53 protein-coding genes and 1 pseudogene (2 of these 54 only partly in view) are annotated in these 56,550 nt (G+C 71.4%); 33 read left to right on the top strand and 21 right to left on the bottom strand.

What is annotated here, in order from left to right; all coding sequences use genetic code 11:
• Together ACIQWG_RS07870 and ACIQWG_RS07865 are read left to right on the top strand one after the other, a co-directional pair.
• Positions 1-224: the end of a Na+/H+ antiporter gene (locus tag ACIQWG_RS07870; protein ID WP_404091773.1), read on the top strand. The gene continues 1,363 nt to the left of window position 1, outside the view; 224 of the gene's 1,587 nt are visible here — the last part of the coding sequence; its start codon lies off the left edge, out of view; the stop codon is at positions 222-224.
• Positions 225-262: 38 nt separating this feature from the next.
• Positions 263-1,003 carry an SDR family NAD(P)-dependent oxidoreductase gene (locus ACIQWG_RS07865; RefSeq protein ID WP_404091770.1) on the top strand — a complete coding sequence of 247 codons (741 nt, stop codon included), beginning with the start codon at positions 263-265 and terminating at the stop codon, positions 1,001-1,003.
• Between the two features lie 5 nt (positions 1,004-1,008).
• Here the strand turns inward: ACIQWG_RS07865 and ACIQWG_RS07860 are convergent, their stop codons facing one another.
• On the bottom strand, positions 1,009-2,130 hold the full coding sequence (locus ACIQWG_RS07860) for a mechanosensitive ion channel family protein (protein WP_404091767.1): 1,122 nt from the start codon (positions 2,128-2,130) through the stop codon (positions 1,009-1,011).
• Positions 2,131-2,225: 95 nt separating this feature from the next.
• Between ACIQWG_RS07860 and ACIQWG_RS07855 the strand changes: the two genes are divergently transcribed.
• Complete coding sequence (locus tag ACIQWG_RS07855; RefSeq protein ID WP_404091764.1) at positions 2,226-2,795, top strand: dienelactone hydrolase family protein; 570 nt, start codon at positions 2,226-2,228, stop codon at positions 2,793-2,795.
• A 53-nt stretch (positions 2,796-2,848) separates the two neighbouring features.
• On the opposite strand, the gene ACIQWG_RS07850 is transcribed toward ACIQWG_RS07855, so the two are convergent.
• The 4 genes from ACIQWG_RS07850 to ACIQWG_RS07835 form a co-directional block, all read right to left on the bottom strand.
• Positions 2,849-4,510 (bottom strand): alkaline phosphatase D family protein, encoded by a 1,662-nt coding sequence (locus ACIQWG_RS07850; protein WP_404091761.1) that lies wholly within the window; start codon positions 4,508-4,510, stop codon positions 2,849-2,851.
• A 93-nt stretch (positions 4,511-4,603) separates the two neighbouring features.
• The gene (locus tag ACIQWG_RS07845) at positions 4,604-5,443 is read right to left on the bottom strand and encodes a thioredoxin domain-containing protein (protein WP_404091758.1); all 840 of its coding nucleotides are present in this window, start codon (positions 5,441-5,443) and stop codon (positions 4,604-4,606) included.
• Positions 5,444-5,519: 76 nt separating this feature from the next.
• On the bottom strand, positions 5,520-6,218 hold the full coding sequence (locus ACIQWG_RS07840) for a hypothetical protein (protein WP_404091755.1): 699 nt from the start codon (positions 6,216-6,218) through the stop codon (positions 5,520-5,522).
• Between the two features lie 89 nt (positions 6,219-6,307).
• Positions 6,308-7,633, bottom strand: a complete 1,326-nt coding sequence (locus ACIQWG_RS07835; protein ID WP_404091753.1) for a DUF2252 domain-containing protein — start codon at positions 7,631-7,633, stop codon at positions 6,308-6,310.
• A gap of 235 nt (positions 7,634-7,868) precedes the next feature.
• Here ACIQWG_RS07835 and dnaE point away from each other — a divergent pair, with 235 nt between their 5' ends.
• A complete protein-coding gene (gene dnaE / locus ACIQWG_RS07830) occupies positions 7,869-11,408 on the top strand; it encodes a DNA polymerase III subunit alpha (protein ID WP_404091750.1) in 3,540 nt (1,179 codons plus the stop codon).
• A gap of 87 nt (positions 11,409-11,495) precedes the next feature.
• On the opposite strand, the gene ACIQWG_RS07825 is transcribed toward dnaE, so the two are convergent.
• On the bottom strand, positions 11,496-11,660 hold the full coding sequence (locus ACIQWG_RS07825) for a hypothetical protein (protein WP_404091747.1): 165 nt from the start codon (positions 11,658-11,660) through the stop codon (positions 11,496-11,498).
• Positions 11,661-11,907: 247 nt separating this feature from the next.
• Here ACIQWG_RS07825 and ACIQWG_RS07820 point away from each other — a divergent pair, with 247 nt between their 5' ends.
• The 4 genes from ACIQWG_RS07820 (at position 11,908) to ACIQWG_RS07805 (ending at position 16,021) form a co-directional block, all read left to right on the top strand.
• Positions 11,908-13,128, top strand: a complete 1,221-nt coding sequence (locus tag ACIQWG_RS07820; protein ID WP_404091745.1) for an NYN domain-containing protein — start codon at positions 11,908-11,910, stop codon at positions 13,126-13,128.
• A 203-nt stretch (positions 13,129-13,331) separates the two neighbouring features.
• Entirely contained in the window at positions 13,332-14,306 is a 975-nt protein-coding gene (locus ACIQWG_RS07815; RefSeq protein ID WP_404091742.1) for an ABC transporter ATP-binding protein, read from the top strand.
• A gap of 100 nt (positions 14,307-14,406) precedes the next feature.
• Positions 14,407-15,231: an ABC transporter permease gene (locus ACIQWG_RS07810; protein WP_404091739.1), complete on the top strand. Its 825-nt coding sequence runs from the start codon at positions 14,407-14,409 to the stop codon at positions 15,229-15,231.
• Between the two features lie 34 nt (positions 15,232-15,265).
• Positions 15,266-16,021, top strand: a complete 756-nt coding sequence (locus ACIQWG_RS07805) for an AAA family ATPase (protein ID WP_404091736.1) — start codon at positions 15,266-15,268, stop codon at positions 16,019-16,021.
• A gap of 12 nt (positions 16,022-16,033) precedes the next feature.
• On the opposite strand, the gene ACIQWG_RS07800 is transcribed toward ACIQWG_RS07805, so the two are convergent.
• From ACIQWG_RS07800 to ACIQWG_RS07780, 5 genes are all read right to left on the bottom strand, one after another.
• A complete protein-coding gene (locus tag ACIQWG_RS07800) occupies positions 16,034-16,804 on the bottom strand; it encodes an SDR family oxidoreductase (protein ID WP_404091734.1) in 771 nt (256 codons plus the stop codon).
• 254 nt (positions 16,805-17,058) lie between these two features.
• Complete coding sequence (gene ybaK, locus ACIQWG_RS07795) at positions 17,059-17,559, bottom strand: Cys-tRNA(Pro) deacylase (RefSeq protein WP_404091731.1); 501 nt, start codon at positions 17,557-17,559, stop codon at positions 17,059-17,061.
• 26 nt (positions 17,560-17,585) lie between these two features.
• Positions 17,586-18,323, bottom strand: coding sequence for an LON peptidase substrate-binding domain-containing protein (locus ACIQWG_RS07790; protein WP_404091728.1), 738 nt, complete (start codon positions 18,321-18,323; stop codon positions 17,586-17,588).
• A gap of 11 nt (positions 18,324-18,334) precedes the next feature.
• A complete protein-coding gene (locus ACIQWG_RS07785; protein WP_404091726.1) occupies positions 18,335-19,378 on the bottom strand; it encodes a hypothetical protein in 1,044 nt (347 codons plus the stop codon).
• Between the two features lie 262 nt (positions 19,379-19,640).
• A complete protein-coding gene (locus tag ACIQWG_RS07780; protein ID WP_404091723.1) occupies positions 19,641-21,218 on the bottom strand; it encodes an oxidoreductase in 1,578 nt (525 codons plus the stop codon).
• Positions 21,219-21,389: 171 nt separating this feature from the next.
• Between ACIQWG_RS07780 and hisD the strand changes: the two genes are divergently transcribed.
• The 10 genes and pseudogenes from hisD to ACIQWG_RS07730 all read left to right on the top strand — a co-directional run.
• Entirely contained in the window at positions 21,390-22,715 is a 1,326-nt protein-coding gene (gene hisD, locus ACIQWG_RS07775) for a histidinol dehydrogenase (RefSeq protein WP_404091721.1), read from the top strand.
• Positions 22,712-23,824: a histidinol-phosphate transaminase gene (locus ACIQWG_RS07770; RefSeq protein WP_404091718.1), complete on the top strand. Its 1,113-nt coding sequence runs from the start codon at positions 22,712-22,714 to the stop codon at positions 23,822-23,824. Before hisD ends, ACIQWG_RS07770 begins: the two co-directional genes overlap by 4 nt.
• Positions 23,821-24,414: an imidazoleglycerol-phosphate dehydratase HisB gene (gene hisB / locus ACIQWG_RS07765; protein WP_030318918.1), complete on the top strand. Its 594-nt coding sequence runs from the start codon at positions 23,821-23,823 to the stop codon at positions 24,412-24,414. The genes ACIQWG_RS07770 and hisB overlap by 4 nt, the downstream gene beginning before the upstream one ends.
• 3 nt (positions 24,415-24,417) lie before the next feature.
• Complete coding sequence (locus tag ACIQWG_RS07760) at positions 24,418-24,582, top strand: hypothetical protein (RefSeq protein WP_393508419.1); 165 nt, start codon at positions 24,418-24,420, stop codon at positions 24,580-24,582.
• Positions 24,573-25,217, top strand: coding sequence for an imidazole glycerol phosphate synthase subunit HisH (hisH, locus tag ACIQWG_RS07755; protein WP_404091714.1), 645 nt, complete (start codon positions 24,573-24,575; stop codon positions 25,215-25,217). The genes ACIQWG_RS07760 and hisH overlap by 10 nt, the downstream gene beginning before the upstream one ends.
• 4 nt (positions 25,218-25,221) lie before the next feature.
• A complete protein-coding gene (gene priA / locus ACIQWG_RS07750) occupies positions 25,222-25,947 on the top strand; it encodes a bifunctional 1-(5-phosphoribosyl)-5-((5-phosphoribosylamino)methylideneamino)imidazole-4-carboxamide isomerase/phosphoribosylanthranilate isomerase PriA (RefSeq protein ID WP_404091711.1) in 726 nt (241 codons plus the stop codon).
• A complete protein-coding gene (locus ACIQWG_RS07745; protein ID WP_404091708.1) occupies positions 25,944-26,348 on the top strand; it encodes a RidA family protein in 405 nt (134 codons plus the stop codon). The genes priA and ACIQWG_RS07745 overlap by 4 nt, the downstream gene beginning before the upstream one ends.
• A complete protein-coding gene (gene hisF, locus ACIQWG_RS07740; RefSeq protein WP_404091705.1) occupies positions 26,345-27,100 on the top strand; it encodes an imidazole glycerol phosphate synthase subunit HisF in 756 nt (251 codons plus the stop codon). The genes ACIQWG_RS07745 and hisF overlap by 4 nt, the downstream gene beginning before the upstream one ends.
• Positions 27,101-27,296: 196 nt before the next feature.
• Positions 27,297-28,547 (top strand): MFS transporter, encoded by a 1,251-nt coding sequence (locus tag ACIQWG_RS07735; RefSeq protein WP_404091702.1) that lies wholly within the window; start codon positions 27,297-27,299, stop codon positions 28,545-28,547.
• A 93-nt stretch (positions 28,548-28,640) separates the two neighbouring features.
• Positions 28,641-28,814: pseudogene (locus ACIQWG_RS07730) on the top strand (MFS transporter); the annotation flags it as partial.
• 30 nt (positions 28,815-28,844) lie between these two features.
• Here ACIQWG_RS07730 and ACIQWG_RS07725 read toward each other — a convergent pair.
• On the bottom strand, positions 28,845-29,480 hold the full coding sequence (locus ACIQWG_RS07725) for a TIGR03085 family metal-binding protein (RefSeq protein ID WP_404091700.1): 636 nt from the start codon (positions 29,478-29,480) through the stop codon (positions 28,845-28,847).
• 74 nt (positions 29,481-29,554) lie between these two features.
• On the opposite strand from ACIQWG_RS07725, the gene hisI reads away from it, so the two are divergent.
• From hisI to lgt, 11 genes are all read left to right on the top strand, one after another.
• Positions 29,555-29,968, top strand: a complete 414-nt coding sequence (hisI, locus tag ACIQWG_RS07720; RefSeq protein WP_404091699.1) for a phosphoribosyl-AMP cyclohydrolase — start codon at positions 29,555-29,557, stop codon at positions 29,966-29,968.
• 11 nt (positions 29,969-29,979) lie between these two features.
• Entirely contained in the window at positions 29,980-31,467 is a 1,488-nt protein-coding gene (locus ACIQWG_RS07715; protein ID WP_404091696.1) for an anthranilate synthase component I, read from the top strand.
• Between the two features lie 58 nt (positions 31,468-31,525).
• Complete coding sequence (locus ACIQWG_RS07710) at positions 31,526-32,167, top strand: TIGR02234 family membrane protein (protein WP_404091694.1); 642 nt, start codon at positions 31,526-31,528, stop codon at positions 32,165-32,167.
• A 111-nt stretch (positions 32,168-32,278) separates the two neighbouring features.
• Positions 32,279-32,530 (top strand): HGxxPAAW family protein, encoded by a 252-nt coding sequence (locus ACIQWG_RS07705; RefSeq protein WP_404091692.1) that lies wholly within the window; start codon positions 32,279-32,281, stop codon positions 32,528-32,530.
• Between the two features lie 81 nt (positions 32,531-32,611).
• Entirely contained in the window at positions 32,612-33,070 is a 459-nt protein-coding gene (locus tag ACIQWG_RS07700) for a DUF2752 domain-containing protein (RefSeq protein ID WP_404091689.1), read from the top strand.
• A gap of 134 nt (positions 33,071-33,204) precedes the next feature.
• Positions 33,205-34,014, top strand: a complete 810-nt coding sequence (gene trpC, locus ACIQWG_RS07695; RefSeq protein WP_404091687.1) for an indole-3-glycerol phosphate synthase TrpC — start codon at positions 33,205-33,207, stop codon at positions 34,012-34,014.
• A 21-nt stretch (positions 34,015-34,035) separates the two neighbouring features.
• Positions 34,036-34,278, top strand: a complete 243-nt coding sequence (trpM, locus tag ACIQWG_RS07690) for a tryptophan biosynthesis modulator TrpM (protein WP_404091685.1) — start codon at positions 34,036-34,038, stop codon at positions 34,276-34,278.
• A gap of 58 nt (positions 34,279-34,336) precedes the next feature.
• Positions 34,337-35,623, top strand: a complete 1,287-nt coding sequence (trpB, locus tag ACIQWG_RS07685; RefSeq protein ID WP_404091682.1) for a tryptophan synthase subunit beta — start codon at positions 34,337-34,339, stop codon at positions 35,621-35,623.
• Positions 35,620-36,438: a tryptophan synthase subunit alpha gene (trpA, locus tag ACIQWG_RS07680; protein WP_404091680.1), complete on the top strand. Its 819-nt coding sequence runs from the start codon at positions 35,620-35,622 to the stop codon at positions 36,436-36,438. The genes trpB and trpA overlap by 4 nt, the downstream gene beginning before the upstream one ends.
• Positions 36,439-36,538: 100 nt before the next feature.
• Positions 36,539-37,312: a DsbA family protein gene (locus ACIQWG_RS07675; protein ID WP_404091677.1), complete on the top strand. Its 774-nt coding sequence runs from the start codon at positions 36,539-36,541 to the stop codon at positions 37,310-37,312.
• 76 nt (positions 37,313-37,388) lie between these two features.
• Entirely contained in the window at positions 37,389-38,399 is a 1,011-nt protein-coding gene (gene lgt, locus ACIQWG_RS07670; protein ID WP_404091674.1) for a prolipoprotein diacylglyceryl transferase, read from the top strand.
• Between the two features lie 86 nt (positions 38,400-38,485).
• Here lgt and ACIQWG_RS07665 read toward each other — a convergent pair whose 3' ends face one another.
• Genes ACIQWG_RS07665 through ACIQWG_RS07635 form a run of 7 tightly spaced genes read right to left on the bottom strand, consistent with a single transcriptional unit; the run spans position 38,486 to position 46,420 of the window.
• The gene (locus ACIQWG_RS07665; RefSeq protein WP_404091671.1) at positions 38,486-39,337 is read right to left on the bottom strand and encodes an HpcH/HpaI aldolase/citrate lyase family protein; all 852 of its coding nucleotides are present in this window, start codon (positions 39,335-39,337) and stop codon (positions 38,486-38,488) included.
• Positions 39,334-40,533 carry a CaiB/BaiF CoA transferase family protein gene (locus ACIQWG_RS07660; protein WP_404091668.1) on the bottom strand — a complete coding sequence of 400 codons (1,200 nt, stop codon included), beginning with the start codon at positions 40,531-40,533 and terminating at the stop codon, positions 39,334-39,336. Before ACIQWG_RS07660 ends, ACIQWG_RS07665 begins: the two co-directional genes overlap by 4 nt.
• Positions 40,530-41,423: a ribokinase gene (gene rbsK, locus ACIQWG_RS07655; RefSeq protein WP_404091665.1), complete on the bottom strand. Its 894-nt coding sequence runs from the start codon at positions 41,421-41,423 to the stop codon at positions 40,530-40,532. The genes ACIQWG_RS07660 and rbsK overlap by 4 nt, the downstream gene beginning before the upstream one ends.
• Positions 41,420-42,802 carry an ADP-ribosylglycohydrolase family protein gene (locus ACIQWG_RS07650; protein ID WP_404091662.1) on the bottom strand — a complete coding sequence of 461 codons (1,383 nt, stop codon included), beginning with the start codon at positions 42,800-42,802 and terminating at the stop codon, positions 41,420-41,422. Before ACIQWG_RS07650 ends, rbsK begins: the two co-directional genes overlap by 4 nt.
• Positions 42,790-43,965 (bottom strand): ADP-ribosylglycohydrolase family protein, encoded by a 1,176-nt coding sequence (locus ACIQWG_RS07645; protein ID WP_404091659.1) that lies wholly within the window; start codon positions 43,963-43,965, stop codon positions 42,790-42,792. Before ACIQWG_RS07645 ends, ACIQWG_RS07650 begins: the two co-directional genes overlap by 13 nt.
• Positions 43,966-43,973: 8 nt before the next feature.
• Complete coding sequence (locus ACIQWG_RS07640) at positions 43,974-45,356, bottom strand: ADP-ribosylglycohydrolase family protein (protein WP_404091656.1); 1,383 nt, start codon at positions 45,354-45,356, stop codon at positions 43,974-43,976.
• Positions 45,353-46,420: an ADP-ribosylglycohydrolase family protein gene (locus ACIQWG_RS07635; RefSeq protein WP_404091653.1), complete on the bottom strand. Its 1,068-nt coding sequence runs from the start codon at positions 46,418-46,420 to the stop codon at positions 45,353-45,355. The genes ACIQWG_RS07640 and ACIQWG_RS07635 overlap by 4 nt, the downstream gene beginning before the upstream one ends.
• A 271-nt stretch (positions 46,421-46,691) precedes the next feature.
• Here ACIQWG_RS07635 and ACIQWG_RS07630 point away from each other — a divergent pair, with 271 nt between their 5' ends.
• The 3 genes from ACIQWG_RS07630 (at position 46,692) to ACIQWG_RS07620 (ending at position 53,846) form a co-directional block, all read left to right on the top strand.
• Positions 46,692-47,423: a VIT1/CCC1 transporter family protein gene (locus tag ACIQWG_RS07630; protein ID WP_404091650.1), complete on the top strand. Its 732-nt coding sequence runs from the start codon at positions 46,692-46,694 to the stop codon at positions 47,421-47,423.
• 371 nt (positions 47,424-47,794) lie between these two features.
• Positions 47,795-52,393 carry a glutamate synthase large subunit gene (gene gltB / locus ACIQWG_RS07625; RefSeq protein ID WP_404093488.1) on the top strand — a complete coding sequence of 1,533 codons (4,599 nt, stop codon included), beginning with the start codon at positions 47,795-47,797 and terminating at the stop codon, positions 52,391-52,393.
• Positions 52,386-53,846 carry a glutamate synthase subunit beta gene (locus ACIQWG_RS07620; protein WP_404091647.1) on the top strand — a complete coding sequence of 487 codons (1,461 nt, stop codon included), beginning with the start codon at positions 52,386-52,388 and terminating at the stop codon, positions 53,844-53,846. Before gltB ends, ACIQWG_RS07620 begins: the two co-directional genes overlap by 8 nt.
• 130 nt (positions 53,847-53,976) lie before the next feature.
• Here ACIQWG_RS07620 and ACIQWG_RS07615 read toward each other — a convergent pair whose 3' ends face one another.
• Positions 53,977-54,885: a chitosanase gene (locus ACIQWG_RS07615; protein WP_404091644.1), complete on the bottom strand. Its 909-nt coding sequence runs from the start codon at positions 54,883-54,885 to the stop codon at positions 53,977-53,979.
• Positions 54,882-55,820, bottom strand: coding sequence for a rhomboid family intramembrane serine protease (locus ACIQWG_RS07610; RefSeq protein ID WP_404091642.1), 939 nt, complete (start codon positions 55,818-55,820; stop codon positions 54,882-54,884). The genes ACIQWG_RS07615 and ACIQWG_RS07610 overlap by 4 nt, the downstream gene beginning before the upstream one ends.
• Before the next feature lie 146 nt (positions 55,821-55,966).
• Between ACIQWG_RS07610 and ACIQWG_RS07605 the strand changes: the two genes are divergently transcribed.
• A protein-coding gene (locus ACIQWG_RS07605; RefSeq protein ID WP_404091639.1) for a vWA domain-containing protein crosses the window boundary here: on the top strand, positions 55,967-56,550 show its 5' portion. The gene runs 142 nt beyond the window's last position; 584 of the gene's 726 nt are visible here — the first part of the coding sequence; it begins with the start codon at positions 55,967-55,969; the stop codon falls past the right edge of the window.

The following is a 56,550-nucleotide window of genomic DNA, read 5'->3' as shown; positions in this document are numbered from 1 at the left end:
GGGCGTTCGAGATCGGGGTGCGGATCAGCCCGGAGATGGGCGAGGACGAGCGCCGGGAGGCGCATCAGCAGCGGGTGCGGCGGCTGAAGCGGGTGCGGCGGATCCAGGGCGAGATGCTCAGCGCGGCGCGGCACGAGGTGCTGGCGGCGCGCAGCGAACCGGGGGCAGACCCGGAGGTGGTGGACCGGGTGCTGCGGCATTTGGACGTGCGCAGCCTACGGTGACCTCGCCGCCGGTGGCTGTCCCTCCGTACGATCTGATCATGGCTCGCAATGTTGTCATCAGTGGAGGCGGTACCGGAATCGGCCTCGCGGCGGCCCGGCTGTTCGCGGCCGACGGGGACCGCGTGCTGCTGCTCGGCAGACGTGCCGAGGTGCTCGAGGAGGCCGGCGTGCCGGGCGCCCTCGCCTACGCCGCGGACCTCAGCAGGCCGCGCGGGGCGCGGGGGGTCGAGCGGTTCGTGGCGTCGGAGCTCGGCACCGTGGACGTGCTGATCCACAGCGCGGGCGGCTCCGGCCACCTGGAGCCCAACGTGGACAGCGACGAGCCCCTCGACCACGTCCTGCACAACTGGACCCTCAACTTCGGCCTCAACACCCTGACCGCGGCCCTGCTCACCGAGGCCCTGAAGGACCGGCTCGCCGACCCCGGCGGGCGAGTGCTGTTCCTCGGCTCCATCGCCGCCTTCCGGGGGTCCGGCAACGTGGCGTACGCGGCGTCCAAGGCCGCGCTGCATCCGTACGCCCATGATCTGGCCCGGCAGCTGGGGCCGCGCGGGATCACCGTGAACGTGGTCGCGCCCGGCTATGTCGAGGACACCGAGTTCTTCGGCGACGGCATGGACGACGAACGGCGGACCCGGCGCGTGGCGGAGACCTCGACCGGGCGGGCCGGCACGCCGGGGGACGTGGCCGCGACCCTGCACTGGCTGGCGTCCCACGGCGCCGGGCACATCACCTCCCAGATCATCCAGGTCAACGGTGGGGCCGAGCGCGGCCACTGATTCGGTCAGGGGCGCTCCGGCCGCGCCGTCGGCTGGTGGTCGTGCTGGAAGGTGCGCCGGACGCCCGGGACGCGCCCGGGGACGGGGAAGCCGGGCGGCACGGCCGCGTCCGCCGCGTTGACCCGCGGCAGCGCGTAGGGGTGCTGGTCGGTCAGCCAGCGGATCAGCTGCTCGCGCACGGTGACCCGCAGCGTCCACAGGTCGTCGGCGTCCTTGGCCGTGACCAGCGCCCGCACCTCCATGGTGCTCGGCGTGGAGTCGGTGACGACCAGGCCGTAGTCACGCCCGTCCCACGCGGGGCACTCGCGCAGGATGTCGCGCAGCCTCTCGCGCATCGCCTCCATCGGGGCCGAGTGGTCGACGTGGAGGAAGACGGTGCCGGTCATCTGGGCGCCGCCGCGCGACCAGTTCTCGAACGCCTTGGACGTGAAGTACGACACAGGCATCGTGATCCGGCGCTCGTCCCACGTCCGCACGGTCAGGAAGGTCAGCGTGATCTCCTCGACCGTGCCCCACTCGCCGTCCACCACGACGGTGTCCCCGATGCGCACCATGTCGCCGAAGGCGATCTGGAGCCCGGCGAACATGTTGCTCAGCGTGGACTGGGCCGCGACACCGGCGACGATGCCGAGGATGCCGGCCGAGGCCAGCAGTGAGGCGCCGGCCGCGCGCATGGCCGGGAACGTCAGCAGCATCGCGGCCACGGCCACGACGCCGACCACCGCCGACACCACACGCATGATCAACGTCACCTGTGTGCGCACCCGCCGCACCCGGGCGGGATCCCGGTGGACCCGGGCGTAGCGGCTGTACGAGGTCTCCACGACCGCCGCGGCTATGCCGATCGCCAGCCAGGCGGCTGCCCCGATCAGCACCAGCGTCAGCACCCGGCCGATGGCGACCCGGTACTCCTGGAACAGCTCGGTCTCGTCGTACGACCCTCTGAGCAGGGCCGTGCAGAGCACGAGCTGGTAGGGCACGCGGGCGCGGCGCAACAGACCCCACAGCGGGGTCTCGCTGTGCCGTTGGTCGGCCTTGCGCATGAGGCGGTCGGTGGCCCACCCGATGAGCAGGGTGAGCAGGACCGAGCCGCCGATCACGATCAGCGGGCGGAGTATGTTCTCCATGCCTCCGAACGTAACCAGCTGAGGGGGGTCATGAACATCCGCGTCCATGAGGCGGTGGTCACGGTGTTGTCGTACCCGGCTGGCACCATGGCCTCATGAACATCATGCTCTTTCACTCGACCTTCGGTCTCAGGCCCGCGGTGCGTGACGCCGCGGACCGGCTGCGCGCCGCCGGACACGAGGTGTGGACGCCGGACCTCTTCGAGGGGCACACCTTCGAGACGGTCGAGGAGGGCATGGAGTTCAAGGAGCGGATCGGCAAGGACGAGCTGCTGAAGCGGGCCGTGCTCGCCGCCGCGCCGTACTCGGAGCGCGGTCTTGTGTACGCCGGGTTCTCGCTCGGCGCGTCCATCGCGCAGACCCTCGCGCTCGGCGACGAGAAGGCGCGCGGACTGCTGTTGCTGCACGGCACGTCGGACATCGCGCCGAGCGCCTTCGTGGACGATCTGCCGGTGCAGCTGCATGTGGCCGAGCCGGACCCGTTCGAGACGGACGACTGGCTGAGCGCCTGGTACCTCCAGATGGGCAGAGCAGGCGCCGACGTGGAGGTGTACCGGTACGCCGGGGCGGGTCACCTCTACACGGACCGCGATCTGCCGGACTACGACGAGGAAGCCGCCGAGGCCACCTGGCGGGTGGCGCTCGGCTTCCTCGAAACCCTCTAGATCGGGCGGTCCGGTAGGGCTGCGCAGGCCGGTGCGGGACTGCGCGGGACCCGTCAGACGGGGTCGTACGTCCGCTCGACCTTCTGCGTGCCGCTGCGCGTGCGGTACGAACGCGCCCAGGACGCGGTCGCGTTCTGCTTCGTCTTGTCGGACAGGACGTAGTAGTCCATCTGCGCGCGGTCGGCCGTGATGTCCAGGATGCCGTAGCCGTGGCGGTCGGTGTCGACCCAGTGGACGTGCCGGTTGGCCGCCCGGATGATCGGCGAGGCGAGGGCGGAGACCGTGCCCTCGGGGACCTTCACGATGTCGTCGAGGTTGTCGGAGGTGACCGACGTGACGACGAACTCCGTGGCGGCGGACGCCGACAGCGGGTAGGTACCGGCGTCCACCGGCACGTCGTTGGCCCACGCCATGTGGATGTCGCCGGTCAGGAAGACGGTGTTGCGGATGGCGTTGGTGCGCAGGTGCGCCAGCAGTTCGCGGCGGTCGTCCGTGTACCCGTCCCACTGGTCGGTGTTGAGGGCGAGGCCCTCCTGCGGCAGGCCGAGCAGCTTGGCCAGCGGCTTGAGCAGGTCCGCGGTGAGGGAGCCGATCGCGAACGGCGAGATCATCACCGAGTTGCCGACCAGCCGCCAGGTGGTGTCGGAGGACTTCAGACCGGCCTTCAGCCAGTCGAGTTGGGCGCGGCCGGTGAGCGTGCGGTCCGGGTCGTCGACCTCGCCGTTGCCGACCTTGACCTGCTCGGAGCGGAACGAGCGCAGGTCCAGCAGGGAGAGGTCGGCGAGCTTGCCGAAGCGCAGCCGGCGGTAGGTGGTGCCGGCGATCGCCGGGCGCACCGGCATCCACTCGAAGTACGCCTGCTTCGCGGCGGCCTGGCGTGCGGCCCAGGCGCCCTCGGCACCCTCGGTGTGGTTCTCGGCGCCGCCCGACCAGGCGTCGTTGGCCACCTCGTGGTCGTCCCAGATCGCGATGGTCGGCGCCTTCGCGTGCAGGGCCTGGAGATCCGGATCCGTCTTGTACTGGCCGTGCCGGATGCGGTAGTCGGCGAGCGTGAGGATCTCGTGGGTCGGCGCGGTCTGCCGCACGGACGTGCCGCGCGTGCCGTACTGGCCGGCGCCGTACTCGTAGATGTAGTCGCCGAGGTGCAGCCAGGCGTCCAGGTCGCCGCGGGCGGCGAGGTGGCGGTACGAAGCGAAGTAGCCGGCCTCCCAGTTGGCGCAGGAGACCACGCCGAAGCGCAGGCCGGCGACGGACGCGTTCGCCGCCGGCGCGGTGCGGGTGCGCGCCACCGGGGAGTCCGTGCCGCCGGCCGAGAAGCGGAACCAGTAGTCGGTGGCCGGCTCCAGACCACGTATGTCCGCCTTGACGGTGTGGTCGGAGACGGCGGTCGCGGTGGTCGAGCCCTTGGCGACGACGTTCATCAGCGCCTTGTCGCGGGCCACGATCCAGCTGACCTCGGTGTCCGGCCCGCGGCCGGAGCCGGGCGTCGCGTCGGCGGTCGGCGTGACCCGGGTCCACAGCAGGACACCATCGGGCAGTGGGTCACCGGAGGCGACGCCGTGCAGGAAGGCGGGGGCCGCTTCGACGGCGCCGGCGGGCAGCGCGGCGGCGAGCGGACCGGCCAGGACAGCCGTCGCCGCCGCGGCCTTGACGACCGTACGGCGGCGAGGAGTAAGGGAGTTGTGCTGCTCGGATGATCTGTATCGACTGGTCACAGCCGATCAGGTTACTGACTGGTATGACCAAGAGCGGGCGAACTCGCAAAAGTTCGCCCGCTCTTCACACGGTCGCCGGGTGAGGCGTCGGCGTCAGCCCTTGAGTGCCGCGTCGACCACCTGGCGGTACTCCGCCACCGTCATCGGCTGGCGGTCCTCGGCGGTCTTGAGGATCTTGCCGTCCATGACGAAGCTCGGGGTGCCGGTGACGCCGTCCTTGTTGGTGTCGAAGAGCTTCGACATCGCCAGCGCCCAGCCGTCGTACGTGCCCTTCTTCACCGCGTTCTCGAACTTGGCGTTGCCCTTCAGAGCGGGGACGGTGTCCGCGACCTCGATCAGGTAGCTGTCGTCCTTGAACTTGTCCTCGGTCTCCGCAGGGTGGTACTTCGCGGAGTAGAGGGCGTTCTTGTACGCGAGGAACGCCTCCGGGCTCACGTTCAGCGCGGCGCCCATGGCGCTCATCGCGTTCTTGGAGCCCTCGCCGTTCGTGCCGATCTTGCCGTCCTTCAGCTGGTCGCCGTCGATGAACGTGCCGCCGATGTACTCCAGTTTGTACTTGCCGTCCTCGACGTCCTTGTCGACGGTCGAACCGACGGCCTGCTCGAAGGAGGCACAGACGGGGCAGCGCGGGTCCTCGTAGATCTTGAGGGTCTTCTTGGCGCTGTCCTTGCCGATGACGACGGTCGTGCCGTTGGTGCCCGTGGTGTTGGCCGGCGCGACGACCTTGTCGTCCTTCGCCGACTCCCAGTGGGTGGGCTTGTTGGCCTGCACGACCGCGTAGCCGATGCCGCCGGCCGCCGCCAGGACGCCGACGACCGAGGCGGCGACGATGATCTGCCGCCGCGTCTTCGCGCGCTTGGCCTCGCGCTCGCGCTCGACGCGCAGCCGCTCTCGGGCCGCCGTCTTCGCGGCCTGGCTGTTCCGCTTGCTCATGTTGGTGATCTCCATGGGGACGCGCACACGTCGTGTGCGGAATACGTAGGGGTGGGCTGTGGTGCTCAGACGCTGTTCACGCGCGGGTGAAGGCGGGTGAGCACGGCGGTCCACGCCGTCCCAGGGAGTGCACGAGCAGAAGGCTGCGGGTCGAGACGGTACGGCCGGTGGGACGCGGCAGGCGGCGGGCCGGCGTGGTCGTGCGCACCCGCACCGCCGCGACCGCCAGCAGCAGCGGACGGAACGTGGTGGCCGTCGCCGCGCGCAGCAGCTGGGCCAGGGCCCGCTCGCCGCGGCGCAGCCAGGCGGCGGCGAGGAGGCCGACGCCGATGTGGGCGCCGAGCAGCAGCCAGGCCGTGACCGGGTCGACGTGCCCGAGGAGACCGCCGAGCTGATCGGGGTCGGTGCCGGTGACCTGCGCGAGCGGGGCGCCGACCTGGGTGCCGTCGCCGCACAGCACATCCCAGCCGACGGAGGCCAGCGGGCCCGCGACCGGCCCGCCCGCCCTGCCGTAGCAGACGTGCTGGCCGGTGGTGAGGACCGTGTCGGCGGCCAGCTCCAGCGGGATCAGCAGGGCGGCGATCCGACCGAAGGTCCGCTCCCGGCCGGCCAGCGCGTACGCCAGGGCGAACACGACGGCCGCGACCAGGGCCACCGTGTTCAGCGGCAGCGGCGCGCGGGACAGCAGCACGTGCGACGCGGTGCTGAGCGTCACGACGAGTGACGTGAACAGCGCCGCGCGCACGGCTCGCAGCTGGGTCCCGGTTATGTCCATAGCGGAGGAGAGTGTGTCACGTGGGCCTGTAAGAGACCCTTAAAGGGTGCCTGTGAGCGGCCGGGCGGGGGCTCTGTGCGACCTTTCCGTCACAGACCCGGGATCCGGCCGTTGCGGAACAGGTCCACGAAGATGTGGTGGTCGGCACGCGCGCGTGCGCCGTACTCGTGGGCGAAGTCGACCAGGAGCTCCGGGAATCCGTCCTCGTCGGCCGCGATGGCCGCGTCGATGGCGCGCTCGGTGGAGAACGGCACCAGGGACTCGCCGGAGGTGTCGTCCGCCGCCGCGTGCATCGCGGCCGTGGCCCGGCCGAGGTCGGCGACGACCGCCGCGATCTCCTCCGGGTCGTCGATGTCGCCCCAGTCCAGGTCCACCGCGTACGGCGAGACCTCGGCGACCAGCTGGCCCGAGCCGTCCAGCTCGGTCCAGCCCAGCCACGGGTCGGCGTGCGCCTGGAGGGCGCGCTGCGAGATCACCGTGCGCTGGCCCTCGTGCTCGAAGTAGTCACGGATCGCCTGGTCGGTGATGTGACGCGAGACAGCGGGGGTCTGGGCCTGCTTGATGTAGATCACGACGTCGTTCTCGAGGGCGTCGGTGTGGCCCTCAAGCAGGATGTTGTACGACGGCAGCCCGGCCGAGCCGATGCCGATGCCGCGCCGGCCGACGACGTCCTTGACCCGGTAGGAGTCGGGGCGGGCGAGCGAGGCGTCCGGCAGCGTCTCCAGGTAGCCGTCGAAGGCCGCGAGGACCTTGTAGCGGGTGGCCGCGTCCAGCTCGATGGAGCCGCCGCCCGGGGCGAAGCGGCGCTCGAAGTCACGGATCTCCGTCATCGACTCCAGCAGTCCGAAGCGGGTCAGCGCGCGGGCGTCGCGCAGCGCGTCCAGGAGCGGGCCCTGCGCGGTGTCCAGGGTGAAGGGCGGCACCTCGTCGCTCTTGGCGCCGGTCGCCAGCGCGTGCACGCGCTCGCGGTACGCGCCCGCGTAGATCCCCACCAGCTCGGTGATCTGCTCGTCGCTGAGCGCCTTGGCGTACCCGATGAGGGCGACCGAGGCGGCGAACCGCTTGAGGTCCCAGGTGAAGGGGCCGACGTACGCCTCGTCGAAGTCGTTGACGTTGAAGACCAGGCGGCCGTTGGCGTCCATGTACGTGCCGAAGTTCTCCGCGTGCAGGTCGCCGTGGATCCACACCCGCGAGGTGCGCTCGTCCAGGAACGGGCCGCCGCGCTTCTCGGCGTCGAGGTCGTGGTAGAAGAGGCACGCCGTGCCGCGGTAGAAGGCGAAGGCCGAGGCCGCCATCTTCCGGAACTTCACGCGGAACGCGGCCGGATCGGCGGCCAGGAGCTCGCCGAAGGCGGTGTCGAAGACGGCGAGGATCTCGTCGCCGCGCTGCTCGTCGTTGAGCTGGGGGACCGACATCGCTGGGTGCCTCCTGGTGCAGGTGGTGCATGACGTGGTGGGGCGGATCCTCCCCTCGTGGCAACGTGCGACGGTCCGTGGGAGTGCCCGCTTTCTTCGGATGAAGGTACGCGGGGAACCGGCCCCGGTGTCAGTGCCGAGGCATAGACTTCGACGCTGTCCCCCAGACTGTCCGCAACCCGTCGGGATCTGGTCCGGATCTTGTCGACGTCCGTTCGCCTTGGAGGCCGAAACCGTGTCAAAGCCGCCGTTCACGCACCTGCACGTCCACACCCAGTACTCCCTGCTGGACGGCGCCGCGCGGCTGAAGGACATGTTCAACGCGTGCAACGAGATGGGCATGACCCACATCGCCATGTCCGACCACGGCAACCTCCACGGGGCGTACGACTTCTTCCATACTGCCAAGAATGCCGGAATCACTCCGATCATCGGTATCGAGGCGTATGTCGCCCCCGAGTCCCGGCGCAACAAGCGCAAGATCCAGTGGGGCCAGCCGCACCAGAAGCGCGACGACGTGTCCGGTTCCGGTGGTTATACCCACAAGACGATGTGGGCCACCGACAGGACGGGCCTGCACAACATCTTCCGGCTCTCCTCCGACGCCTACGCCGAGGGCTGGCTCCAGAAGTGGCCCCGGATGGACAAGGAGACCATCGCCCAGTGGTCGCAGGGGATCGTCGCCTCCACCGGCTGCCCCTCCGGCGAGGTCCAGACCCGGCTGCGCCTGGGACAGTTCGACGAGGCCCTCAAGGCGGCCGCCGACTACCAGGACATCTTCGGCAAGGACCGCTACTTCATGGAGCTGATGGACCACGGCATCGAGATCGAGCACCGGGTCCGCGACGGCCTCCTGGAGATCGGCAAGAAGCTCGGCATCCCCCCGCTGGTCACCAACGACTCGCACTACACGTACGCGCATGAGGCGACCGCCCACGACGCCCTGCTGTGCATCCAGACCGGCAAGAACCTCTCCGACCCGGACCGCTTCAAGTTCGACGGCACCGGCTACTACCTGAAGTCCACGGACGAGATGTACGCCATCGACTCCTCGGACGCCTGGCAGGAGGGCTGCGCCAACACGCTCCTGGTCGCCGAGATGGTCGACACCACCGGCATGTTCGAGAAGCGCGACCTGATGCCCAAGTTCGACATCCCCGAGGGCTACACCGAGGTCACCTGGTTCAAGGAGGAGGTCCGCCGCGGCATGGAGCGCCGCTTCCCCGGCGGCATCCCCGAGGACCGCCAGAGGCAGGCCGAGTACGAGATGGACGTCATCATCTCGATGGGCTTCCCCGGCTACTTCCTCGTGGTCGCCGACTTCATCATGTGGGCCAAGAACAACGGCATCGCGGTCGGCCCCGGCCGAGGCTCCGCGGCCGGCTCGATCGTCGCCTACGCCATGGGCATCACCGACCTCGACCCGATCCCGCACGGCCTGATCTTCGAGCGCTTCCTCAACCCCGAGCGCATCTCCATGCCCGATGTCGACATCGACTTCGACGAGCGCCGGCGCGTCGAGGTGATCAGGTACGTCACCGAGAAGTACGGCGCCGACAAGGTCGCCATGATCGGCACCTACGGCAAGATCAAGGCGAAGAACGCCATCAAGGACTCCGCGCGCGTGCTGGGCTACCCGTACGCCATGGGCGACCGCCTCACCAAGGCCATGCCCGCCGACGTGCTCGGCAAGGGCATCGATCTGAACGGCATCACCGATCCGTCGCACCCGCGCTACAGCGAGGCCGGCGAGATCCGCTCGATGTACGAGAACGAGCCGGACGTCAAGAAGGTCATCGACACCGCCAAGGGCGTCGAGGGCCTGGTCCGGCAGATGGGTGTGCACGCCGCCGGCGTGATCATGTCCAGCGAGACCATCACGGAGCACGTGCCCGTCTGGGTCAGGCACTCCGACGGCGTGACCATCACCCAGTGGGACTACCCGAGCTGCGAGTCGCTCGGCCTGCTGAAGATGGACTTCCTCGGCCTGCGCAACCTGACGATCATGGACGACGCCGTCAAGATGGTGAAGTCCAACAAGGGCATTGACATCGATCTGCTGAGCCTTCCGCTCGACGATCCGACGACCTTCGAACTGCTCCAGCGCGGCGACACCCTGGGCGTCTTCCAGTTCGACGGCGGCCCCATGCGCTCGCTGCTGCGGCTGATGAAGCCCGACAACTTCGAGGACATCTCCGCCGTCTCCGCGCTCTACCGTCCCGGCCCGATGGGCATGGACTCGCACACCAACTACGCCCTGCGCAAGAACAAGCTCCAGGAGATCACCCCGATCCACAAGGAGCTCGAGGAGCCCCTCAGGGAGGTCCTGGACGTCACCTACGGCCTGATCGTCTACCAGGAGCAGGTGCAGAAGGCCGCCCAGATCATCGCGGGTTACTCGCTCGGCGAGGCCGACATCCTCCGCCGCGTGATGGGCAAGAAGAAGCCCGAGGAGCTGGCGAAGAACTTCGTCCTCTTCCAGGAGGGCGCCCGCAAGAAGGGCTTCAGCGACGAGGCCATCCAGGCCCTGTGGGACGTGCTGGTCCCCTTCGCCGGCTACGCGTTCAACAAGGCGCACTCCGCCGCGTACGGCCTGGTGTCGTACTGGACCGCCTACCTCAAGGCCAACCACCCCGCCGAGTACATGGCCGCGCTGCTGACGTCCGTCAAGGACGACAAGGACAAGTCGGCGATCTACCTCAACGAGTGCCGCCGCATGGGCATCCGGGTGCTCCCGCCGAACGTCAACGAGTCGGTGCACAACTTCGCCGCCCAGGGCGACGACGTGATCCTCTTCGGCCTGGAAGCCGTGCGCAACGTCGGCACCAACGTGGTCGAGTCGATCATCAAGAGCCGTAAGGCCAAGGGCAAGTACGCCTCCTTCCCCGACTACCTCGACAAGGTCGACGCGACCGCGTGCAACAAGCGGACCACGGAATCCCTGATCAAGGCCGGTGCGTTCGACAGCCTGGGACACACCCGCAAGGGCCTCACCGCGCACTTCGAGCCGATGATCGACAACGTGGTCGCGGTCAAGCGCAAGGAGGCGGAGGGACAGTTCGACCTCTTCGGCGGGATGGGCGAGGAGGAGAGCAGTGAGCCCGGCTTCGGACTCGACGTCGTCTTCACCGACGACGAGTGGGACAAGACCTATCTGCTCGCCCAGGAGCGGGAGATGCTCGGTCTGTACGTCTCCGACCACCCGCTCTTCGGCCTGGAGCACGTGCTGTCCGACAAGGCCGACGCGGGCATCGCCCAGCTGACCGGCGGTGAGCACTCGGACGGCGCGGTCGTGACCATCGGCGGCATCATCTCGGGCCTCCAGCGCAAGATGACCAAGCAGGGCAACGCCTGGGCGATCGCCACCGTCGAGGACCTCGCCGGTTCCATCGAGTGCATGTTCTTCCCGGCGACGTACCAGCTCGTGTCGACCCAACTCGTCGAGGACGCCGTCGTGTTCGTCAAGGGCCGCCTCGACAAGCGCGAGGACGTGCCGCGGCTGGTCGCGATGGAACTCCAGGTCCCCGACCTGTCGAACGCGGGCACCAACGCGCCCGTGATCCTCACCATCCCGGCCACCAGGGTCACTCCGCCGATGGTCAGCCGGCTCGGCGAGATCCTCACCCACCACAAGGGTGAGAGCGAGGTCCGCATCAAGCTCCAGGGCCCGACGAAGACGACGGTGCTCCGGCTGGACCGGCACCGGGTGAAGCCCGATCCGGCGCTGTTCGGTGACCTGAAGGTGCTGCTCGGACCGTCCTGCCTGGCCGGCTGAGCCGAACTCGTACGAGAGGGGCGCACCTCGCGCGTCGGGTGCGCCCCTCATCGTGTGCCCGGGCCGCAACGGCCCGTCCTGCGGATGTCAGTTGTGGCCGAAGCGCTTCTGCTTGCCCTTGCGCGCCATGTCGGCGGGAGTCACCTGCGCCATGTGCGGCTCGGTCTGCGCCTCCATGGAGGAGTGCTGTGCCTGCTGCTGACCACGCTCGGACTGCGGCTGCTTACGGTCCTGCTTCTTGTTCTTGGCCATGGTGATCTGCCTCCTGTGGGGGATCTAGGGGCCAGGGCCGCGACCAGATTCACATAGGCTGATAAAGAACGCATTTCGGATAATTACCGTGTGTGACAGCGGTTGTCGGGGCGTGAGGCGTGGTGCGCCGTCGAACCGATACCTCGAAACGCCACGCCGAAGATCGAGTTCGGCCCGTTAACCCCCGCGCGGTCGGGCAGACTCGAAGGAAGCCCGAAGCAAACCTCCCGGGAAGAGGGTGAGTCGCGTGGACCGCTGCATCGTCCTGGTGGACGCCGGGTATCTGCTGGGGGCCGCCGCCAGCCTGCTCGCCGGGGAACCGTCCCGGTCCCGGATCACCGTCGACCATGCCGCCCTCATCCAGGGGTTGCGCGAACGCGCCGAGTCCGACACCGAACAGCCTCTGCTGCGCATCTACTGGTTCGACGGCGCTCCCGACCGCGTCCCCCAGCCCGAGCACCGCAGATTGCGGGTGATGCCCCGGGTCACCGTCCGGCTGGGCGCCCTGACCCGCAGCGACGGCCGCTGGGCGCAGAAGGGCGTGGACGCCGCGATGCACGCCGAGCTCACCGAACTGGCCCGCAACCGCGCCTGTTCGGACGTGGTGCTGGTGACCGGCGACGGCGATCTGCTGCCGGGCATGATGGCCGCCAAGGAGCACGGGGTCGCCGTACACCTGTGGGCCGTGCAGGCCGCCGACGGTGACTACAACCAGTCCGAGGACCTGGTCGCCGAGGCCGACGAACGGCGGGTGCTCGACCGTACGTGGATCACCAAGGCCGTACGCGCCAAGGAGCTCACCGGCGTGTGCGCGCCGCCGCCCGTGCCGCGGCCCGAGATCGCCGCGATCCTGTCCGCGCCGCTGCCCGACTCCGCGCTCGGCGCCACGGCCGAGCGAACCGCCGAAGAGGTCGAGCACGCGCCCGTGGTCGCCGCCTCGGAGAACGGCACGCAGGAGCGGGTGTCGGCGCCCAAGGGCGTGCCCACGCCGAAGGACCTCGCGGCGCTGCGCGCGCCCGGCGTCCAGCCGACCCAGCACCCGGCGAGCGCCACCCTGCGCTGGTCCTCCGACAAGGGGTGGGTCGACCGGCCCGGGGGCGCCGCCGAGGCGCCGGAGGTCGCGTCCATGCCGACGCTCGCCCAGCTGACCACCGCGGAGCAGCGGTGGGCCGACCGGGAGGAGGACATCACCACGGTCGGCGGCGATCCCTACGAGGTGGGGCAGGTGTTCGCGCGGCGGTGGATGGGGCGGCTGGGGGACCAGAGCCATATGCACAAGCTGTCCGGGATGTATCCGCGGATTCCGCATCGGATCGACGGCGAGCTGCTGCGGTACGCGGCCCGGTTCGGACTGCTCGCGCACAAGGACGACCAGATCGACGAGCATGACCGCTATGCGATCCGGGCCGGGTTCTGGCGCGAGATCGATGTGCGGACTGCCGCGGAGCACGCGCCCGCGGGTGAGTGAGCCGGACCGGACGCCCGTCGCACGGCCGGGCCCCCTGGTCGAGGGGCGGCGATCGGGTCCGGGGCAGTGAGTGGGACTATGACGCTTCGCGGACGAAATGTGCCGAGTGGCCGACCCGAGGACGGAAGCGGGGTCCGGACCCCGTAGTCTCGTCCCTTGTGAGTACGCGCGCGGCACAGGTATTTCGGCACGATGGCGACGTCGTGTGTGCCGTGCGCGGGCTGACCAAGACCTATCCCGCCGTACGCGGCCGGCGCGGGGCGCCGGGCACGCCCGAGGTGCGGGCGACCGACGACGTACGGCTGGACATCCGGCGCGGCGAGATCTTCGGGCTGCTCGGGCCGAACGGCGCCGGCAAGACCACCCTCGTACGACAGCTCACCGGGCTGATGCGGCCCGACGCCGGCAGCGTGGAGATCCTCGGCCACGACGTCGTACGCCATCCGGAACGGGCCGCGCGGATCCTCGCCTACCTCGGGCAGGAGTCCACCGCACTCGACGAGCTGACCGTGTCGCTCGCCGCCGAGACCACCGGGCGGCTGCGCGGCCTGGAGGCCCGGCAGGCGCGGGACGAGCGGGACGCCGTACTCGAGGAGCTGGGTCTCACCCCGCTCGCCGGGCGTCCGCTGAAGAAGCTGTCCGGCGGACAGCGGCGGCTGGCCTGCTTCGCCGCCGCGCTCGTGGGGGAGCGGCCGCTGCTCGTGCTCGACGAGCCGACCACGGCGATGGACCCGGTGGCCCGACGCGCCGTGTGGTCGGCCGTGGACCGGCGGCGGGCCGAGCGCGGGACGACCGTGCTGCTGGTCACCCACAACGTCATCGAGGCCGAGACCGTGCTCGACCGGGTCGCCGTGCTCGACCGGGGACGGGTGATCGCCTGCGACACGCCGTCCGGGCTCAAGGAACAGGTCGCCGGCGAGGTGCGGGTCGAACTGCTTTGGCGGGACCGGGCGCCGCTGGACGTGCCCGAGGTCGCCGCGCTCCAGGACCGGGTCGTGGAGTCGGGGCGGCGCTGGACGCTGCGGCTCGCACCCGAGGAGGCCCGCGCGGTCGTCGCCACCGTGACCGGCGGGGCCGCGTTCGCCGCGCTCGACGACTTCACGCTCGCCACGCCCAGCCTGGAGGACGTGTATCTGGCGCTGGGCGGGGCCGCGCAGCAGGGGTTGGTGAAGGCTTGAGCACGCAGTCCGTCGTATCCGTATCTGCATCCGTATCTGCATCCGTACAGAACAGGGCTACCTCCCCAGTGATCCCCTGTGTGGAAGGGAGCAGCGCCACGTGAGTGTCGTACCCGCCGAGGTTCTGCCGGGCAGCGCCCTGGCCGTGGAGGAGACGGCCGCGCCGGCCGCGGCCGAGCTCGGGCCGCGCGCGCGGCTGTGGCCGTCGCTGTGCGCCGTGTACCGGGCGCAGCTGTCCCGGGCGCGGGTCGCGCGCATTCCGCTGCTGTTCGTGGCGACCTTCCAGTCGATCGGGATCATGGTCCTGATGCGCGGGGTCGTCGACGGCGGTGCCGAGGCGCAGGCGGTGGTGGCCGGGTCGGCGGTGCTCGTCGTGGCCTTCGTCGCGCTGAACCTGCTCGCCCAGTACTTCGGCCAGCTGCGGGCCAGCGGCGGGCTCGACCACTACGCCACGCTGCCGGTGCCGCCCGCCGCGGTGGTGCTGGGGGCGGCGGGGGCGTACGCCTCCTTCACCGTGCCGGGGACCGTGGTCACGGCCCTGTTCGGCTGTGCGCTCTTCGGGCTGCCGGTGGCGCATCTGTGGGTGCTCGTGGCGGTCATCCCGCTGGCCGGGGCGGCGCTCGCCGGGCTCGGCGCGGCGCTCGGGCTGCTCGCGCCGCGGCCCGAACTGGCGACGCTGCTCGGGCAGTTGGGCATGTCGGCGGCGCTGCTGCTGGGCGTGCTGCCCGCCGACCGGATGCCGGAGGCGGTGCGGTTCCTGCGGGATCTGCTGCCCTCGACGTACGGGGTCGAGGCGTTCGCGCGGACCTTCGGCGAGCGGCCGGACTGGGCGTTCGTGCTCGGGGACCTGGCCGTGTGCGGAGTCGTCGGTGTCGTCTCGCTGGCCGTCGCCACCTGGGCGTACCGTCGGGCGGCCGTCCGGTGACGCGCCGCACAGGTCGGCCTGGCACGATGGCAGGGTGACCGCTCCGCTGACTCCGCCACCGCCGCCGCGTGAACCGTCTCCCAACGGGGGGTGGCAGCCGCCCGCTGCCGGGCATGCGGCTGCCCTTCCGCATGACGCCATATCCGACGCCCCGCCAGGGGCGCGGGGGCCGCACGGCTCTCCAGGTCCGTACGGCATATATGGCTCGTACGAACAGGACGGTCCCGGAATGAAGACCGAAGTGCGCGAGGCCGGCCTGGTCGCAGTGGTGGTGGCGCTGTTCGGGGCGCTGCTGGGGGTGCTGTGGTGGTGGCTGGCGCCGAGTGTGCCGCTGGTCGGGGACGTCGTCGGCAACGGGTGGGTCGTCTACTTCAAGGACTCCGAGGGGGAGCAGGCCGTCGGCGTCGACGGAACGTTCACTCTGCTGGCGCTCGCGTTCGGACTGGTCAGTGCGGCGGCTGTCTTTCTGTGGCGGCGGCGTGGGGGCGTGCCGCTGGTGGTCGCGCTGGCCGTCGGGAGCTTTCTCGGGTCGCTGCTGGCCTGGCGGGTCGGCGTGTGGCTCGGGCCCACCGAGGATGTGATCGCCCACGCGAAGGAAGTGGGCAAGGGGGTTTCGTTCCCGGCGCCGCTGAAGTTGGGGGCGAAGGGGGTGTGGCTGGCCTGGCCGCTGGCCGCGCTGGTGGTGCATCTGGGGCTGACGGCGCTGTTCGGGCCCCGGGACGTGGATCCCTATCAGCAGGAGCCGGGTGAGGGGCGGCCGTCCGGGCCGTACGGGGTGCCGCCGGCGTAGGGCCGCAGTGGCCTACGGCCGGAATCCTCCAGGGCCGAGGTAGAGGCCGCCGGTGGCGTCGAGCCACTGGCCGGTGACCCAGCGCGCGTCGTCGGAGGCGAGGAACGCCACGACGTCGGCGATGTCGGCGGGCCGGCCGGTCCGGCCGAGCGCGGTCACGCCGGCGACCGCGGCCGCGGCCTCGGGGTTGTCGCGCAGCCAGGGGTTCATGTCGGTCTCGGTGATGCCCGGCGCCACGGTGTTCACGGTGATCGAGCGCGCGCCGAGGGTCATGGTGAGCGTGCGGGTCATGGTGTCCAGCGCGCCCTTGGTCACCGCGTAGGCGTGCTCGCGCAGGGCGATCCGGGTGGCTCCGGAGGAGATGTTGATGACGCGCCCGCCGTCGCGCAGCAGCGGAAGGGCCCGGCGGATGATGAGGAACGGCGCGCGGACGTTGACCGCGAGCATGTGGTCGAACTCCTCGGGGGTGATCTCGTCGATCGATTTCGGCACGGCCACACCCGCGTTGTTGACCAGGATGTCCAGCGGCTGTCCGCGCAGCCCCTCCTCAAGCCCCGTGAACAGTGTGTCGATGTCGCCGTCCACGCCGAGTTCCGCCCGGACGGCGAAGGCGCGGCCGCCGGCCTTCTCGATCGCCGCGACCGTCTCCTGCGCCGCGGCGTCCTGACGGGCGTAGTGCACGGCCACGAACACGCCGTCGGCGGCGAGTCGCTCGGCGATGGCGCGTCCGACTCCTCGCGACGCCCCGGTCACCAGCGCCGTCCTGTGCGTCGCATCCGTCATCTGTCCCACATCCTCCCGGCCCCCGGACCGGGCCGGGGGCAGAGGCGTGCCTGGTCGCCGCCTGCCTGCCCCGCCGTCCTGACGGGCGACGGCAGTTCCATCATCGGCCCAGGTGCTCGCGTCGCGCGTGCTCAGGAACTAAGCCGGGCGTCGCCCGTGGTTCGAGCGGCCCTTCTTGACGCGCCACTTTCGTTTCCGCGTTTTCTTCGACATGTCCCTCGTACTTAACCGAGGACACCGCTCCCGTCGAGAGGTCACGCACGTCCGATGGGGGCGAGGACCGCTCGGGTGAGGGTGGTGAGGTCGTCGGGGGAGAGTTCCACTTCCAGGCCGCGGCGGCCCGCCGAGACGCAGATGGTGGGGTGGGCGGAGGCCGAGGCGTCCAGGACGGTGGGGAGCTTCTTGCGCTGGCCGAGAGGGGAGATGCCGCCCCGGACGTAGCCCGTGGTGCGTTCGGCGAGGGCCGGGTCGGCCATCGTGGCGCGTTTGCCGCCGACCGCCGAGGCCAGGGCCTTGAGGTCCAGCTGGCCCGCCACCGGGACGACGGCCACGGTCAGGCTGCCGTCGACGTCCGCCACCAGGGTCTTGAAGACCCGGTCCGGGGACACCCCCATGGCCTCCGCCGCCTCCTCGCCGTAGGAGGGGTGGGAGGGGTCGTGGTCGTAGGAGTGCGTGGTGTACTCGATGCCCGCGGCCGTGAGGGCCACCGTCGCGGGCGTGCCGCCCGGCTGCTGCTTCTTCGGCTTCTTCGCCATGTGGCCGGTTCCCCAGAGGTCGTGCGTCAGTTCAGGCTCGTCGGGCCGCGCGTCAGGTCCGACGCCGGCAGTGACGGCAGCGTACGGATGATCGAGGTCTCGGCGCGAAGGAGTTTCAGCTCGTCGCGCAGCCGGGACGCGGTGTCCGGGGCCTGGAGCAGGCGCTGCTTCGTCGGGGTGTCCAGCATCATCGCGGCCGCCACGAGGTACGAGACCACCGAGGGCTGGTCCGGCAGGTCGGCCGTGGCGGACAGGGAGCGTTCACGGGCGCCCGCCAGCCGCTTCTGGTACTGCCGGAACGACCGCAGCACCCCTTCCGCCAGCGCCCCCGCCTCGTCGCCGGGCTCCTCCGGCAGCTCTTCGAGCTCGGCGGTGAGGAACGGGCCCGAGGCATCCACCGACACCAGCCGCACCCGCGTCGTCCCCGTCGCCAGCACCTCGAAGGTGCCGTCGGCCCGCTCCCGGATCGTCGCCGCGTCCGCCACACAGCCCACGCCGTGGAAGGACTTGGCCGGGTCGGGGCCGAAGCCCGCCGCCGGGCCGCGGTCGGGCTGGGCCGTCGGGTCCGGCATGCCGGGGGCGCTGGGGGCCACCTCGTGGCCGTCGCGGATGGCCATGACGGCGAAACGGCGCGGTTCCTCCTCAGGGGTCTTCAGCAGCTCGCGCATCATGGCGCGGTAGCGCTCCTCGAAGACGTTGAGCGGCAGCACGAGGCCCGGGAAGAGCACCGAGTTCAGGGGGAAGAGCGGAAGACGGACGGTCACGGCGCCAAAGCCTAATGGTCACCGGGGTGAACGCGTTCCGCCCGCCCACTGTGTGGATGCCCGCCGCGCCCACCGCGCTCCACGCCGGCCGTCCGCAGCCGGACCTCCTCGCGCACCTCCAGGAAGTGAGCCAGCGGGTCGTCCGAGCCCCGGCTCCACGGGAAGGAGGTGGCGTACGGCCCGATCAGGCGCAGCTGGCCCAGGGCGTCCTCCCAGCGGCCCAGCCGCACCAGGACGTACGTCAGCTTGTTGCGGATCGCGGCCGGCCACAGGTCGGACGCGGGGAACCGGGCGGACAGCTCGACGGCCCGGTCGGCGGCCGCGTGCAGCCGCTCGGGCGGCACGCCAGGACCGCAGCCGTCCTCCAGGTAGGAGAGGGCCGCTCGGGTCGGCAGCGCCTGGACCAGCGAGTCGGCCGGAGCGTCCTGGGCCGCGCGGTCGGCGAAGTCGAGGCACTCCCGGTGCGAGCCGTGCCACGCGGAGCCCAGATAGCGCAGGGCGGCCACATGGCAGCCGTAGTGGAGCGGGGCGCGGCGCAGGGCCGCCTCCCACAGCTCGCCGAAGTAGGTGTGGCCGGCGCGGGAGCCGCGCGCGTGGTCCAGGGCGATCCGCCACGGCACCGGGTCGCGGTCGTCGCCCCGCGCGGCGGCGGTGATCAGCGGGCTCACCCCGCGCAGCACCTCGGCCCGGGCCGGTGACCGCCAGGCGTGGTCCACCGCGACCTGGGCCCTGATCAGCAGCGCGTCCGGGTCGTGCGGGGCGGTCGCGTACCAGGTCTCCAGCCACTCCGGGCGGGAGCGTGCGAAGGCCGCGAGGTGCAGGGTGTATCTGTCCCGGTGTTCCCACTGCGCCTGCCGGCGGGTGACGGCGAGGAGTGCGGCGGCCGGTTCGTGGTCGCCCTGCCCGGCCGCGACCAGGGCGGGGCCGAGGCGGTCGTCGGGCGCGTCGAGCAGCACCTCGTCGTCGGCGGGCAGGCCGACGGCGGGGTGCTGCGCGGTCCTTGCCGACCGGGACGCCCGGCCGAACGGCAGCATGAGAGCCATGGTGTCGACCATTGAAGGACCGCTGGTCACGCCCGCGCCAGAGGGAACGGCCAAGATATGGAAAGTTGTACGCGGGCAGGTCAAGAACGGGTAAAGGTCCAGTGTTCAACAACTGTCGGATATCCATGAAATCGCTTCAGTCGTCACATGAACCCCACTTGCCCCGCTTGCCCCGCCGAGCCCCCCGACCCGTCGAGCCCCACTGACCCGCCGAGCCCCACCGACCGTCGAGCCCCACCGACCCGTCGAACCCCTCCGGCCTCGAAGGGTGGTCTCAGTTGCGGCGCAGCATGCGGGTCGCCCCCGTGGCCACCGTCGTGGCCAGGATCCAGCCCAGCAGGATCATCGCCGCGGCCAGCCACTGCCAGGCGCCGCTCAGCTGCCAGAACCCGACCTGGCCCAGGTCGATCACCGGCAGCAGCAGGTCCAGGGCGAACAGCGGCGGGTTCCAGGTCGGATGCTCGGCGCCCTTGAGCGGCGGCGGGTCGGCGTAGACGAAGGCCACCGAGCTCGCCGCCCACAGCACCGCCATCCACACGGCCGCCCGGCCCGGCCGGTACCCGTAGGCGACCATCCAGTCCTGCGCGTACCCCCACAGCTTGGCCGCGGGCGGCAGCGTCTCGCGGCGCCTGCGCTGCTTGGCGAGCAGCACCTCGCGCGCGTCCTCGTCCTCGCCGCCGTTGCGCAGGACCGTGGCCAGCCGCTCGTACGGCTCCGGGTTGTACTCCGCGGTCGCCGCCGCCACCCACTCCAGCCGTCGCTCCAGCGGGAACGGGCCGCGTGGCACCAGGTTCTCGTAGCTGAACCCGCCCATGTGCAGCAGTCCCGGGCCCGGCCAGGCGTCCGCCCGGTCCATCAGGTTGACGACCCGCGCCCCCGACAGCACGACCCCGCCGCGCTCCGGCCCCTCGCCGAGGAAGCGCAGCTCGGGCGTCTGGATCCGGCGCAGCGACAGCTCCTGCTCGTCCGTGAAGGTGAACCGGGCCCGCTCCAGGTCGACCGCGTCCCCGAACCGCCCGTCGTCCAGCCGCACCCCGCCCTGGCAGGCGAAGCGCTGGATGCGCGTCCCGCGCGCGGGGGTGCGGCCGCTCAGCATGGGGCTGCCGACGCCCGCCGGGGTCAGGTACAGCGTGCGCCCGACGGTCAGCTGGGGGGCGTTCAGCGCGAGCCGCGTGTACGGGTTGACCAGGCGCGCACCCCGCAGGCTCAGCGACACGCCGACGGTGGCGCCGCGCAGACTCAGCTCGCCGTGCGACTCCAGCATCTCGGCCTGGAGGTCCTGGCCGACGCTGATGCCGTCCGCCGCGATCGAGCGGCCGCTGCGGTCGCGGTAGACGATCGCCTGGTTGAGCAGCAGATCCGTGCCGATGTGGGCGTCCGTCAGCCGTACGCCGTTGTGGAACCGGCAGCGCGGCAGATGCAGATCGCCCTCGGTGTGCACCCGGGCTGCCTCCAGGCGCGGCACCGCGCAGTCCACCAGCCGTACGGTCGTGAAGTGGGCCTCCGGCAGCCGGACCTCGCGGTCGAAGCGGCAGCCGCGCATCTCGACGTACGGCTCCACGGTGCCGCCGGCCAGGTCCATCGTGTCGGCGATCCGCACGCCCACCAGCTTCAGCGAGGCCACCCGGCCCGCCAGGGCGGGCGGCCCGTCCAGCAGCAGCCAGCAGATGATGCGCGCGCGCACCGTCCGCTCGTCGCCCCAGGGGTGCCCGCCGTGCGGATCGTCGGCGAGGGTGTCGCCGCTGCTCAGGTCGTACACGCTGCCGTTGCGGAAGGCCTGCCACATGCCTATCTCGGCGGCGGTCAGATCGTCCGGCGGGTCCCCGTCCCGGATGCCGGCCCCCTCGGTCACGTCTTTTCCATCCCCCTCGGCTACTCGTGGGTTTAGTACAACCGTTCATGCCCGCTGAGTGACGCCCCGAACGCTAGACGTGAAGGTGATCTTCCGGGTTCCGGCAGGGATCTGTATCAGCCATTGATACGCGCGAACGACGCCGGACCCGGGTCTGAGAGAATTGAGCCCGTGATCTCCCGAATCGATCTGCGCGGCGACGCCCTTCCCGAGGGCCCCGCCCTGCGCGACCTGCTGCCCCGAGCCGACTTCGACGTTGCGGCCGCCCTGGAGAAGGTGCGTCCGATCTGCGAGGCCGTGCATCATCGTGGCGACGCGGCGCTGATCGACTTCGCCGAGAAGTTCGACGGGGTCAGGCTCGACCAGGTGCGGGTGCCCGCCGAGGCGCTCGAAAAGGCCCTCGCGGAACTCGACCCGGCCGTGCGCGCGGCCTTGGAGGAGTCCATCCGGCGCGCCCGTGTCGTCCACCGTGAGCAGCGTCGTACGGCGCACACCACCCAGGTCGTGCCCGGCGGCTCGGTGACCGAGAAGTGGGTGCCGGTCGACCGGGTCGGGCTGTACGCGCCCGGCGGCCGGTCGGTCTACCCGTCCTCCGTGGTCATGAACGTCGTCCCGGCCCAGGAGGCCGGTGTCGAGTCGATCGCCCTCGCCTCGCCCGCCCAGGCCGACTTCGGCGGCCTGCCGCACCCGACGATCCTCGCCGCGTGCGCGCTGCTCGGCGTCGACGAGGTGTACGCGGCCGGCGGCGCCACGGCCGTCGCGATGTTCGCGCACGGCACCGAGTCCTGCCCGCCCGCCAACATGGTCACCGGCCCCGGCAACATCTGGGTCGCCGCCGCCAAGCGCTACTTCACCGGCAAGATCGGCATCGACGCCGAGGCGGGCCCGACCGAGATCGCGATCCTGGCCGACTCCACCGCCGACCCGGTGCACGTCGCCGCCGACCTGATCAGCCAGGCCGAGCACGACCCGCTGGCCGCCGCCGTCCTCGTCACCGACTCCCCGGAGCTCGCGGACGCGGTGGAGAAGGAGCTGGAGCCGCAGGTCGCGGCCACCAAGCACATCGACGACCGGATCGTCCCGGCCCTCAAGGGCAGGCAGTCCGCGATCGTCCTGGTCGACGGCGTGGACGAGGGCCTCAGGGTGGTCGACGCGTACGGCGCCGAGCACCTGGAGATCCAGACGGCCGACGCGGCCGCCGTGGCCGACCGGGTGCGCAACGCCGGCGCGATCTTCATCGGCCCCTGGGCGCCGGTCTCCCTCGGCGACTACGCCGCCGGCTCCAACCACGTGCTGCCCACCGGCGGCTGCGCCTGCCACTCCTCGGGTCTGTCCGTCCAGTCCTTCCTGCGCGGCATCCACATCGTCGACTACACCAAGGACGCGCTGGCCGAGGTCGCGCATCACGTGGTCACGCTGGCGGAGGCGGAGGACCTGCCCGCGCACGGCGCGGCGATCAAGGCCAGGTTCGGCTGGAAGGTACCCGAGAGCAAGTGAGCGACGTACGCATCGACGATCTCCCCGTACGGGACGAGCTGCGCGGCAAGTCCCCCTACGGCGCGCCCCAGTTGGACGTCCCCGTACGGCTGAACACCAACGAGAACCCCTACCCGCTGCCCGAGGCCCTGGTCGAGCGGATCGCCGAGCGCGTGCGCGAGGCGGCCCGGAACCTCAACCGCTACCCGGACCGGGACGCGGTGGAGCTGCGCACCCAGCTCGCCAAGTACCTCACGGACACCTCCGGCCACGAGGTCGGCCTGCCCAACGTCTGGGCGGCGAACGGCTCCAACGAGGTCATCCAGCAGCTGTTGCAGACCTTCGGCGGCCCCGGCCGTACGGCGATCGGCTTCGAGCCGTCGTACTCGATGCACGGTCTCATCTCGCGCGGCACCGGGACGGGCTGGATCTCCGGTCCCCGCAACGAGGACTTCACGATCGACGTCGTCGCCGCCGCGCAGGCGATCGCCGAGCACCGGCCCGACGTCGTGTTCATCACCACGCCCAACAACCCCACCGGCAACGCCGTCCCGCGCGAGACAGTGCTCGCACTGTACGAGGCCGCGCAGGCCGCGAAGCCGTCGATGGTGGTGGTCGACGAGGCGTACATCGAGTTCAGCCACGGCGACTCGTTGCTGCCGCTGATCGAAGGTCGGCCGAATCTGGTCGTCTCCCGGACGATGTCGAAGGCCTTCGGCGCCGCCGGTCTGCGCCTCGGCTACCTCGCCGCGCACCCGGCGGTGGTGGACGCCGTCCAGCTCGTACGACTGCCCTACCACCTGTCGGCCGTCACCCAGGCGACCGCCCTGGCCGCCCTCGAGCACACCGACACGCTGCTCAAGTACGTCGAGCAGCTGAAGTCGGAGCGGGACCGGCTGGTGAGCGAGCTGCGGGCGACCGGATACGAGGTCGTGGAGTCCGACGCGAACTTCGTGCAGTTCGGCCGGTTCGAGGACTCCCACACCGCCTGGCAGCGGATCCTCGACCGGGGCGTGCTGGTCCGCGACAACGGCATCCCGGGGTGGCTGCGGGTCTCCGCCGGAACCCCCGAAGAGAACGACGCGTTCCTCGACGCGGTACGTGAACTGAAGAAGGAGCAGAGCGCATGAACCGCGTAGGACGCGTCGAGCGAGTCACCAAGGAGACGTCGGTGCTCGTCGAGATCGACCTCGACGGCAGCGGCAAGGTCGATGTGTCGACCGGCGTCGGCTTCTACGACCACATGCTCGACCAGCTCGGCCGGCACGGTCTGTTCGACCTGACCGTGAAGACCGAGGGCGACCTGCACATCGACTCGCACCACACCATCGAGGACACCGCCCTCGCGCTGGGCGCCGCCTTCAAGCAGGCCCTCGGCGACAAGGTGGGCATCTACCGCTTCGGCAACTGCACGGTCCCGCTGGACGAGTCCCTCGCCCAGGTCACCGTCGACCTGTCCGGCCGGCCCTACCTCGTGCACACCGAGCCCGAGAAGATGGCGCCGATGATCGGCGAGTACGACACCACGATGACCCGGCACATCCTGGAGTCGTTCGTCGCGCAGGCGCAGATAGCGCTGCACGTGCACGTGCCCTACGGGCGCAACGCGCACCACATCGTGGAGTGCCAGTTCAAGGCGCTGGCCCGGGCCCTGCGCTACGCCAGTGAGCGCGACCCGCGCGCGGCGGGCATCCTTCCCTCGACGAAGGGCGCGCTGTAACCCATGAACGGGCTGTCCACCATCCTGATCGTCGTCGGCCTCTTCCTGGTCGGCGGCATCATCTCCTTCGCCAAGCAGGGGATGCCCAAGAGCCTCATCACCCTGCTCTCGATAGGCGCCGCGATGTGTCTGCTCGCGGGCGTCCTGAGGCTGGAGGTGTGGAATTGAGCACCAAGAAGGTCGTGGTCTTCGACTACGGCTTCGGCAACGTGAGGTCCGCCGAACGCGCCCTCGCGCGCGCCGGCGCCGACGTCGAGATCACCCGTGACTTCGACCGGGCCATGAACGCCGACGGCCTGCTGGTGCCGGGCGTCGGCGCCTTCGCGGCCTGCATGAAGGGGCTCACCGAGGCCCGCGGCGACTGGATCATCGACCGCCGGCTGTCCGGCGGCCGTCCCGTGATGGGGATCTGCGTCGGCATGCAGATCCTGTTCGCGCGCGGCATCGAGCACGGCGTGGAGACCGAGGGCCTCGGCGAGTGGCCGGGCTCGGTGGAGCCGTTGCAGGCCGATGTCGTGCCCCACATGGGCTGGAACACGGTCGACGCGGCACCGGGCACCGAGCTGTTCGCCGGTCTGGACGCGGACGCGCGGTTCTACTTCGTGCACTCCTACGCCGTCCACGACTGGACGCTGGAGACGGCGAACCCCCTGATGACCGCACCCAAGGTCACCTGGTCGACACACGGCGAGCCCTTCGTGGCCGCCGTGGAGAACGGCTCCCTGTGGGGCACGCAGTTCCACCCCGAGAAGTCCGGCGACGCCGGAGCGCAGCTGCTCACCAACTGGATCGGAACCCTGTAGAGACATGGCCAAGCTCGAACTCCTCCCCGCCGTCGACGTCCGCGACGGCCAGGCCGTCCGCCTCGTGCACGGCGAGTCCGGCACCGAGACGTCCTACGGCTCCCCGCTGGAGGCCGCCCTGGCCTGGCAGCGGTCGGGCGCCGAGTGGCTGCATCTGGTCGACCTGGACGCCGCGTTCGGCACCGGCGACAACCGGGAGCTGATCGCCGAGGTGGCCAAGGCGATGGACATCAAGGTCGAGCTGTCCGGCGGCATCCGCGACGACGCGTCCCTGGCCGCCGCGCTCGCCACGGGCTGCACGCGCGTGAACCTCGGCACGGCCGCCCTGGAGACCCCCGAGTGGGTCGCCAAGGTCATCGCCGAGCACGGCGACAAGATCGCCGTCGGACTCGACGTACGCGGCACGACCCTGCGCGGCCGTGGTTGGACCCGCGACGGCGGCGACCTCTACGAGACGCTGGAGCGCCTCAACAACGAGGGCTGCGCGCGGTACGTCGTCACCGACATCGCCAAGGACGGCACCCTCCAGGGCCCGAACCTCCAGCTGCTGCGCGACGTGTGCGCGGCGACGGACCGCCCGGTGGTCGCCTCCGGCGGCGTGTCCTCCCTGGACGACCTGCGGGCCATCGCCGAGCTGGTCCCGCTCGGTGTCGAGGGCTCCATCGTCGGGAAGGCCCTGTACGCGAAGGCGTTCACTCTCGAAGAGGCCCTGGAGGCTGTGTCGTCATGACATCCGATGCCGTACGGCGCGTGCAGAGCGGAAGTCCCTGGGAAGAGTCCTTCGGTTTCGCACGTGCCGTCGCGGCGGGCGACCGTGTCCTGGTGGCGGGCACCACGTCCTTCAAGGGCGATGTGCTGTACGGCGAGGGCGACCCGTACGAACAGGCCAAGGTGGCCTTCGCCAACGCGGTCGAGGCGATCGGCGAGTTCGGGCTCGACGTCGGGTCCGTGGTCCGTACGCGGATGTACCTGACCCATGCGCGGGACGTGGACGCCGTGGGCCGGGCCCACAAGGAGTTCTTCGACGCGGTGCGCCCCGTCTCGACCCTGCTGGTCGTGGAGGGCTTCGTGGACTCGCGCATCCTGGTCGAAGTGGAAATAGAAGCATTCAGAGGAGCCGTGGATTCATGACCCTGGCGGTCCGAGTCATCCCCTGCCTGGACGTGGACAACGGCCGGGTCGTCAAGGGCGTCAACTTCCAGAACCTGCGCGACGCGGGCGACCCCGTCGAGATGGCCAAGGTGTACGACGCCGAGGGCGCCGACGAGCTGACGTTCCTGGACATCACCGCCTCGTCGGGCGACCGCGAGACGACGTACGACGTGGTGCGCCGCACGGCCGAGCAGGTGTTCATCCCGCTCACGGTCGGCGGCGGCGTCCGCACGGCCGAGGACGTGGACAGGCTGCTGCGCGCGGGCGCGGACAAGGTGGGCGTCAACACGGCGGCCATCGCACGCCCGGAGCTCATCCGGGAGATCGCCGAGCGCTTCGGCCGCCAGGTGCTGGTGCTCTCGGTGGACGCGCGGCGCACTCCCGAAGGCACCTTCGAGGTCACCACCCACGGCGGCCGCAAGGGCACCGGCATCGACGCCGTCGAGTGGGCGCACCGCGCGGCCGAGCTGGGCGCGGGCGAGATCCTGCTCAACTCGATGGACGCGGACGGCACGAAGGACGGCTACGACCTGGAGATGATCCAGGCCGTGCGCAAGCACGTGACGGTCCCGGTGATCGCCTCCGGCGGCGCCGGCAAGCTCACCGACTTCTCGCCGGCCGTCGAGGCCGGGGCGGACGCGGTGCTCGCGGCGTCGGTGTTCCACTTCGGGGACCTGCGGATCGGCGAGGTCAAGGACGCCTTGCGGGGGGCGGGCCACCCCGTGCGGTGAGCAGGCTCGTCGGCGACGCCGAGGGGCGCGAGAACGCCGCGCCGCACGTGTTCGGATTCCCGTCCCGCGTCTGATCCCGCGTCTGATCCCGCGTCTGATCCCGCGTCTGATCCCGCGTCTGATCCCGCGTCTGATCCCGCGTCTGATCCCGCGTTGGATTTCGCGTCTGATTCCGTGTCTGAGAGGACCCTCGCCCGTGACCGCCACGCGCACGGCCCCGGCCGAGATCGCCGACAGACCCGCCCACCGCGACGGCAACGTCCTGCGCTGGCTCGCCGCCTACACCGCCTCGATGACGGGCGACAGCGTCTACTACATCGCCCTGTCCTGGGCGGCCGTACAGGCCGGTTCGCCCTCGCAGGCCGGAGTGGTCATGGCGGTGAGCGCGCTGCCCCGGGCCCTGTTGATGCTGGGCGGGGGAGTGATTGCCGACCGGCTGGGGCCGCGCAGAGTCGTCATAGGCAGCGACGTGGTGCGCTGCGCCGCCGTGTTCGCGGTGGCCGGGCTGCTGTACTTCACCACTCCCGGTCTGTGGCCGCTGGCCGTGCTCGCCCTGGTCTTCGGCACTGTCGACGCCGTGTTCATGCCGGCGGTGGGCGCCCTTCCCGCGCGCGTGACGAGCCGGGGGCAGCTCGCGCGCGTGCAGGGCATGCGCGGCCTCGCCATCCGCTTCGCGAGCGTCGTCGGCGGCCCGCTGGGCGGGCTCGGCGTCGCGGTAGGGGGCGAGGCGGCCGCGTTCGGCCTCGCGGGGCTGCTGATCGCGGTGTCGGTGCCGCTGCTGATGGCCGTACGGATGCGGGAACTGCCCGCCGACGACACGGCACCCGCGCGCGGCGACACGGCCTGGCGCGACCTGGTGGGTGGTCTCGCCTACATCCGCCGGCACCGGGTCCTCGCCCCGCTGATGCTCGCCATCGCCCTCGGCGACCTCGGCTTCGTCGGCCCGCTCAACGTCGGCCTGGCCCTGCTGGCCGACGAGCGGGGCTGGGGCGCCTCCGGAATCGGCTGGGTGCTCGCCGGGTTCGGCGTCGGCGCGGGCGCCGCGTCCCTGCTGCTGACCGTGCGCGGGCGCCTGCCGCACGCCGGGCAGGTGGCCGGGTACGCCATCCTCGCGGGGTCGGTCGCGATCGGTGCGCTGGCCTACGCTCCCGGTGTCCTCGCGGCGGCCGGCGTCGCCCTGCTCGTGGGCCTGCTCGCCGGGCTCAGCGGCACCATGTGCGGCGCCCTGCTCCAGACCCAGGCCGACCCCCGCTACCTGGGCCGCGTCACGGCCGTCTCCGGTCTCGTCAGCCTCGGCCTCGCCCCGCTCAGCATGCCGGTGTCCGCCGCGGCCATCGGCGCCTGGGGCGCCGGACCGGTCTTCGTGGGCAGCGCGGTGGTGTGTGGGCTCGGCGGGGTGATCGCCCTGGGCGTGCCGGGTCTGCGCCGCGCCGAGCTCCCCCAGTGACCGGCGTCGCCGAAGTGCCGGGACGGGTCCTCGGATGCGGGTCCTCGGATGCCCGACTGCTTGGCTTCGGCCAGCTTGGCGATGTCGCCGTCCGTCTCCGGTCTCGTCAGCCTCGGCCTCGCCCCGCTCAGCATGCCGGTGTCCGCCGCGGCCATCGGCGCCTGGGGCGCCGGACCGGTCTTCGTGGGCAGCGCGGTGGTGTGTGGGCTCGGCGGGGTGATCGCCCTGGGCGTGCCGGGTCTGCGCCGCGCCGAGCTCCCCCAGTGACCGGCGTCGCCGAAGTGCCGGGACGGGTCCTCAGATGCCCAACTGCTTGGCCTCGTTCAGCTTGGCGATGGCGTCCTGGTCGCCGTCCAGCTCGACCTTCGCGGCGCTCTGCCGGCCGTACACGAACAGCAGCAGCTCCGACGGTTCGCCCGTCGCCGTCACGACCGGCGTGCCCTTGTGGGCCACGGCCGTCTGGCCGTCGGGGCGGCGCAGCACCAGGCCGGTGGGGGCGCTGCGGCCCACCAGGCGGGCGGAGCGCTCCAGCCGGGACCACAGGGCGTCCTGGAAGACCGGGTCGAGTTCGCGTGGCGTCCAGTCCGGCTGGGCGCGGCGGACGTCCTCCGTGTGGACGTAGAACTCGATCGTGTTCGACGCCTCGTCGACCTGCTTGAGCTGGAAGGGCGAGAAGCGCGGCGGCCCCGTGCGGATGAGCTGGATCAGCTCCTCGTACGGCTTCCCGGCGAACTCCTCCATCGCCTTGTCCAGCCGCGGAGCGAGCGGCTTGATCAGGATGCCGGCGGCGGCGTCCGGGCGGCGCTCGCGCACGACCACGTGCGCGGCCAGGTCACGGGTCGTCCAGCCCTCGCAGAGGGTCGAGGCATCGGGACCCTCGGCCTCCAAGAGGTCGGCCAGAAGAAGTCGTTCACGCTTGGCGAAGGTCGACATGGAGTCAGCCTACGACCGCCCACCAGGTCCGCCCAGTGGACGGTCACCGAGAGTTGTCAGTCGCGCGCGGCACAATGGCAGGCATGACCACGAGCACGCCCCGCCGGCCCAGCCGACTGGACCCCGAGATCGCCGCGCGCCTCAAGCGCAGCGCCGACGGGCTCCTGCCCGCCATCGCCCAGCAGTACGACACCGGAGAGGTGCTCATGCTCGGCTGGATGGACGACGAGGCGCTGCATCGCACGCTCACCACCGGCCGCTGCACCTACTGGTCGCGCAGCCGCCAGGAGTACTGGGTCAAGGGCGACACCTCCGGCCACTTCCAGCACGTCAAGTCCGTCGCCCTCGACTGCGACGCCGACACCGTGCTCGTCAAGGTCGACCAGGTCGGCGCCGCCTGCCACACCGGCGCGCGGACCTGCTTCGACGAGGACGTGCTGCTCAAGGACGGCGACGCCGATTCCGGCGCACCGGCCTCGGCTCAGTAGGGTCGGCCGCCATGGACCTCGAGACCTTCCGCAAGCTCGCCACCGACCGCCGTGTCATCCCGGTCACCCGCAAGCTCCTCGCCGACGGCGACACCCCGGTCGCGCTCTACCGCAAGCTCGCCGCCGAGCGCCCCGGCACCTTCCTGCTGGAGTCCGCGGAGAACGGCCGGTCCTGGTCCCGCTACTCGTTCGTGGGCGTACGCTCCGCGGCCACGCTCACCGCGCGCGACGGCCAGGCCCACTGGCTCGGCGCCCCGCCCGTCGGCGTCCCCGTCGAGGGCGACCCGCTCGCCGCGCTGCGCGCCACCATCGAGGCCCTGCACACCCCGCGCGACCTCGCCCACGACCTGAACCTGCCGCCCTTCACCGGCGGCATGGTCGGCTACCTCGGCTACGACATCGTGCGCCGCCTGGAGAAGATCGGCCCCGGCGAGCGGGACGACCTGAAGCTGCCCGAGCTGACCATGCTGCTCACCAGTGACCTCGCCGTCATGGACCACTGGGAGGGCTCCGTCCTGCTGATCGCCAACGCGATCAACCACAACGACCTCGACACCGGCGTCGACGAGGCCCACGCGGACGCCGTCGCCCGCCTCGACACCATGGAGGCGGACCTCTCGCGCGCGGTCGCCCAGCCCCCGGCCGTGCTGCCGCCCTCCGAGCTGCCCGAGTACACCGCCCTGTGGGGCGGCGAGGACTTCCAGGCTGCCGTCGAGGACGTCAAGGAGCGCATCCGGGCCGGGGAGGCCTTCCAGGTCGTCCCCTCCCAGCGCTTCGAGACGCCGTGCACGGCGAGCGCGCTGGACGTCTACCGGGTGCTGCGGGCGACCAATCCCTCGCCGTACATGTACCTGTTCCGCTTCGACGGCTTCGATGTCGTCGGCTCGTCTCCCGAGGCCCTGGTGAAGGTCGAGGACGGGCGGGCCATGGTCCACCCGATCGCCGGCACCCGGTGGCGCGGGGCCACCCCGCAGGAGGACCAGGCCCTCGCCGACGAGCTGCTGGCCGACCCCAAGGAGCGCGCCGAGCACCTGATGCTGGTCGACCTCGGCCGCAACGATTTGGGCCGGGTCTGCGAGCCGGGTTCCGTCGAGGTCGTGGACTTCATGTCCATCGAGCGCTATTCGCACGTGATGCACATCGTCTCCACGGTCACCGGACGCGTGGCGCCGGGCCGCACCGCCTTTGACGTCCTCACGGCCTGCTTCCCGGCCGGGACCCTCTCCGGCGCCCCCAAGCCGCGCGCGATGCAGATCATCGACGAACTCGAACCGTCCAGGCGCGGCCTGTACGGCGGCTGCGTCGGCTACCTCGACTTCGCGGGCGACTCCGACACCGCCATCGCCATCCGTACGGCCCTGCTGCGGGACGGCACGGCCTACGTCCAGGCGGGCGCGGGCATCGTCGCCGACTCGGACCCGGTCGCCGAGGACACCGAATGCCGTAACAAGGCGGCGGCGGTACTGCGCGCGGTGCACACGGCGAACCGGCTCGGGTGAACCCGCCGGCCGCTTCATCTGAACCCCGGGTGACCGATCGCCGGGGGTTCGGGTGATAGTGGAGTACGTGACTGCCGTACCGCACCCCCGTTCCGAAGCCCCCGCCGCCGCCCGGGCCGGCCGGATGAGCCTCGCCGTCGCCCTGCTGTGCGGGGCGCTCGGCGCCGCCGTGGCACTCCTCGCCACCCGGCAGCGCTGGTCGGAGGGCACCGTGACGGTGGCCGGCGGCCCGTTCCCGCTGATCGCCAAGGGCAGCGACGTCACCGGCGTCCCCGCGGCCCTCGCCATAGTGGGGCTCGCCGCGCTCGTCGCCGTCTTCGCCGTCCGCCGGGCCGGCCGCCTCATGGTCGCCGCCCTGCTCGCGCTCTCCGGCGCGGGCACCGTCGCCGCCGCCCTGCTCGGCGCCTCCGACAGCTCCGCGCTCGACGAGAAGGCCGCCCAGGCCTCAGGAGACACCGCGGCCACCGTCGACGCCCTCAGCCACACCGCCTGGCCGTACGTCGCGGCCGTCGGCGGTGGTCTGATCCTGCTCGCCGGACTGCTGGCCCTGCGCTACGGCAAGCTGTGGCCCGGCATGTCCGGCCGCTACGAGCGCGGTGGCGCCCCCAGGCCGCGCCGCAGCACCCGGGCCGCCGACCCCGACCGGCCCGAGGAGATCTGGAAGGCCCTCGACCGGGGCGAGGACCCGACGGGCGCATGACCCACGCCGCGTCCTGACCCCCGATCACCGCACCCGCACGCGTGCGGGACAATGACACCGAGCCACCGGCTCACCCACGTACGACACGTACACAGCAACGAGGAGCAAGCAATGGCGGGCAGCAGCCACGGTCACACCCCGGCCGCCTGGACCGGTGTCACGATCGCCTTCATCGGGTTCTGCGTCTCCGGCGCGTTCATGGTGCTGGCCGAGCCCGCGGGCTTCTGGGCCGGCCTCGGCGTCGTGGTCCTCGGCGGGATCGTCGGCTGGATCATGAGCTCGATGGGGCTCGGCCAGCCGAAGGACGCGCACAAGGCGCTGCTCACGTCGCAGGAGCGGGAGCCGGCGAGCGCCCAGAGCTGAGCCTCGTACGACCGCGCCGAGGGGCGACCCGGGCACCGATGGGTGCCGGGGGACGCCCCTCACGCGTGTCCGCGGGGCACAATGCATGACGTGAACGCCGACAGCACGAGGGCGACCGACCGCCAGGGCACGCCCCGGCCCGGCGCCCTGTCCGCCCGGGCGGCCGTACCGGTGGGCATCCTCGCGGCCGTCGTCGGCGCCTTCGCGTACGTGGGCGCGGTGGACCCCAATGAACCCGGCCACTACCCCGCCTGCCCGCTCCTGGAGTACACGGGCCTCTACTGCCCCGGCTGCGGCGGTCTGCGCAGCGCGCACGCGGTGGTCCACGGGGACTTCCTGGCGGCCCTCCAGGACAACGCGCTCGCTGTCGTCGGCTACGCGCTCTTCGCCGTGCTGTGGACCCTCTGGCTGATCCGGTCGGTGCGCGGGCGCCCGGTCCGGCTCGATCTGTCGCCGGTGCAGCTGTGGACCGCGGGGGCGCTGCTGCTGGCCTTCACCGTTGTCCGGAACCTGCCCTTCGGTGGCTGGCTGCACCCTTGATCAACTGGTGAATGTCCAGGTAATGGGACCGCCGTCAACCGGATGCGAGGCCGACGCCCAGCTCCGGATACCATCGCAGTGACCACCGTTTCCGTACGGCTTCACAGGCCACCGTCCGAAAGGGGGCCGCTCGCGTGAGTGTGCTCGACGAGATCATCGACGGAGTCCGTGCCGACCTCGCGGAGCGGCAGGCGCGCGTCAGCCTCGACGAGCTCAAGGAGCGCGCGGCCAAGGCACCCGCGGCGAAGGACGGGGTCGCCGCCCTCAGGGGCGACGGCGTCAAGGTCATCTGCGAGGTCAAGCGGTCCAGCCCCTCCAAGGGCGCGCTGGCCGCCATCGCCGACCCGGCCGGACTCGCCGCGGACTACGAGGCGGGCGGCGCGGCCGTCGTCTCCGTCCTCACCGAACAGCGCCGCTTCGGCGGCTCGCTGGCCGACCTGGAGGCCGTCCGCGCCCGCGTGGACATCCCGATCCTGCGCAAGGACTTCGTCGTCACGTCGTACCAGCTCTGGGAGGCCCGCGCCTACGGCGCCGACCTGGTGCTGCTGATCGTCGCGGCCCTCGACCAGCCCGCCCTGGAGTCCCTGATCGAGCGCTCGGTGTCCATCGGCCTCACGCCGCTGGTCGAGGTGCACGACGAGGACGAGGTCGAGCGCGCGGTGGACGCCGGAGCCAAGGTGATCGGTGTCAACGCGCGCAACCTGAAGACCCTCGAGGTCGACCGCGGCACTTTCGAGCGCGTGGCCCCGGAGATCCCCGACAGCATCGTCAAGATCGCCGAGTCGGGCGTCCGCGGCCCCCACGACCTCATCGCCTACGCCAACGCCGGCGCCGACGCGGTCCTGGTCGGCGAGTCCCTCGTCACCGGCAAGGACCCGAAGACCGCGGTCGCCGACCTGGTGGCGGCGGGCGAGCACCCCGCGCTCCGGCACGGCCGCGGCTGATCACCCGCTAGGCTGACCCCGATGACTCTCACCGTGACCACTGTGGACCGGTATGCCCGCCTGGCGCGCGGCTGCCGCCCCCGGGGCTGCCGCGCCCCGGCGCGTCGCGTGCACGGCCGCAGGGTCAGGTACGTCATCGGTGACGAACCGGGACAGGTCAACGGCCGTCGATGGCAGCGCCCCTTCAGGGGCGCGGGGCTCTGTTTGATTTGCGGCTACCGCCGCGCAGGCGCGACAAGCCACAGCCGGCCGTCAGCCGACTGACAAAGCCCCGCCCCCACGGCGATTAGTGAACTCCACAAACTCACCGTGAGGTATCCGCATGCCCAGCACCTTCTTCATCCCCGACCCGGAGGGTCAACTCCCCAGCCCCGAAGGCTACTTCGGGGCGTTCGGCGGCAAGTTCATCCCGGAGGCCCTCGTCGCGGCGGTCGACGAGGTGGCCGTCGAATACGACAAGGCCAAGCACGACCCCGAGTTCGCCCGGGAGCTCGACGACCTGCTGGTCAACTACACCGGCCGGCCCAGCTCCCTCACCGAGGTCCCCAGGTTCGCCGAACACGCGGGCGGCGCACGGATCTTCCTGAAGCGGGAAGACCTCAACCACACCGGCTCCCACAAGATCAACAACGTCCTCGGCCAGGCCCTGCTCACCAAGCGGATGGGCAAGACCCGGGTGATCGCCGAGACCGGCGCCGGCCAGCACGGCGTGGCGACGGCGACGGCCTGCGCGCTCTTCGGCCTCGACTGCACCATCTACATGGGGGAGATCGACACCGAGCGCCAGGCCCTCAACGTGGCCCGGATGCGCATGCTCGGCGCCGAGGTCATCGCCGTGAAGTCCGGCAGCCGCACCCTCAAGGACGCCATCAACGAGGCGTTCCGCGACTGGGTCGCCAACGTCGACCACACCCACTACCTGTTCGGTACGGTCGCCGGCCCGCACCCCTTCCCCGCGATGGTCCGCGACTTCCACCGCGTGATCGGCGTCGAGGCCCGCCGCCAGCTCCTGGAGCGCGCCGGCCGGCTCCCCGACGCCGCCATCGCCTGCGTCGGCGGCGGCTCCAACGCCATCGGCCTCTTCCACGCCTTCATCCCCGACACGGACGTACGCCTCATCGGCTGCGAGCCCGCCGGGCACGGCGTGGAGACCGGCGAGCACGCGGCCACCCTCACCGCCGGCGAGCCCGGCATCCTGCACGGCTCCCGCTCCTACGTCCTCCAGGACGACGAGGGCCAGATCACCGAGCCGTATTCGATCTCGGCCGGTCTGGACTACCCCGGCATCGGGCCCGAGCACTCCTACCTCAAGGACAGCGGCCGCGGCGAGTACCGCGCGGTCACCGACGACGCCGCCATGCAGGCCCTGCGCCTGCTGTCGCGCACCGAGGGCATCATCCCGGCGATCGAGAGCGCCCACGCGCTCGCCGGCGCCCTGGAGGTCGGCCGCGAGCTGGGCGAGGACGGGCTGATCGTCGTCAACCTGTCCGGGCGCGGCGACAAGGACATGGACACGGCCGCGCGCTACTTCGGCCTCTACGACACCGACGCCGAGGTCGCCGCCGACGCGGACGCCGACACCGCCGAGATCGAGGGTGACGCCAAGTGAGCGGAAACATCCAGCTGTTGACGGACACCCTGAACGCCGCCAGGTCCGAGGGCCGCTCCGCCCTGATCGCCTATCTGCCGGCCGGGTTCCCGACCGTGGACGGCGGCATCGAGGCGATCAAGGCCGCCCTCGACGGGGGAGCGGACGTCGTGGAGGTCGGGCTGCCGCACAGCGACCCCGTCCTCGACGGTCCCGTCATCCAGACCGCCGACGACATCGCCCTCAAGGGCGGGGTCAGGATCGCGGATGTCATGCGTACCGTCCGCGAGGCGCACGCGGCCACCGGCAAGCCGATCCTCGTCATGACGTACTGGAACCCCATCGACCGCTACGGCGTCGAGCGCTTCACCGCCGAGCTGGCGGAAGCGGGCGGCGCGGGCTGCATCCTGCCCGACCTGCCGGTCCAGGAGTCGGCGCTGTGGCGCGAGCACGCCGACAAGCACGGGCTCGCCACGGTCTTCGTGGTCGCGCCCAGCAGCAAGGACGAGCGGCTCGCCCAGATCACCGCGGTGGGCAGCGGCTTCGTCTACGCCGCCTCGCTGATGGGTGTCACGGGCACCCGGGAGTCCGTGGGCACGCAGGCGCAGGACCTGGTGGAACGCACCCGGGCCACCGGCACCGAACTGCCCGTCTGCGTCGGCCTCGGCGTCTCCGACGCCGCGCAGGCCGCCGAGGTCGCCGGCTTCGCCGACGGCGTGATCGTGGGCTCGGCCTTCGTCAAGCGGATGCTGGACGCACCCGACGACGCGGCCGGTGTCGAGGCGGTGCGCGCGCTCGCCGGTGAGCTGGCGAAGGGCGTGCGCGGGACGGCCTGACCAGGCCGGATCAACCAAGCGGGATTTCATACAGGTCCCTCTTAAGGGTGGACCTGGGGCCGGGGAGGCGCGCTGCGCCTCCCCGGTTCGTTCTGCGGGTGTGAGCGAAAAGAATCGTGACGGAAAGCGGACCGCCCGGGAGCGGCTGGCGGTCGAGCGGGAGAAGCAGAAGGCGGCCGACAAGCGGCGCCGCGCGCTGATCGTCGGCGCGAGCGTCGTCTGCGTGCTGGGACTCGCGGCGGTGGTCGGAGTCGTCGCGGCGAACGCCGGCAAGGACGACAGCAGCGACGCGGGACCGGTGGTGGGTCCCTCCGGAGCCCAGGGCAAGGACGGTCTCGCGATCCCGGTGGGCCAGGAGAACGCCAAGTCCACGCTCACGGTCTGGGAGGACTTCCGCTGCCCGGCCTGCAAGTCCTTCGAGGACGCCTACCGCTCGACGATCCACGAGCTGACGGACGCCGGCCAGCTGAGGGTCGAGTACCACCTGGCGACGATCATCGACGGCAACATGGGCGGCACCGGCTCCCGCAACGCGGCGAACGCCGCGGCCTGCGCCCAGGACGCCGGGAAGTTCACGGCGTACCACGACGTGCTGTACGAGAACCAGCCGCCGGAGGTCGACGACGCCTTCGCCAAGAACAGCAAGCTCTTCGAGCTCGCCAAGAAGGTGAAGGGCCTGGACACGCCCGCCTTCCGCAAGTGCGTCGAGGACGGCACCCACAACAGCTGGGTGGAGAAGTCCAACGACGCCTTCAAGAAGGGCGGCTTCAGCGGTACACCGACGGTCCTGCTGAACGGCAAGAACATCTACCAGGACCAGACGATGACCCCGGCCAAGCTGAAGCAGATGGTGCAGGAGGCCGCCAAGAGCTGAGCGCGCCGCCTGTTATGGACCCGTAGCCGGGCTGCTTGCCATCGCTGCCGCCCGGCAGGGTAGCGTCGACCTTGCCATGGAACTTGCCTACATTCCCAGCCCGTCGCGCGGGGTGATCCACCTCGGTCCCATTCCGCTGCGCGGCTACGCCTTCTGCATCATCCTCGGTGTCTTCGTAGCCGTCTGGCTCGGCAACAAACGCTGGATCGCCCGGGGCGGGCGGTCCGGCACGGTCGCCGACATCGCGGTCTGGGCCGTGCCGTTCGGGCTGGTCGGCGGGCGCCTCTACCACGTGATCACGGACTACGAGCTGTACTTCAGCGAGGGCCGTGACTGGGTGGACGCGTTCAAGATCTGGGAGGGCGGGCTCGGCATCTGGGGCGCCATCGCGCTGGGTGCGCTGGGCGCCTGGATCGGCTGCCGCCGCCGGGGCATCCCGCTGCCCGCGTACGCCGACGCCGTCGCCCCCGGTCTCGCCATCGCGCAGGCCATCGGACGCTGGGGCAACTGGTTCAACCAGGAGCTGTACGGCCGGGCGACCGACCTCCCCTGGGCCCTGAAGATCACGTCCTCGACGGACGGCCGGGTGCCGGGTACCTACCACCCGACGTTCCTCTACGAGTCGCTGTGGTGCATCGGTGTCGCGCTGCTGGTGATCTGGGCCGACCGCCGCTTCAAGCTCGGGCACGGGCGGGCGTTCGCGCTGTACGTCGCCGCGTACTGCGTGGGCCGGTTCTGGGTCGAGTACATGCGCGTCGACGACGCCCACCACATCCTCGGACTGCGGCTCAACAACTGGACCGCGCTGATCGTCTTCCTGCTCGCGGTGGTCTACATCGTGGTGTCGGCGAAGAAGCGGCCCGGCCGGGAGACCGTGGTGGAGCCCGGCGCCTCCGACGCCGGAGCCGAAGCGGAGGCCGAAACCGCCCCCGAAGCGGAGGCGGACGCCGACGCCGACACCAAGGACGCCGACGCGAAGGACCACGACGCGAAGGACGCCGATCCCGATCCCGATCCCGATCCTGATCCCGAGGTCGAGAACGACGAGGTCAAGGACGAGGCCGGGTCGGCGACGAAGAAGACCTGAGGCTCGGTTCCACTCGGACGAGGGCGCCCGGAGTTTTCCGGGCGCCCTCGTCGTGTTCGAGCCGGGACGGGCCGGGACGGCGCCGGTCAGCGCCGGCGTGCCAGCGACAGGGTCCGCTGGGCCGCCGCCACCACCGCCGCGTCGATGAACGTTCCGTCCTGAAGTGCCTGCGCGCCCCGGTCCGCCGTGGCCGCCTTGATGATGGTCTCCGCCTGTTCGAGCTCCTCCTCCGTGGGGAGGTAGACCCGTTCGATCACCGGGAGCTGGCGTGGATGGATGGCGGCCCGGCCCAGGAAACCCAAGGTGCGGCCGTGCGCGCAGGACGCGATCAGGCCCTCCAGGTCACGGATGTCCGGGTGGATCGACTGGGACGGCGGCGGCAGGCCCGCCGCCCGCGCGGCCACCACCACGCGGGAGCGGGCCCAGTCGAGGCCCGCGTCACCGCGTACGCCCAGGTCGGCCCGTAGGTCTGCCTCGCCGAGGGAGACGCCGTGGAGGGAGGGGTGGGCGGCGGCGATGGCGTACGCGTGCTCGATGCCGAGGGCCGATTCGATCAGGGCGTGCAGCGGGGTCCTGCCCGGCGCGACGGGCGGGACGGTCTGGGCGAGGTGGATGACCTGCTCGGCGGAGGTCACCTTGGGCAGACGCAGGCCGGACAGCCCAGGGAGCGCCGCCAGCGCGGCGAGGTCCCGCGCCGCAGGCGGCGTGTCCAGGGCGTTCACCCGGACCTGGACGGGCACGGGGTGGTCCGGCTCGCAGAGCAGCTCGGCGGTGGCCTCGCGGGCGTAGTCCTTGCGGTCCGGGGCGACTGCGTCCTCCAGGTCGACGATGACGACGTCCGCACCGGACAGCAGGGCCTTGGCCACCACCCGAGGGCGGTCGCCGGGCGCGTACAGCCAGGTCAGCGGGTAGGTGCCGGTCTTCTGCGGGGGCGTCACAGGGCGCCCTCCGCACGCAGGGCCGTCAGCTCGGCGGGGGTCAGGCCCAGGTCGGTGAGGATCTCGTCCGTGTCCGCGCCGTGCGGGCGGCCGGTCCAGCGGATCGTGCCGGGGGTGGCCGAGAGCCGGAACAGCACGTTCTGCATTCGGAGCGGGCCCAGCTCGGGGTCGTCGACGGTGGTGATCGTGTCCAGCGCCGCGTATTGCGGGTCGGTCATCACCTCCCGTACGTCCTGGATCGGGGCCACCGCGGCCTCCGCCTTCTCGAAGGCCGCGAGGACGTCGACGCGGGTGTGGCGGGCGATCCAGTCGCCGACCGCCTTGTCGAGGACGTCGGCGTGGCGAGCCCGGTCGGCGCCCGTCGCGAACCACGGCTCGTCGATCAGGTCGGGTCGCCCCACCAGGTGCATCACCCGCTCGGCGATCGACTGGGCCGAGGTGGAGACGGCGACCCAGGTGCCGTCGGCGGTGCGGTAGGTGTTGCGCGGGGCGTTGTTGGCGGAGCGGTTGCCGGTGCGTTCCTGGACGTAGCCGAGCTGGTCGTACCAGGTCGCCTGGGGCCCGAGCGCCAGCAGCATCGGTTCGATGAGAGCCATGTCGACGACCTGACCCTCGCCGGTGCGCTCGCGGGCGGCGAGGGCGGTCATCACGGCGTACGCCGTCGCCAGACCCGCGATCGAGTCGGCCAGGCCGAAGGGCGGCAGCGTCGGCGGCGCGTCCGGTTCGCCGGTGAGCGCGGCGAAGCCGCTCATCGCCTCGGCGAGGGTGCCGAAACCGGGGCGGTGGGCGTAGGGGCCGAACTGGCCGAAGCCGGTGATACGGGCGAGGACCAGGCGGGGGTTGGCGGCGGCCAGCTCCGGCCAGCCGAGGTCCCATTTCTCCAGGGTGCCGGGGCGGAAGTTCTCGATGACGACGTCCGCGGTCGCGACCAGGCGCAGAAGGGTGGCGCGACCGCCGGGCTTGGAGAGGTTGAGCGTGATCGTCCGCTTGTTCCGGCCGAGCACCTTCCACCACAGGCCGACGCCGTCCTTCGACGGGCCGTGACCGCGGGAGGGGTCCGGCTTCTCGGGGTGCTCGACCTTGATGACCTCCGCGCCGAAGTCGCCGAGCATCGTGGCGGCGAGCGGGCCGGCGAAGAGCGTGGCCAGGTCGAGGACGCGGATACCGGTCAAGGGGGCCTTGGCCGACTCGGTCATGACGCGTACCGCTCGTCGATCTCGGGGCGGTACGGCATCGACACGGTGGCACCCTCGCGCTGGACCGACAGCGCGGCCGCCGCCGACGCCCACTTCAGCGCTTCCGGCATCGGGCGTCCCTCGCCGAGCGCCACCGCGAGGGCGCCGACGAAGGTGTCGCCGGCGCCGGTCGAGTCGACCGCGGTGACCTTCGGCGCGGGGACCGTCAGGGGATCGGCGTCGCGGCCGGCGTACAGGCTGCCGGCGGCGCCCAGGGTGACGACGACCTCGGGCACCCGGTCGAGCAGTGCGGTGGCGGCCTCGCGGGGGTCGGTGCGGCCGGTGAGGGTGGTGGCCTCGTGCTCGTTGGGGACCAACAGGTCGATGGTGGCGAGGAGTTCGTCCGGGAGCGGCTGCGCGGGGGACGGGGTGAGGACCGTACGGACGCCGTGCCGGTGGGCCGCCTGGGCGCCGGCGAGCACCGCGGCCAGCGGGATCTCCAGCTGGAGCAGCAGGATGTCGGCGGCGGCGATGACGCCCTCGTCGCCCGGGCTGAGGTGGTCCAGGGTGCCGTTCGCGCCGGGGATCACCACGATCGCGTTGCCGCCCTGGTCGTCCACGACGATGTGCGCGGTGCCGGAGGGGCCCTCGACCGTGCGCAGGTCGTCGGTGTCCACGCCGGAGTGTTCGAGGGTGGAGCGCAGCCGGGTGCCGAACGGGTCGTTGCCGACGGCGCCGATCATCGAGACCATGCCGCCCGCGCGGGCGGCGGCGATGGCCTGGTTGGCGCCCTTGCCACCGGGGGTCGTACGGAACTCCCGGCCGGTCACGGTCTCGCCGCGCTGTGGGGCCTTCTCGACGTAGGTGACGAGGTCCATGTTCGTGCTGCCGAGCACGACGATGTCGGTCATGGGCGGGCTGCCTCCAGGGGGGTGAGCCGGTGGGCGAGGTCGTGGGTGAGGCGGGCGGGCGCGTCGAAGCCGGTGCCGTTGAAGTCGGCGACGGAGGTGGCGAGGCGGTTCTTGAGGGGGGCCGTCCAGTGGTGGGGGAGCGCGGCGGGGGACCCGGCGAGGAGGGCGGCGACGCTGCCGGCCGTGGCACCGTTGGAGTCGGTGTCCCAACCCCCCGACACGGCACGGCAGATGGAGCCGGTGAAGTCGCCGTCCGCGTGGGTGAGGGCGGCGGCGATCAACGCGGTGTTGGGGATGGCGTGCACCCAGTGGTGGGTGCGCGCGTACGTGGCGTGGAGTTCGTCGACGACCGTGTCGAAGTCCTCGTGGGTGCGGGCCAAACGGATCGCGTGGTCGACGGCCCGGGCGAGGCGGGACCTCGGGGGGATCACCATGAGGCCGGTGCGCAGACAGGTGTGGATGTCGGCGGAGCCGGTCGCCGCCCGCGCGATGACGGCGGCCGTGAACATCGCCGCGTACACGCCGTTGGCGGTGTGCGTGAGGGTGGCGTCGCGATGGGCCTGATCGGCCGCGGCGGCCGGGTCGCCGGGGTTGGTCCAGCCGTGCACGTCCGCGCGGATCAGGGCGCCGATCCATTCGCGGAAGGGGTTGCGGTGGCGGGCCGTGTGCGGGGGTTCGATGCCGAGCAGGAGGTTGCGGCAGGCGATGCGTTCGGCCGTGAAGGTGCGGCCGGCCGGGAGCTCGTCGAGCCAGAGGCGGGCCACGTCGGTGGTGGTGAAGTCGCTGCCGTGGCGACGCAGCAGCAGGAGGTTGAGGAGCGGGTAGTTGAGGTCGTCGTCCTCGGGCATCCCGTCGATGTTCTCGGCGAGGGAGGTCGTCGCCGAGCGGCGGTTCCAGGGGTGGGCGGCGAGGAGTTCCTCGGGGACTCCCTTGGCCGTGAAGTACGTGCGCAGGGGCCAGTTGCCGGTGGAGCCCGCCAGCCGGCGAATCGCTTCGAGGGGCAGCTTCTCCACGGGCTTGCCGAGCAGACAGCCGACCGCCCGGCCCAGCCAGGCGGCCTCGTAGTGGTGCGGGGTGGGCGCGGCCGGGGTGGGCTCGGGCCAGGACGGACAGCTTGCCCTGATCCTCGCCAGGTCGGTGGGTTCGCTGTCCGCCAGCCTGCTCGGCAGGTCCGCCAGTTCGTCCAGCAGGTCCTCGGCCAGAGTCCGCAGGTAGCGTGACGCGGGGTGCGGTGACGCGCCCGCGCGCGTGGGCGCCTCGGTGCCGCCCGCCGCTCTCCAGCGCGCCGCGATCGCCGACGGCTCCCGGCCGTCCAGGGCCGCCTGCCGCAACTCGTGGCCGATCAGGTCCTCCGGCTGGACCCAGGTCAGTCGGAGCATCCTCGGCCCCCCAGCGCGGTGAACGCCGCCTCGTGCGCCCGGCGCCGGCGTACGTCCCGTTCGTGGATCTCCCTCGTCACCTCGGTCAGCGTGCGGGCCGGCTCCCCCAGGTCGAGGCGGCTGGCCTCCGCGACCGCCTTCGACCAGTCCTGCGGGACCGGTGAGCCGAGCGCGCCGGCCAGAGCACCGGCCATCGTGGCGATCGAGTCGCAGTCGCGGCCGTAGTTCACCGCGCCCAGGACCGCCCGGCGGTAGTCGCCGTCCGCGATCAGCACCATGGCCAGGGCGATCGGGAGTTCCTCGATGGCGTGCAGCCGGGAGGGGCGACGGGCACCGAGGGAGGGCCGGCGGTAGTCGGGGCCGACCGTGTCGTACGGGGTGACGGCCTCTCGGAGCGGAGCGAGGGCCGACTCGAACTCGGTGTGGTCGCCCGCCACTTCGCAGACCTTCTCGATCGCTGCCCTCGTGCCGTCCTTCGCCAGGGACAGACAGCTCTCCACGACCTTGGCCGGAGTCGCCCCCGGGGCGCATGCCGCGGCCACCGCCGCCGCGAGGACGCCCGCCGCCTCACGGCCGTACGACGACTGATGGGCGCCCGCGATGTCCAGCGCCTCCGCGTACGCGCCCCGCGGGTCGGCCGCGTTGACCAGGCCCACCGGGGCCATGTACATCGCCGCCCCGCAGTTGACGATGTTGCCGACGCCTGCCTCCCGCGGATCCACATGGCCGTAGTGGAGGCGCGCGACCAGCCATTTCTCGGCCAGGAAGACGCGCTGGAGGGGGAGGGCCTCCGACTCCAGCTCCGGGATCCAGCGCGGGTTCGTCATCAGGTCCGGGACCAGGTGGTCGGCGATCGCGTACGCGTCGAGGTGGTCGCGGACCTGCGCGTAGACCCGGATCAGCGCGTGCGTCATCAAGGTGTCGTCGGTGACGTGCCCGTCGCCCTTGTGGTACGGCGCGATGGGGCGGGCCGTGCGCCATGCGTCGCCGTTCCAGGGGCCGACGATGCCGTGCACCCGGCCGCCGTGGCGCTGAAGGATCTGGTCGGGGGAGTAGCCCTCCACCGGGCCGCCGAGGGCGTCCCCGACCGCCGCGCCGACCACGGCGCCGGTGATCCGCTCGTCGAGACACGGACCACTGCTTTCTTGTGCTTTGGGCGTCATGCCCCGAATCATCCTCCTGGTCGGGCCGGTTGTGTGGCTTCCAGCAGTTCGGCGAGTTCCACCAGGTCGGTACCGGTGAGGCGGGGGAGTGCACAGCCGGAGAGGGTGCGGCAGGTGTCCCGCCAGGACGCCGGGATCGACGTACCGCCGCCGAGCGTCCCGGTCAGCGCGCCCGCCAGGGCCGGTGCCGAGTCCGCGACGCGGGACAGGCACGCGGCGGCGGGGACGGCCTCGGCGATACGGCCGTGCGCGGCGACCGTGAGGGCGAGGGCGACCGGGACGGTCTCGGCGGCGGCGATGCCGTAGCTGTAGACGTGGTCGACGATCTGGTGTTCGAGGAGCGGGATCAGCGCGAAGGCGCTGTCGGCGTCCTGCGTGAGCCGCAGCGCGTGCCGGGCGTTGCGGCCGATCTCCGTCTCCTCGGGGAGCTCGGCGAGTGCCGCGGCCACGCAGGTCCCGGCGTCGGCGCCGGTCAGGGCGAGCGCCACGGCCGCCGCCATCGCCCGCGCGCCGTGTACGCCGTCGCCGTCCTGGGTGTAGCGGGCGTCGAACTCGGCGAGGTCGGCGGCGGCGTGCGGGTCGCCCGGGTGGGCGACGGCGAGGACGCAGGCGCGTACGCAGGCGGCGTCGTCGAAGTAGTGCGGGTTGTCGTGGCCGGTCGCGGGTGGGCGCAGGCCGGTGGCGAGGTTGCCGAGGCCGGCGCGGACGGAGATGCGGGCGCGCAGGGGGAGGATCGCCGACTCGACCTCGGGGGCGCGGTCGGCCGCGGCGGCCACCTCGCTGGCCACGGCGTTCCAGGTCAGGTCGATCGCGGCCCGGGTGCGGCGCTCCCGGCTGAGGTCGCCCAGGGCGGTGTCGTCGCCGGCGCGCAGGAGTGCCTCGGCTGCGAAGGCCGCCCATTCCGCGTCGTCGGAGGGGCCCAGGCGCAGGGGTTCCGGGGGCTGGTTCAGGGCGAGGGGGAGGGGGAGGGTGGTGGTGGCGTTGTGCTCGGCGAAGGTGTCGAGTTCGCGGGTGAGCCTTCGTGTCCACTCGGGCATGCGGGCGGCTCTGTGGCGGGCTGCCGGCCAGCCGGCGGCGTCGCCTGCGGCTAGGCCCAGGAGGAGGCCGGTGATGCGTTGTCCGGCCTCGGCTTCGCCTTCGGCCGGTTGTCTCCGACCCGCACCGCCCGTGCGGCTTTCGTCGTCGGGTGCGGGTGGCCCCGGTGGGGGGTGTTCGCCGTTGGCGGGTGCGGGTGGTGTGGGCTGTTCGTCGTCGGCGGGTGCAGGAGGTGCCGGTGTGGGGTGGCCGGTGTCCGTGGTCAGGGGTTCGGTCGGGTGGGTGAGGGGGGTCGGGGCCGGCTCCGGGGGTGCCGCGATCGGGGTTCCCTCGTCCAAGGGGATGGGCGGCGTCATCGGCGTACTCCTTCGCCCGGGACCGCGGCCTCACCCGATACGGCTCCCCCCGCCCCCCACTTCCCGCCCTCCCCCGGCACCAGTAGCTCTGCCACATCCAGCACGTGGTGCCCGGCCATCGACGGCAGGCAGCTTCCCCGGGCCGGTCCGATCGCCGCCGCCCACTCCGCCGGGATCGAGGACTCACCGAGCGTCGCCCCGGCCAGTGCCCCCGCGACCGCCGCCGTCGTGTCCGCGTCGCGGCCCATGTTGACGGCCGTCAGGACCGCCTGGACGAAGTCGCCGTCCGCCGCCGCGTACGCCCCGAAGGCCAGGGCGACCGCCTCGGGGGCCAGGTCGGTCCAGGGGTAGCCGCCGATGACGACCGCGGAGCGGACCGCGCGTTCGCCGCGGTGGGCCACCGCCACGGCCCGGCGCAGCGAGCGGGCCGTCCAGGAGTCGTCCGGGACCACCGCCAGCGCGGAGGCCACCACGGCGATCGTCGGCGCTCCCGCCATCGCCGCCGCCACACCCGCCGCCACCGCCTGGCCGCCGTAGATGCCCTCGCCGTCATGGCTCACCGAGCCGTCGATCGCCACCAGCCGGGCCGCCTCGGCCGGGCGGCCCGCCGCGAAGACGCCGAAGGGCGCCGCCCGCATGGCGAGACCGTCGCTCCAGGCGTGCCGGTGCTGGGCGGAGATGGGGGCGGCCAGGCCCCGGCGGAGGTTCTCCAGCGTGCCGCGCTCGCTGAAGCCGGCGCCCCTGAACGGACCCTCCGCCCGGTCCGCGATCCACTCGTGCCAGGCCGTCTCCACATGGGCGGCGGTGAGTGCCGAGCCGTGCCGGGCGAGGAGGAGTCCCGAGAAGATCGCGTACTCGGTGTCGTCCGTGCCGGAGGGGTTGTCGGTGACGAAGCCGGTGATACGGCCCCAGCGGGCGCGGATCTCGGAGGGCTTCATGTTCTCCGCCGGGGCGCCCAGCGCGTCGCCGACCGCCAGGCCCAGCAGTGCGCCGCGTGCCCTGCCGCGGAGTTCGGCGGCGTCCCCGGGCGCCGGGACCGAGGGGATGCAGGCGATCGATGGCATGCGCGGCCTCTCCTCCGTGGGCTCCGCCCAGGGTGCGGAGCCCCTTGCGGATATGTCCCACCGTCGGCGGTTGACCTGAGCCTCGGAAGCCCTGGTGTCACCCGGTCGACATTTGTGCGGGCCCCTACACGAATGAGCGTTCTAGAGGAAAACCGCAGGTTAGCCCAGCCTTTCCTTGCTGGCGAGCAGGAATTCGGAGGCGTAGATTTGGTGTTGTCGAAGAATAGAACGCGTCTAAAGACAGCCTTACCTGATCTTCTGGGGGACCTTCATGGCCATCATCGAGACCGAGGCGCCACTGCACGAGGCGCACCGGGACAACCACACCCACCGCGATGTGAACGGCGGCTGGCTGCGGCCCGCGGTCTTCGGTGCGATGGACGGGCTGGTCTCCAACCTGGCCCTGATGACCGGCGTCGCGGGCGGTGCGGTCAGCCATCAGACCGTCGTGCTGACCGGTCTCGCGGGGCTCGCCGCCGGCGCCTTCTCCATGGCGGCCGGCGAGTACACCTCCGTCGCCTCCCAGCGTGAGCTGGTCGAGGCCGAGCTGGACGTCGAGCGCCGGCAGCTGAGGAAGCACCCGGAGGACGAGGAGGCCGAGCTCGCGGCGCTCTACGAGTCCCGGGGTGTCGAACCGGAGCTCGCGCGGGCCGTCGCCGGGCAGCTCTCCCGCGATCCCGAGCTGGCCCTGGAGATACACGCCCGCGAAGAGCTCGGCATCGACCCCGGCGATCTGCCGTCGCCGCTGGTCGCGGCCGTCTCGTCGTTCGGTTCGTTCGCGCTGGGCGCCCTTCTGCCCGTACTGCCGTATCTGCTCGGCGCGACCGCGCTGTGGCCGGCCGTGCTGCTCGCGCTCCTCGGACTGTTCCTCTGCGGTGCCGTCGTGGCCAAGGTGACCGCGCGGACCTGGTGGTACAGCGGGCTGCGGCAGCTCGCCCTCGGTGGCGCCGCGGCCGGTGTGACGTACGCCCTGGGTGGTCTGTTCGGAACGGCCGTAGGATAGCTGGGCTCGCACTTATGCGTTGGGCCGCATAAGTAGCCGTTACTCGCTGGTTTCGGATGCATGACCAGCGGGCATGAGCCGTAAGCGCTGGGGGCAATGAAGCCTGCGGCACACTCGCGGGGTCGGCGACGACGCCTTCCCTGCCCCTCGGATCGTCGGACATCGACCTGTCCTGCTCGGTCCCCACATACTTCGAGCCATGTGCGCGGAACCCCTGCCGCAGCCCGTGGTGTCCGCATGATGGAACGGATTATCCCGCTTCCCGAGAACCGCCCCATCATGTAACCTGCACGAAATTTTGCACTCACGCAGAGGGCCAACGTCGTCCCTCGGCAATCTGCATATGCCACATGACGACGACGGGAGAGCCGATGCGTACGCCGCGCCAGCCGTCCCAGCACTCCGCGAATGGCCAGAACTGGTCGTTCATGGATGCTCGCCCTGCTGCGCAGGGTATGTACGACCCCCGCAACGAGCACGACGCCTGTGGCGTCGGCTTCGTGGCCACCCTCACCGGCGAGGCGAGCCACACGCTGGTCGAGCAGGCGCTCACCGTTCTGCGCAATCTCGAACACCGCGGCGCCACGGGCTCCGAGCCCGACTCGGGCGACGGCGCGGGCATCCTCTCCCAGGTGCCGCACGCCTTCTTCAGCGAGGTGGCCGAATTCGAGCTCCCCGAGGCCGGTGCGTACGCCGTCGGTATCGCCTTCCTGCCGGAGGACGGGACCCAGGACGCCGTCTCGCAGATCGAGACGATCGCGTCCGAGGAGGGTCTGACCGTCCTCGGCTGGCGTGAGGTGCCCGTCGCTCCCGAGCTGCTCGGTGCCACGGCCCGCTCGACGATGCCCGTCTTCCGTCAGGTCTTCGTCTCGGACGGTTCCTCGAAGGACATCGCCCTCGACCGCAAGGCCTTCGTGCTGCGCAAGCGCGCCGAGCGCGAGGCCGGTGTCTACTTCCCGTCGCTGTCGGCCCGCACCATCGTCTACAAGGGCATGCTGACCACCGGCCAGCTGGAGCCCTTCTTCCCGGACCTGTCCGACCGCCGCTTCGCCTCGGCCATCGCGCTGGTCCACTCGCGCTTCTCCACGAACACCTTCCCGTCGTGGCCGCTGGCGCACCCGTACCGCTTCGTCGCGCACAACGGTGAGATCAACACCGTCAAGGGCAACCGCAACTGGATGCGCGCCCGTGAGTCGCAGCTGGTCTCCGACCTGTTCGGACCGGACGGCAAGGCGCTGGAGCGCATCTTCCCGGTGTGCACCCCGGACGCCTCCGACTCCGCGTCCTTCGACGAGGTGCTCGAACTCCTGCACCTGGGTGGCCGTTCGCTGCCGCACTCCGTGCTGATGATGATCCCGGAGGCGTGGGAGAACCACGACTCCATGGACCCGGCCCGGCGCGCCTTCTACCAGTTCCACTCCACGATGATGGAGCCCTGGGACGGCCCGGCCTGTGTCACCTTCACCGACGGCACCCAGGTCGGCGCCGTGCTCGACCGTAACGGCCTGCGCCCCGGCCGCTACTGGGTCACCGACGACGGCCTCGTCGTCCTCGGCTCCGAGGTCGGCGTCCTCGACATCGACCCCGCGAAGGTCGTCCGCAAGGGCCGCCTCCAGCCCGGCCGCATGTTCCTCGTGGACACCGCCGAGCACCGCATCATCGAGGACGACGAGATCAAGGCGGGCCTCGCCGCCGAGCAGCCGTACGGCGAGTGGCTGGAAGCCGGCGAGATCGAGCTCTCCGACCTGCCCGAGCGTGAGCACATCGTGCACACCCACGCCTCGGTCACCCGCCGCCAGCAGACCTTCGGCTACACCGAGGAGGAGCTGCGCGTCATCCTCGCGCCGATGGCCAAGGCCGGTGCCGAGCCGATCGGCTCGATGGGCACCGACTCGCCGATCGCCGCGCTGAGCGACCGCCCGCGTCTGCTCTTCGACTACTTCACCCAGCTGTTCGCGCAGGTCACCAACCCGCCGCTGGACGCCATCCGCGAGGAGCTCGTCACCTCGCTGAACTCCTCGCTGGGCCCGCAGGGCAACCTGCTCGACCCGACGGCCGCCTCCTGCCGCTCGGTCACCCTGCCCTTCCCGGTGATCGACAACGACGAGCTGGCCAAGCTCATCCACATCAACGCCGACGGCGACATGCCCGGCTTCAAGGCCGCGACCCTGTCCGGTCTGTACCGGGTGCACGGCGGCGGCGACGCGCTGGCCGCGCGCATAGAGGAGATCTGCGCCGAGGCCGACGCCGCCATCGACAACGGCGCCCGGCTGATCGTCCTGTCGGACCGCCACTCCGACGCCGAGCACGCGCCGATCCCGTCGCTGCTGCTCACCGCGGCCGTCCACCACCACCTCATCCGCACCAAGCAGCGCACCCACGTGGGCCTGCTGGTCGAGGCCGGCGACGTCCGCGAGGTCCACCACGTCGCGCTGCTCATCGGCTTCGGCGCCGCCGCGGTCAACCCGTACCTGGCGATGGAGTCCGTCGAGGACCTGGTCCGGGCCGGTACCTTCCTGCCCGGCATGGAGTCCGAGAAGGCCATCCGCAACCTGATCTACGCCCTCGGCAAGGGTGTTCTGAAGGTCATGTCCAAGATGGGCATCTCCACCGTCGCCTCCTACCGCGGCGCCCAGGTCTTCGAGGCCGTCGGTCTCGACGACGCCTTCGTGGAGAAGTACTTCAACGGCACCGCCACCAAGATCGGCGGCGTCGGCATCGACGTCATCGCCAAGGAGGTCGCCGCCCGCCACGCGAAGGCGTACCCGGCGAGCGGCATCGCTCCGGCCCACCGCGCCCTCGACATAGGCGGCGAGTACCAGTGGCGCCGCGAGGGCGAGCCACACCTGTTCGACCCGGAGACGGTCTTCCGCCTCCAGCACTCGACGCGTGCGAACCGCTACGACATCTTCAAGAAGTACACGGACCGCGTGAACGAGCAGTCCGAGCGGCTGATGACGCTCCGCGGGCTGTTCGGCTTCAAGTCCGACCGGCAGCCGATCTCCATCGACGAGGTCGAGCCGGCTTCCGAGATCGTCAAGCGCTTCTCCACCGGCGCCATGTCGTACGGCTCCATCTCCAAGGAGGCGCACGAGACCCTCGCCATCGCCATGAACCAGCTGGGCGGCAAGTCCAACACCGGTGAGGGCGGCGAGGACCCGGACCGGCTGTACGACCCGGCCCGCCGGTCGTCCATCAAGCAGGTCGCCTCCGGCCGCTTCGGTGTGACGTCCGAGTACCTGGTCAACGCCGACGACATCCAGATCAAGATGGCCCAGGGCGCCAAGCCCGGCGAGGGCGGCCAGCTGCCCGGCCACAAGGTCTACCCGTGGGTCGCCAAGACGCGTCACTCGACGCCGGGCGTGGGCCTGATCTCCCCGCCGCCGCACCACGACATCTACTCCATCGAGGATCTGGCCCAGCTGATCCACGACCTGAAGAACGCCAACCCGCAGGCCCGCATCCACGTGAAGCTGGTCTCCGAGGTCGGCGTCGGCACGGTCGCGGCCGGTGTGTCCAAGGCCCACGCGGACGTCGTGCTCATCTCCGGCCACGACGGCGGCACCGGCGCCTCCCCGCTGACCTCGCTGAAGCACGCGGGCGGTCCCTGGGAGCTCGGCCTCGCCGAGACCCAGCAGACGCTGCTGCTCAACGGCCTGCGCGACCGGATCGTCGTACAGACCGACGGCCAGCTGAAGACCGGCCGTGACGTCGTCATCGCCGCGCTGCTCGGCGCCGAGGAGTTCGGTTTCGCGACCGCGCCGCTCGTCGTCTCCGGCTGCGTCATGATGCGCGTCTGTCACCTCGACACCTGCCCGGTCGGCATCGCCACCCAGAACCCGACGCTGCGCGACCGGTTCACGGGCAAGGCCGAGTACGTCGTGAACTTCTTCCAGTTCATCGCCGAGGAGGTCCGTGAGATCCTCGCCGAGCTGGGCTTCCGCACCATCGAGGAGGCCGTCGGCCACGCCGAGACGCTGGACGTCACGCGGGCCGTCGACCACTGGAAGGCGCAGGGCCTGGACCTGGAGCCGCTGTTCCACGTGCCCGAGCTGCCCGAGGGCGCGGTGCGCCACCAGCTGATCGAGCAGGACCACGGCTTGGAGAAGGCGCTCGACAACGAGCTCGTCAAGCTCGCCGCCGACGCGCTGGCCGCGGACTCCGCGACCGACGCCCAGCCGGTGCGCGCCCAGGTCAAGGTCCGCAACATCAACCGCACGGTCGGCACCATGCTCGGCCACGAGGTGACGAAGAAGTTCGGTGGCGCGGGCCTGCCCGACGACACCATCGACATCACCTTCACCGGCTCGGCCGGCCAGTCCTTCGGCGCCTTCCTCCCGCGCGGTGTCACGCTGCGCCTGGAGGGCGACGCCAACGACTACGTCGGCAAGGGCCTCTCCGGCGGCCGGGTCATCGTCCGCCCGGACCGGGGCGCCGACCACCTCGCCGAGTTCTCGACGATCGCGGGCAACACCATCGCGTACGGCGCGACCGGCGGCGAGCTGTTCCTGCGCGGTCGCACGGGAGAGCGGTTCTGTGTCCGTAACTCCGGCGCGACGGTCGTCTCCGAAGGCGTGGGCGACCACGGCTGCGAGTACATGACCGGCGGTCACGCGGTGGTCCTGGGCGAGACGGGCCGTAACTTCGCGGCCGGTATGTCCGGTGGCATCGCGTACGTCATCGACCTCGACCGGGACAACGTCAACGTCGGCAACGTCGGTGCCGTGGAGGCCCTCGACGACACCGACAAGCAGTGGCTGCACGACGTGGTCCGCCGGCACCAGGAGGAGACCGGCTCCACGGTCGCCGAGAAGCTGCTGGCCGAGTGGGACACCGCGGTCGAGCGCTTCAGCAAGATCATCCCCAGCACGTACAAGGCAGTGCTCGCCGCCAAGGACGCCGCCGAGCGAGCCGGTCTGACCGAGACCGAGGTCACCGAGAAGATGATGGAGGCGGCGATCAATGGCTGACCCGAAGGGCTTTCTGAACCACGGGCGCGAGGTCGCCAAGTCCCGCCCGGTCGAGGAGCGCAAGAAGGACTGGAACGAGGTCTACGTCCCCGGCTCCCTGCTGCCGATCATCAGCAAGCAGGCCAGCCGCTGCATGGACTGCGGCATCCCGTTCTGCCACAACGGCTGCCCGCTCGGGAACCTGATCCCCGAGTGGAACGACTACGCCTACCGCGAGGACTGGACGGCGGCGTCCGAGCGCCTGCACGCGACCAACAACTTCCCGGAGTTCACCGGTCGCCTCTGCCCGGCCCCCTGTGAGTCGGCCTGTGTGCTCGGCATCAACCAGCCGGCCGTCACCATCAAGAACGTCGAGGTCTCCATCATCGACAAGGCGTGGGACGCGGGCACCGTCGCCCCGCAGGCCCCGGAGCGCCTGTCCGGCAAGACCGTCGCCGTCATCGGCTCGGGCCCGGCGGGCCTGGCCGCGGCCCAGCAGCTGACCCGGGCCGGCCACACCGTCGCCGTCTACGAGCGCGCGGACCGCGTCGGAGGCCTGCTCCGGTACGGCATCCCCGAGTTCAAGATGGAGAAGCGGCACATCAACCGCCGTATCGAGCAGATGCGCGCGGAGGGCACCCGCTTCCGGACCGGCATCGAGATCGGCAAGGACCTCAAGGCCACCGATCTGAAGAAGCGGTACGACGCGATCGTCATCGCCGCCGGCGCCACGACCGCCCGTGACCTCCCGGTCCCCGGCCGCGAGCTCAAGGGCGTGTACCAGGCGATGGAGTACCTGCCGCTGGCCAACAAGGTCCAGGAGGGCGACTACGTCACCACCCCGATCTCGGCCGAGGGCAAGCACGTCGTCGTCATCGGCGGCGGCGACACCGGCGCCGACTGCGTGGGCACCGCCCACCGCCAGGGCGCGGCCTCGGTGACCCAGCTGGAGATCATGCCGCAGCCGGGCGAGGACCGGGCGCCGCACCAGCCGTGGCCGACCTTCCCGATGCTGTACAAGGTCACCTCCGCGCACGAGGAGGGCGGCGAGCGGGTCTACTCCGTCTCCACCACCCACTTCGAGGGCGACGAGGACGGCAACGTCCAGTGGCTGCACCTCACCGAGGTGGAGTTCATCGACGGCAAGCTGACCCCGAAGCCGGGCACCGAGCGCAAGATCCCCGCCCAGCTGGTGACGCTGGCGATGGGCTTCACCGGTACCGACCGCGAGAACGGCCTGGTCGAGCAGTTCGGCCTGGACCTCGACGAGCGCGGTAACATCGCCCGCGACGCCGACTTCCAGACCAATGTGCCGGGCGTCTACGTCGCCGGTGACGCGGGCCGCGGCCAGTCGCTCATCGTGTGGGCCATCGCGGAGGGCCGCTCGGCCGCCCGCGGCTGCGACCGCTTCCTGACCGGAGCGAGCGACCTGCCGGCCCCGATCCGGCCGACGGACCGTTCGCTGATGGTCTGACGGCACAAAAGATGACCTGACGGTCATCCACAGAACGTCCCGTACAAAGGCGTACGGAACACAGACGGCGCCTGCCCCACAGTCCCCGACCGGACGACTGGGCAGGCGCCGTCACCTTTGCCGGCAGGCTCTACGGCACCCGGAACGTCTCCCCGTACACCCGCCACTCCAGCGGCGTCCGCAACCGGAGGTTCCCGTCGTACAGGAACCGCCGCTGGGCCGTGTCGATGCGGGTGGTGTCGGTGCCGGGACGTTTCTCCCGCATGGCCGTGCGGCGGATGTCGAGGAAGATGTCCAGGTACGCCTTCTCCGAGCCGCCCTGGGACGGGGAGTCCGCCTCGCGCAGGGCGCGTTCCCGCAGGGCGTAGAAACCGTCCCCGTCGATGCCGGGACCGTGGAAGACCATCGCGTCGAAGTAGATGAACTGGCCCAGCGTGCCGAGACCGTCGAGCTTGGCGAGGCGGACGGCCGGGTCGAAGTAGGCGCGGTCACGCTCGGCGAGCTGCGCCTGCTGGAAGTCCGGCCGTTCGGCCTCCGCCTTCCAGGCCGCCGTGAAACCGGGGTCGAGGCCCTCGTGGGAGTCGGAGCCGTCCACCGCGCGCAGGGCGGGCAGATAGCGGGCGAGCCCGTTGTCCGGGTGGTCGTCGGTGTAGCGCTCGACCAGCGTGAGCAGGTCGTGGGTGCCGGTGCAGAAGCCGATGATGCCGGCCGTGTAGCCCTGGCCGTCCCCGATGTCCTCGATGTAGCCGTAGGCGCGGCGCCAGTCCAGGGTCGAGTTCTCGGCGGAGGAGACAAGTTGCTGGGCCAGCTCCCTCTTCGCCGGGTCGGCGAGACCCGGCGGCAGGCTCGCGATCACCTCGTCGTCCGCCGCCCGCTCCCGCTCGGCGCGGCTCTTGGCGTCCTGGCGGGAGGACTGCTGCGCGGTGGCCATGGGGGGCTCGGCCGGGCTCTGAGCGGAGTCGGTGGGGAGGAGGAAGTACACGGAGGCGGTGATCGCCACGGGGACGGCCGCGAACAGCAGGATTCCCCTACGTCTCACTGGACCGCTCCGTTCCCCGTCAGCTCCGCCACCTTGGCGAACGCGACCACCGTCAGCAGCACCAGTACCCCCGCACAGACGACCGTCTGGATCAGCGCCCGGCGCGGTCCGCGCGGGACGTACGCGTAGGCCAGCGTCACCGCCGCACCCGTCAGCAGGCCGCCCAGGTGACCCTGCCAGGAGGTGAGGCCGGCGGAGAGCAGCAGCCACAGGAGCAGGAACGCCATGAACCGGTTGACGGCGCCCAGGTCGGCGCCGACCCGGCGGGCGAGGACGTAGTACGCGGCGCCCAGGCCGAAGATCGCGCCCGACGCCCCGACCGTCTCGACGTTCACGCCGGTGAGCAGCAGCACGGACACCGAACCGCCCAGCGTCGACAGCAGATAGAGGGCGATGAACCGGACCCGGCCCAGCATGGGCTCCACGACCCGGCCGAGCTGCCACAGCGAGACCATGTTCATCACGACGTGCAGCAGCCCGAAGGTGCCCTCGGTGGGCGGCAGATGCAGAAAGCCGCTCGTCAGCAGCCGCTCCCACTGCCCGGCGACCACACCCTCGGCATGGAAGTCCGCCGGGTACCCGGGCTGGTAGACGTAGTAGCCGCCGTCCGGCCCGACCAGCCGGGCGCTGACCATCGCGAACCGGTCCAGGATCTCCGGGCGCACCACCTCGGCCAGATAGGCGAGCACGTTCAGCCCGATCAGCACCGAGGTCACCAGCGGTGCCGCGGCGATCCGCCCGCCGACGACCGTCCGGGCCTGCCGCACCGACCGGGAACCCTCCCGCACGCACTCCACGCACTGGTGGCCGACGGCCGCCTCCCGCATGCAGTCCGGGCAGATGTACCGCTCGCAGCGGGTGCAGCGAACGTGGGACTCCACCTTCGTATGGCGGAAGCAGGTGGTGACGGCGGACTCGGTGGACTCGGACTCCACGGCCGGCTCCTCTGGGGACGGGACGAAAGATGAGCCGGTGGGGACGGCGACGGACAAAAATATCGAACGCCTGTGGACGGAGGGAGGGGAGGGGCCGGTGGTGTCGTAATCTCGGCACCCGGTGTGAGGCCCTAGGGGGAGAGAGTATGGCGGCGATCAGTCTCAGCAAGATGGAGGAGACCGCGCCCGCGCTGGTCAGCCTGTACAAGAGCGCCGGGGTGTCGCTGCACAAACACGGGCTCGGCGGGGTGCGGGCCGCGGTCTATCTGGTGGTCGACTACTCCGGTTCGATGAAGCCGTACTACAAGGACGGCAGCGTGCAGGCGCTCGCCGACCGGGTGCTCGGCCTGTCGGCGCACTTCGACGACGACGGGACCGTGCCGGTGGTGTTCTTCTCCACCGACGTCGACGCCGAGACCGAGATCGCGTTGGCCGACCATCAGGGGCGGATCGAGCGGATCGTGTCCGGGCTCGGGCACATGGGCAAGACCAGCTACCACCTGGCCATGGACGCCGTCATCGACCACTACCTCGACAGCGGCTCGCAGCACCCCGCCCTGGTCGTCTTCCAGACCGACGGCGGCCCGATCAACAAGCTCGCCGCCGAGCGGTACCTGTGCAAGGCGGCCCCGCTTCCGCTGTTCTGGCAGTTCATCGGGTTCGGGGACGCCACCAGCAAGCAGTTCGACTTCCTGCGCAAGCTCGACGAGCTGGCCGTCCCGGACAAACG

The organism is Streptomyces sp. NPDC098781, assembly GCF_044759995.1.
In the GTDB taxonomy this organism is placed as follows: domain Bacteria; phylum Actinomycetota; class Actinomycetes; order Streptomycetales; family Streptomycetaceae; genus Streptomyces.
This window is presented reverse-complemented; position numbering and strand designations above follow the sequence as displayed.

Excerpts from the sequence above, each read along its gene's own strand:
- ACIQWG_RS07700 (WP_404091689.1), top strand. The coding sequence starts at position 32,612 with ATGCATGACGTGAACGCCGACAGCACGAGGGCGACCGACCGCCAGGGC.
- hisF (WP_404091705.1), top strand. The coding sequence starts at position 26,345 with ATGACCCTGGCGGTCCGAGTCATCCCCTGCCTGGACGTGGACAACGGC.
- ACIQWG_RS07840 (WP_404091755.1), bottom strand. The coding sequence starts at position 6,218 with ATGGACATAACCGGGACCCAGCTGCGAGCCGTGCGCGCGGCGCTGTTC.
- rbsK (WP_404091665.1), bottom strand. The coding sequence starts at position 41,423 with ATGACCGACATCGTCGTGCTCGGCAGCACGAACATGGACCTCGTCACC.
- ACIQWG_RS07715 (WP_404091696.1), top strand. The coding sequence starts at position 29,980 with ATGGACCTCGAGACCTTCCGCAAGCTCGCCACCGACCGCCGTGTCATC.
- trpM (WP_404091685.1), top strand. The coding sequence starts at position 34,036 with ATGACTCTCACCGTGACCACTGTGGACCGGTATGCCCGCCTGGCGCGC.
- ACIQWG_RS07650 (WP_404091662.1), bottom strand. The coding sequence starts at position 42,802 with ATGCTCCGACTGACCTGGGTCCAGCCGGAGGACCTGATCGGCCACGAG.
- ACIQWG_RS07645 (WP_404091659.1), bottom strand. The coding sequence starts at position 43,965 with ATGACGCCCAAAGCACAAGAAAGCAGTGGTCCGTGTCTCGACGAGCGG.
- ACIQWG_RS07660 (WP_404091668.1), bottom strand. The coding sequence starts at position 40,533 with ATGACCGAGTCGGCCAAGGCCCCCTTGACCGGTATCCGCGTCCTCGAC.
- ACIQWG_RS07640 (WP_404091656.1), bottom strand. The coding sequence starts at position 45,356 with ATGACGCCGCCCATCCCCTTGGACGAGGGAACCCCGATCGCGGCACCC.
- ACIQWG_RS07860 (WP_404091767.1), bottom strand. The coding sequence starts at position 2,130 with ATGGAGAACATACTCCGCCCGCTGATCGTGATCGGCGGCTCGGTCCTG.
- ACIQWG_RS07760 (WP_393508419.1), top strand. The coding sequence starts at position 24,418 with ATGAACGGGCTGTCCACCATCCTGATCGTCGTCGGCCTCTTCCTGGTC.
- lgt (WP_404091674.1), top strand. The coding sequence starts at position 37,389 with ATGGAACTTGCCTACATTCCCAGCCCGTCGCGCGGGGTGATCCACCTC.
- ACIQWG_RS07835 (WP_404091753.1), bottom strand. The coding sequence starts at position 7,633 with ATGTCGGTCCCCCAGCTCAACGACGAGCAGCGCGGCGACGAGATCCTC.
- ACIQWG_RS07825 (WP_404091747.1), bottom strand. The coding sequence starts at position 11,660 with ATGGCCAAGAACAAGAAGCAGGACCGTAAGCAGCCGCAGTCCGAGCGT.
- ACIQWG_RS07865 (WP_404091770.1), top strand. The coding sequence starts at position 263 with ATGGCTCGCAATGTTGTCATCAGTGGAGGCGGTACCGGAATCGGCCTC.
- priA (WP_404091711.1), top strand. The coding sequence starts at position 25,222 with ATGGCCAAGCTCGAACTCCTCCCCGCCGTCGACGTCCGCGACGGCCAG.
- gltB (WP_404093488.1), top strand. The coding sequence starts at position 47,795 with ATGCGTACGCCGCGCCAGCCGTCCCAGCACTCCGCGAATGGCCAGAAC.
- ACIQWG_RS07705 (WP_404091692.1), top strand. The coding sequence starts at position 32,279 with ATGGCGGGCAGCAGCCACGGTCACACCCCGGCCGCCTGGACCGGTGTC.
- ACIQWG_RS07855 (WP_404091764.1), top strand. The coding sequence starts at position 2,226 with ATGAACATCATGCTCTTTCACTCGACCTTCGGTCTCAGGCCCGCGGTG.
- ACIQWG_RS07745 (WP_404091708.1), top strand. The coding sequence starts at position 25,944 with ATGACATCCGATGCCGTACGGCGCGTGCAGAGCGGAAGTCCCTGGGAA.
- hisI (WP_404091699.1), top strand. The coding sequence starts at position 29,555 with ATGGCAGGCATGACCACGAGCACGCCCCGCCGGCCCAGCCGACTGGAC.
- ACIQWG_RS07800 (WP_404091734.1), bottom strand. The coding sequence starts at position 16,804 with ATGACGGATGCGACGCACAGGACGGCGCTGGTGACCGGGGCGTCGCGA.
- ACIQWG_RS07725 (WP_404091700.1), bottom strand. The coding sequence starts at position 29,480 with ATGTCGACCTTCGCCAAGCGTGAACGACTTCTTCTGGCCGACCTCTTG.
- ybaK (WP_404091731.1), bottom strand. The coding sequence starts at position 17,559 with ATGGCGAAGAAGCCGAAGAAGCAGCAGCCGGGCGGCACGCCCGCGACG.
- ACIQWG_RS07620 (WP_404091647.1), top strand. The coding sequence starts at position 52,386 with ATGGCTGACCCGAAGGGCTTTCTGAACCACGGGCGCGAGGTCGCCAAG.
- ACIQWG_RS07635 (WP_404091653.1), bottom strand. The coding sequence starts at position 46,420 with ATGCCATCGATCGCCTGCATCCCCTCGGTCCCGGCGCCCGGGGACGCC.
- ACIQWG_RS07630 (WP_404091650.1), top strand. The coding sequence starts at position 46,692 with ATGGCCATCATCGAGACCGAGGCGCCACTGCACGAGGCGCACCGGGAC.
- ACIQWG_RS07785 (WP_404091726.1), bottom strand. The coding sequence starts at position 19,378 with ATGGTCGACACCATGGCTCTCATGCTGCCGTTCGGCCGGGCGTCCCGG.
- trpB (WP_404091682.1), top strand. The coding sequence starts at position 34,337 with ATGCCCAGCACCTTCTTCATCCCCGACCCGGAGGGTCAACTCCCCAGC.
- ACIQWG_RS07845 (WP_404091758.1), bottom strand. The coding sequence starts at position 5,443 with ATGAGCAAGCGGAACAGCCAGGCCGCGAAGACGGCGGCCCGAGAGCGG.
- hisB (WP_030318918.1), top strand. The coding sequence starts at position 23,821 with ATGAACCGCGTAGGACGCGTCGAGCGAGTCACCAAGGAGACGTCGGTG.